Consider the following 57,671-nt stretch of genomic DNA (forward strand, 5'->3'; position numbering starts at 1 on the left):
ACTTTTAGCGAGTTTTATTTTGGCTTTTAAATCGCAGTGGGTAAAAGACAATAGAATGAACACAGTTAGACCTGAATGTGTGATAGCCAGAACCTATACAGCTCATGGATTTTGCTAATCTTGCATCCCAGTTGAATGCTGGAACGATTGTGCCTGAGGGGATTGTGATTGTCACCCTCTTGGGGGTTTTAATTGTTGATTTGATTTTAGGGCGGACATCCTCGCGCTGGATTGGATATCTAGCAATTGCAGGTTTATTCGCTTCTATCGTCGCCCTGTACTTTGAATGGGAGAATACAAACCCCATCTCCTTTGGCGGTGCCTTTAATGGTGATGACCTGAGTATCGTCTTTCGCGGTATTGTTGCCTTATCTGCCATTGTCACCATTTTGATGTCGATTCGCTACGTCGAACAAAGTGGTACCGCTTTAGCGGAATTCATAGCAATTTTGCTAACTGCGACCCTGGGAGGAATGTTTCTATCAGGGGCTGGAGAGTTGGTGATGATTTTCATCTCTCTAGAAACCCTGAGTATCTCCTCTTATTTGCTCACAGGTTACACCAAGCGTGACCCCCGCTCTAACGAAGCGGCGCTGAAATACCTGTTGATTGGCGCTTCGAGTACAGCAGTGTTTTTGTATGGAGCTTCGCTGCTGTACGGTTTATCGGGTGGAGAGACTGAACTGAGTGCGATCGCCAATGGAATTGCCATATCTGGTTTTGGTCAATCTCTAGGTTTGGTCATTGCTCTGGTTTTTGTGGTTGCAGGTATTGGTTTCAAAATCTCCGCTGCACCATTCCACCAGTGGACACCAGACGTTTATGAAGGCGCACCCACTCCTGTGATTGCCTTTTTATCAGTCGGTTCCAAAGCAGCTGGATTTGCCTTAGCCATTCGCTTGCTGACAACAGCCTTCCCCTTGGTTGCTGACGAATGGAAGTTTGTCTTCACCGCCCTCGCTGTCCTAAGTATGGTGTTGGGTAACGTAGTCGCTCTTGCCCAAACCAGCATGAAACGGATGCTGGCTTATTCTTCCATCGGTCAAGCCGGGTTCGTGATGATTGGCTTAGTTGCTGGGACACAAGCAGGATATGCCAGCATGATCTTCTACCTGCTGGTCTACCTGTTCATGAACCTGTGCGGCTTTACCTGCGTGATTCTGTTCTCGCTGCGCACAGGAACTGACCAGATTGTGGAATACTCTGGTTTGTACCAGAAAGACCCGCTTCTGACACTGGGTTTAAGCATTTCCCTGCTGTCCTTAGGCGGTATTCCGCCACTTGCTGGATTTTTCGGTAAGATTTACTTGTTCTGGGCTGGTTGGCAGGCTGGAGAATATGGGTTAGTCTTGCTGGGGTTAGTAACCACGGTCGTCTCGATCTACTACTACATCCGTGTGGTTAGGATGATGGTGGTGAAAGAACCTCATGAAATGTCCGACGTGGTGAAGAATTATCCAGAAGTGAGTTGGAATTTGCCTGGGTATAGACCTTTGCAGGTGGGGTTGGTAGCGACATTAATCGCCACTTCCATCGCTGGGATTTTGTCAAATCCGTTATTTACACTGGCTAACAATTCCATCGCTCATACCGCAATTTTGCAACCGACAACGGTTGTGACCACTCAAGTGAGTGCAATGAACAACGAGTAAGTTAGTCATGTGTTGGTAGCTGCGCACAAGCGCAACTACCAGCCATCTGCATTGACCGAAAAAAGACCATAGATTAGGGACTCAGTAGTCAGAATAATAAAACGTGAGTTCGACAAACCTCACCCTCCCAACCTCCCTCTCCTAAAAGGAGAGGGACGAGCAACATTAGAATCAGGGTTTGAAGCCCCTCTCCTCCTAGGAGAGGGGTTTGGGGTGAGGTCTGCTTTGACTTCGTCGAACTCACGTTAATAAAAGGATGCAAGCCCCTCAAACAAGTTAAAAGTTTAAATTTAAAATTTAAAATAAATACTGAATTCTTCTTTTTTTTTACTTTTTACTTGGTTCTTTTTACTTGTTCTAGCGTCCTTATCAAATTCCCTGAATTTATTTATGGCGATACCCAACTGTGTTCTGCGTTCTGCGTTCTTCTTAAAGGAATTTTAATGAGAAATTCTGCGCCTTGTCCTGGAATGGAGTGACAGCTAAGCTCTCCCCCATGTTTTTCAACTACAATTTGATGACTTATTGATAGCCCTATTCCAGTGCCTTTACCCACAGGTTTGGTGGTAAAAAAGGGGTCAAATAATTTTGAGCATACTTCCCCATTTATTCCAGGACCATTATCAGCAATACTAATAATTACCCATTTGTCATTGAGTACTTGAGTGCGAATGTGAATTGTAGGGATTGCAAATTGGTTATTCTTATTCGCTATTCCTTCTTGCAGCGCATCAATGGCATTGGCAATGATATTCATAAATACTTGGTTAAGTTGACCAAAATAGCAATCAAGTAAAGGAAGTTGACCGTATTCTTTGATAACTTTGATTTTTGGATACTTGTCCGTTGCTTGCAATCGGTGTTCCAAAATCATTAAGGTACTGTCTATAGCTGTGTGAATATCAACCTTTTTTTCTACTGCATGCTCAACACGAGAGAAGGTTCGCAGTGACTGAACAATTTCCTTAATTCGCTCTGTTCCTATTGTCATAGAATTAAAGATTTTATTCAAGTCCTGGCTCAAAAAGTCGAGTTCAATTGAATCGATGACTTCTTGAATTTCTTGTGGAGGATTTGGATAATATTGTTGATAGAGTCGCACTAATTTCAGCAAATCTTGCGTATACCCTAACGCATGGTAGACATTGCCATGAATAAAGTTGATCGGGTTGTTAATTTCATGAGCAATACCAGCAACTAACTGTCCCAAACTGGACATTTTTTCAGTATGAATGAGTTGAATTTGAGTTTTTTGCAGCTTATCTAAAGTTTTCTGAAGATGGGTAATAGCTTTTTCAAGGCGGTCAGATTGAGTTTTTGTAGATTGCTCGGAAACATCCAACAATTGAGTTAATGTGGCAATTTGCGAGTTGAGACGTGCAATAGTTTCATCTTGAGGAGTTATCTTTGTGTTCTCATTCGCAACGTATTGGCTATCAGTGCTGAAAATCCTACCACTATCAAAGGGGAGGATTGCCATTTTAACGTTTAATGCAAGTGGACGCAATAAATCAACAGTTGTCCGAGAAATTGCAACCTTCAAAAACATGAGAACGGCAAACATATTCCCTGAAGGCAATAATCCCCCAAACCCTACCACAGACTTGACCTTAAACGGAATCACAAATGAGCTTTGTGAGGGAATGTAAGGACTACCCAAAGCATCAGGGACGTAAAAAACGTTATACATCCGCTGTTCTAAATCAGTGATTAAATTAGGATCTGGTTGCACCACAGTACCAGGATTTAACCCGAGTTGCTGGATGAGTTGGGAAATCATTGGGATGCGAGCGATCGCCTCTTCGCTCTTTAGGGGAATTGCCTTATGTTCTACAGATTTGTGCCGCGAGTTCCATTCTGCTACTTCCCCAGCACTTGCCAATAAAGTTAAGCATTTAAGACTATCAGGAACTGTGATATTACCTAATCTTAAACGAGCATCTTCTTGTAAATCAAGTGGTAGTTCTCCATAAGAATGAGTTTTAAAAAAACGGACAAGCACACAGGTTTTTTCACCATTTTTTATATCAATTATATCATTATATAAATACTCAATAATTATCCGACTTACATCTTCCATACTGTTAGCTTTATCGCTTAAGTGTCGAATAGCTAAACCGCATTCTGACATATCTCTCAAAGTCATTTTCTGTAAGTCAAACATTCTTTCAATCCAATTCCTTATTTATAAAGAATTTGTGATGAAACCAGATCATTTTAGTGTTTTTTATTCAAATGCATTAGAACAGCTAATAATTTGCTTTGTTAACCGAACAAAGTACTTACAACTCCTCAGCTAGTAACTTACAATTGAATAGCAAGATACTTGCACCATTATTTATTTATGACATATGAAAAAGATTTTTTTTCATCGAGTAGGCGCTTTGAAAAAGAGAGAAGTTGCAAGGAGGAGCACCTCGTGAGGGAGGGTTTCCTACGAGTGCAAACTGAGCGCAAAGCGTCCCGTGAGGGATACAGATCGTCCAATTCAATCCCCGCGCATTTATTTATGGGGATGCCCGGTTCTGTGTTCTTTGTTCTGATAACTGAGCTCTTCTTAAAGCATCAATAGTATTTGTCAGAACTAGCTGCTTCACCATTTATAGCAGTAGCAACTTCAAAGTTTGCCTCGGTCAATGACTTTAAGATTATTTCTAGATTAGCAGGAGTATTATTCCCTACTCAAATTATATTTTTCTATGAAAATCATTGTTTTTCATTTATGAGTTTACATTTTTGCTGATTCAATTATCAATTTTTATTTGCATAATAACTCGCTACACGAACCACAAAATTTCCTATAAGCGATTGAGGAACAAAAAAGGGCAAAACAGTTCGGTTTCGCTCTTTTTAATGGTCGTTTTCAAGTGAGAACAGAGTCGTTTACGGCTCTTTCAGGGAAAGCTTCAGTAAGCTGAGATTAATATTGGAAATTCATTTCATAAATTTTCTTCAATTGCTATATTTTATGAGTATTTTTTCCATACCTTCAAATTATGTTTATAGCGATGCCTAAATTGGCATCTGTCCTAAGTAGTAATTTTTTGATACAGGCAAGTCAGTATATTCTAAGCTTTTACTAAATTAAAAAATTTCTGATATCTAAATGAAGATACTTAAAATTACAGAGAGTTTCATGACTTAGATTTATTAGATATATGAGTTTTATTTGAGTTGTAAAATTTATCAACCGCTCCTGAGCCTTAGACGCACGGCGTGCCGTAGGCTAGAGCGCCAAGAAAAGAGGGAATTTTACGTAGCCTACGGCAGCCCGTAGGGCTTATGATTTGGGATTGCTATATACCACCTATGAAGATATACTCAAAATATAATATTAATATATATATTCTTATTCACTTACTTTCAGTGACTCTGTGCAGTCTCGAAACTAGAAACCTAGGTGATTACGGATATTTTTAAATAGAAAAATAAAAAAAGATTGCCAAAAAAAGTGTTGGATAAATAAAAATATCGTTAAACACGACGAACATTATCCCAATGCTTCATTATAACACTGTATGCAGGGTGTGATAGTAAATTTTGTCTAGCTTCTACTAAGTAGCCATCATGAACTGCGTACACCAGAACAGATGAAAATTTATTCTTTCTTCTGCATTCTGAGTTCTGAGTTCTGAGTTCTATTTTCAAGTCAGGTCCGATAAATAAAGTTAACTCGTCAAACTGTCATGATAGAGCCACAGCGCCTTTGGGGAGGCACTCCGTTGGGCGGGCAACGCCCGACTTGAAGGATGTGCCGTGGTTCCCCCCGAGTCCGGCAAGTAGCGTTCATTGGCAAGGGTTTGCGGCGTTTTTAGATTTCTTAATGTAGTTCTGTTTGTTTCTACTTATCTACTTATGTGATTTTCTGTTTAATAAAGGTGATGACCTGAGCTAACTGTTTCTTCAAACTATCTATTTCTGCCTGCATTTTAGCAACTTTCTGATTTAATACCTGAATCTCAGCAGCTGATGCTCCTTCAGCACCAGAGGTGGCTACTATTGCACTATTTGCAGCTGCTGCTAAGAGTTGAGTAGGTTCTTGGCGCGGCTGTTTAGCCTTTGTCATTGCTGACTTAATTGCGTCAATAAGTTGCTTTTGGTCAAAAGGCTTTGCGAGAAATTCAAAATATTCAAAGGGTTCTGGTATTTTCTCCGTCACCTCTTCTTTACGACCAGAGATAATAACTAGGGGGATTTTCCTGAGAGTTGGTTGGGATTGAATCTGCTGAAAAACTTCCCAACCACTCATTTTAGGTAGTAGGAAATCCAGCATGATCAGGCTAAATTTTTCCTGACGGATTAAATTCAATCCTTCTACACCATCTTTTGCTTCCAATACCTCGAAGTTGCCGGGTGGCAACATTTCTCGTACTTTTACCCTGACAACTGTAGTGTCATCGATAACTAAAATTTTGTGACTTGCCACGACTGTTTGCTCTAATAAAAACTTTAGGTTGACTTGGTAGTTTCGCCACGTAAGCTCAAGAATTCTCCCACTATACTCAATGTTTCTTTTAATTGGGGGAGAGTAATTGCCAGGAGAAATGACAGTATTTGATGTATTCTGTCCAACTTCAGCTGCTGAATTTATGTCATGGTGATATTTAAGGCAAGATTTGAAAGATAAATGACTTCTTCACAACAGGAACAACTTAAGTCTGAAATTACGGCAATGCCAAGGTGGTTGCGTCGCCCAATTGGCAAAGCCAGCGAACTTTCTACAGTACAACGTATTATCAAGCAGCGCCAAATTCATACAATTTGCGAAGAAGGACGTTGTCCCAACCGGGGGGAGTGCTACTCCCAAAAAACAGCAACTTTCTTACTCATGGGCGCTACTTGCACCAGGTCTTGCGCTTTTTGTCAAGTAGATAAAGGTCATGCGCCCATGCCTCTTGACGTTGAGGAACCGCAAAAGGTGGCACAAGCCGTGCAGCTTTTAGGATTACGTTATGTTGTGCTGACTTCTGTGGCACGAGATGACTTGCCAGATAAAGGTGCAGGTCATTTTGTCAAGACAATGGAAACAATCCGCCAGTTTAGCCCAGAAACTCAAATTGAGGTGTTGACACCAGATTTTTGGGGTGGTGCGGGTGCAGGAGAGCAAGGTCAACGCGAGCGTATACATGAGGTTGTGCAGGCGAAACCAGCTTGTTACAATCACAATATTGAGACAGTGCGGCGCTTACAAGGACCAGTGCGCCGGGGAGCGAAGTACGATCGCTCGCTCTTTGTCCTGCAAGTTGTCAAAGAAATCGATTCTTCCATTCCCACCAAGTCAGGTCTGATGCTGGGACATGGGGAAACAGTTGAGGAAGTCATTGAAACAATGGCGGATCTGCGCAAGGTGGAGTGCGATCGCATCACAATTGGTCAGTATATGCGTCCTTCCTTGGAACATTTGCCCGTCCAAAAATACTGGACACCAGAAGAATTCGATGAGTTAGGCACAATAGCACGGGAAATGGGATTTAGCCATGTCCGTTCTGGTCCTCTCGTTCGCAGTTCCTATCACGCAGGAGTTGAGGACTAAGGGGGTGTATGCCTTAGGGTGCAGGGGTAGGAATTCATCAGACCCTACACCCGCCTAAAAGCGGCTTGGTACTACATTTTGTTTATTTTTGCCCAGTTGCGTGCAAAATCCTCAAAAATATTCTTAAAGAATCTGGCTATATATGACGGCTCTTTGGTATTTGTTAATAAGTCTTTAAAATAGGAGAGAACAGAATGACTACTGAAGCCAAGTTCGCACCTGCTGACAAAAAAATTGGCACAGATGTTGCCAAAACCGGAGCTAAGCCTCCTTATACCTTTCGCACTGCAATTAGCCTTCTTCTACTAGCAGGCAACATCCTGGTGGCAGCGATTTACTTCCATTTGATTAATCCATAATTGCCATTTTGATGTCACACTTGGGGAGTGGGGACTGGTTAGTAGTTAGTTGTAAATTTGACTAACGACTAACAATTCCCAATCCCTGTGTTCTGGTGTTGCTCAAATTGTGCTTCTGAACAAACCTTTGGGACGAACAAGGAGCACCAAAATCATAAGTAACAGCGCTACACCTTGTTTGTACTGAGAACCCAGCAAAGGAGTGCTGGCTTCCTGGGCAATACCAATGATAAAAGCCGCTACGATCGCACCGTAGGGGTTGCCAATTCCTCCCAAAATGATTGAGGCAAATAAAGGTAAAATTAAGAACCAACCCATATTTGGTCGCACAGCTGTCAACAAGCCGTACATACTGCCACCTAAAGATGTCAAAGTACCGGCAATCACCCAAGTCCAAAGGACAACTCTGTCTACATTGATACCAGAAACCCTAGCTAAATCCAAATCATCAGCAACTGCTCGCATTGCCTTACCAATTTTGGTGTTTTGCAAAAGGTAGTGCAGTACCACAATTGCTAATACTGCTAGAAACAAAACCAACAACTGATTTTGCGGGACTTTCACGCCCAAAATATCCATAGCAGGGGTGACAGGTAAATTATAAGTTTTGTTACTACCGCCCCAGATGAGGATAATGCCATTGCGAAGGAATAAGGCAAGCCCGATAGAGATAATAATAAAAGTGGTGGAAGTCGCACGGATAGAGCGCATCCGCGACCAGAGTAACTTTTCAGACAACAGCATTGCTGCTACCGTTCCTATTGCAGCCACTACCATAGACAGCCAAATATTGACACCAAAGGTATTAACCAGCAGCGTTAGATAAGCCCCCAATGTCACAAAGTCACCGTGAGCAAAGTTAGATAACCGTAAAATTCCATTGATAAGCGTAAGTCCAACTGCTGCTAAAGCAATAATGCTCCCCACAGCAATACCGTTAACTATTAATTGAGCAAATTGTGCATTCATAAATCTTTACTTGGTTTTCAGTAATTATCTAATTCCTTGATTGCCCCTCTAAAATGGAATTCATGGGGTGCTATGCCGTTTCGGCAAGATTGGAAATGATGCTAACAGAAAAACTTGAGCAACTAAAAGCATTATTTGTAGAAATGGAGCAGGCAATGATCGCCTACTCTGGTGGAGTGGATAGTACTTTGGTCGCCAAGATAGCTTATGATATTCTGGGCGATCGCGCTTTGGCTGTGACAGCTGTTTCTCCCTCACTATTACCAGAAGAGTTGGAAGACGCCTCGCTTCAAGCAGCAACGATTGGGATTCCTCATCAAATCATTCAAACCCACGAAATGGAAAACCCCAATTATACCTCCAACCCTGTAAACCGCTGTTACTTTTGTAAAAGTGAACTGCACGACACTCTCAAACCCTTGGCTATCAAATTGGGTTATCCATACGTAGTGGATGGAGTGAATGCTGATGACTTACATGATTATCGCCCAGGAATTCAAGCGGCAAAAGAAAGAGGTGCGCGATCGCCTTTAGCAGAAGTTGGAATCACCAAAGCTGAAGTCCGCCAAATTTCTAAAGAACTTGGTTTACCTTGGTGGGATAAACCCGCACAACCTTGTCTGAGTTCACGCTTTCCCTACGGCGAAGAGATTACCGTAGCCAAGCTGCAACGAGTTGGTAGGGCAGAAATTTTCTTACGAAAGTTAGGTTATCAGAATTTGCGCGTGCGTTCCGAAGGAGAGACAGCACGAATTGAATTACCACCAGAACAAATCAAAGAGTTTGTGCTGAAGATTGATTTGCCATCTGTCGTTTCCGCTTTTCAAGAATTTGGTTTTCTCTACGTCACATTAGATTTAGAAGGTTATCGCAGCGGTAAGTTAAATCAAGTGTTGAGTCGAGAAACTTTGGCTGTTAAAGCATAAGATACTAGAGGCGATCAGGTCTACATGAACACTGTAATTACACCAGAAAGAATCGAGTTGCCTCCTGGCGCTGTCTTGAAACTCTTGGGAAACTGGCAAGACTACCAAAGGCTGCTCTTACAGTTGGGCGATCGCGCTGTACCTCGCATCAAATACCGACATAATGAGATTTTCTTGATGGCTCCTTTACCTGGGCATGGGAAAAAGGCAAGTTTAGTTGCATTGGTAGTGATAACTCTGCTTGACCACTTAAACCGAGTATGATAAAAATTTACTAAAAATCTAGTCTAATATAGCCTTATATTTACAAAAAAAATGCTACTCTAAACTAGAGCGTTCTAATTGAACTACCTCAAAAAAGATTAAGCCGACCTTAATCTAAAACTAAAAGTAATCCCAAATCAACTAACTAATTGTGGAGGGATAGGGGGTGTCTGGTAGTACATCCAAGGCAAATAACTCTGCTATTCAAGCGTGTAAATGCTAAAAGTGGAGTTGCTTAAACCCGTGTGTAGTAGTCTGCCTATATTTGACTATGTAAAACGGAACTATACGACTCATTTACACCCATTACTATGAGCTTGAGCGAAGTCAGCGGCATTGAACCTGACTATTGCTTTTACATTGAGAATTGGCAAAAAGTTCAAGGCAAGAATCGCATCGACTGGCAGAACGATCCTCCCCCTGATTTGGTTATTGAAATAGATGTCACTAGTTATACAGATATCAATGATTATTTACCCTATCAAGTGCCAGAGGTTTGGCTGCTAAAGAATAACCAGTTACTAGTTTATAGATTGCAGGGCGAGAGTTACGTACTTGCAGAAAGTAGCACATACCCTAATGTTTCAGAAATTGTGCAGCAATGTCTGCAAATTGCAAGTGAGCAGACGACAAGTGAGGCGATTAGGTGGTTAAGAAACTTTTTGCGTGGACAACAGTAGACATGGTTGGCGATCGCGCTAAACCTAGGTTTCAAAGTTCTCCATTAATCTTGCGTCGGAAAACCTCCTCCATTTGTCGCTGTCCTTCTTCGGTGTAGGGAAAGTTATACCAAGTTGCTTCGGAATCAGGACTACGGCGATTAAATAAAGCCTCAAGCGCATCCAAATCATCTCGATGTGCAAGCACATATGCTCTCAGTTCTGCCCAAGACATTTTTTCAAAATCAGGTTTCATTGACAAACCTCCAGTTTCCGTCGCGTGCTATTTGAATTTGAATGTTTTCAACAGCCAGAATGTATATCTCTCCTGTTCTGTCATTAAAACGGAATAGTTGGATGTCTCGATAGTAGTTCGACAACATCTGGCAGACTCTGATACAGGCAAAGCCTTGTTCAACAGTTGGTAAAATAGTTCTTCCTCAATTGTGACATAGCTATTTTGGCATTGCGATGGGCAAAGCCCCGCCAAGGGCGATCGCATTTCCTCAAAGCAGTATAAAGGCGATCGCCTTTCCCAAAAAGCAGTATTAGGGCGATCCCATTTCTCCATCATCCAACCATCCCATCACTCTGTATCTGACGCTAAGCCTAACTCTTTGCGAAAATCCTCATCGTATTGTGCGTACTGCCAATTCTTCGCAACTTTAATTTGCCTGGTAGTTAAATTTATCGCACCGTTGAAATCACAAGCCATGATATCAGCATCATTAAGTTCAGAAAACTGAAGATTTGCACCATTGAATTTGGCACCTATGAGTTTCGCTCCACTGAAGTTTGCAGTGCTGAGGTTAGAATCATCAAGATTTGCACCGCAAAGGTTAGAATCACTAAGATTAGCTCCACTTAAATTGACTTGGCTGAGGTTTGCTCCACTCAAATTAGCCTTGTTGAGATTAACTTTACTGAGATCACTACTACTGAGGTCGGTTCCAATCAAATTGATTTCACAAAGGTTTGCGTTTGAAAGATTAGCCTGAGTGAGGATGCTGCCACAAAGATGACATCCACTTAGATTTACATTCCTAAGGTCGCATCCACTTAAATTTACTTCACTATTCTGAAATGCCTGCTCGCCCTGCTCGATATACGCTCTGATTAATTTACTTCCGATTAGCGTTATCCCTGTTAAGTCAGATTTTTCGATATGAGTATTAATAAAATTAGTGTTGATAAAATTTACTCTTGTTAAGTCAACTTCATCAAAATAAGCACTATTAATATTAGTATTAGCAAATGTGACTCCAGTGAAACTTCCTGTGGAAAAGTGAAATGAGTTTATCTGAACTTCATTAAATATAGAATTGATTAAATCAGAATCCTGTATATGTATTTTCTGAATACTCGCTTTACTAGGATTAATCTCACTTTCAAAGAGGAATTCTTCCGCCAAACTTGACAGAGGAAAGCTATCAGCGTGTTTTTCTTGAAAATCCTTTGCTTCTGCCAAGCGTAATCCTGGAAAAAGGTAATCTTTTCTTTTCCCCTTATCTAGCCACTCTTGTGCTGCTACCTCTATTTTTCGCTTTTGTCTGAGGATCTCTCGATTTTCATCAAGCCATTCCCGTAATAACGACCAATGACGAATCAAAGCTTCATGGGCAACATCGACCACCGCAACTCGCTGAGTTTCTCCCCTCTTCGCGACCATCTCAGTGGTAACGATGAGCTTTTCATCTGCTAATCTCTGAACCACTTCATTAATTAGTTCCTCTGGATAGCGTGCATTTACTAAATCTTGTTTTAATATCCGCCTGCGCGTGTCTTCCGTTCCTTCTCCCAACTGCGTTAGAGACAGAAAAATATACCGGACTGTTGCCTGTTGCTGTTCAGGAAATGAATTATACACCTCTGTCGCACGTTTACGTAGCGTCCCCATCACGCCACCAAGTTGAGCGTAGATGTTGACGCGCAAACAATTATCGGTACGCTGCTTCCATAATTCCGTCAAGGTGTACTGCAACAGGGGCAAACTCCCCGGAGCATTTTCCACATCTGCCAACATTTGACTTACCAGTTGCGGTTCAATTTTCAGTTCTACTAGCTTTGCTGGTATCTCTATTGCCCGTTTTAACTCTTCTGAGTTCATAGGTGTAACTGTCACCAGGTTTTGCTGAATCTGCTGTGCCAGTCCGCTATACTCTTGCTCTGCACACTTGCCAAAAAAATCCGCCCGCATCGTTAGCACCAAACAGAGTTTATCGCCTGTCCTCTCCAAAGCACCCAACAGGCACTCAAAAAACTGCTGTCGTTCTGTGATGTCTTTGCACAGGGTAAAGGCTTCCTCAAATTGATCCGCCACCAGTACCACCCGCTTGGTGTTAGCAGCGTTAATCAGTTGCCCTAAACCAACCGCTCCCTTAGCAATCAATTCCTCAGCTTTTGCTAACTGGGATGCCCGCTCAATATCTGATAACCCCGAATCCAGAAAGGCAACTGTTAAAGTTTTGAGGGGATGGTCACCCGGTTGAAAAATCCTGATTCGCCAAGTATCACTGCCAGACAACCGCCGCCCCAGGGTAAGCTGATAAAGTAATCCTGCCCTAACGACGCTCGACTTGCCACTTCCTGATGCTCCTAGCACCGCTAGGAAATTCCCAGCTCGCACTTTTTCTAAGAGTTGGTCAGTGAGTGCTTCCCTTCCATAGAAATACTTAGCATCTTCCTCTTTCCAGTCGAAGTAAGCCAAACCTCGATAAGGGCAAATAGACGTTTCAATTGCATGGCTTTCCTCTACTGGAGGTGCTTGCCAAGTGCGTGTCAAGTTAATTGCACCACCGGAGTTAGCAAATAGGGGACGCTGAGGGAATGCTTGTAAACGTTGATTGAGAACATCAATTATAGTGTAATTTGTTACCCATATGCCGGAATTGCGTTTGGGGTCAAGTGCTTGCAACAAAGCGTCCGTCAGCACACTATGATTGCTACTAATCGTCTCATAAGCGACCTCAAACTCTCTTGAAGCAGCTATGAAGCACCTATCCCGTCCTTTCCCCCTATCGCCCGGATCTGCTTCGGCAAAATCCAGTAACTCACCACTGTAACAGCAATCCAACCAGATAATCTGCTGTCTGATTGGACTTTCTTGCATGAGTTCGCGCAGCCATTTTAAGCGAATCCCCCAGTTTCCCAAATCAGGGTTTACATCGCTGGTAGCCAGAAAGCCTTCCTGAATTCCTTTATTTTTACGCAGTCCATGACCGGAAAAATACAGAAGCGCAGTATCTGGAATATTTTTGCCTTCTGGCTTAAACAGTTGGACTATCGCCTCTTCTAGCTGAGTTAAGGAAACTTGGGTTTTTTGACCAACCCGAATTGTGTTATTCTGCTTATCCTTGACACCGGGTAGGCGCTTGACGTTAAATTCGCCGTAATCTTGTAAAAGAGTGGCGATCGCCTCTGCATCCTGTGCAGGTGCTGTCAAATTACTTAATCGCTCATAACTATAGGTATTAATCCCAACTACTAAAGCGTCCCGACTCATAAAAGACAGCTTTGCTCCAGGTTTACAGAGTTTTCACTGAACGGATACAACATCCCAAATAATATTTCCAAATATACATACTGAGTTATTGTTATAATCTCTAGATTGCTTTTAAATTAGCAATTCCTGCTATGACCAAACTCACACCCATCCAGCTAGATGACAACACAATTATCTACATTGAAGCTACGGACGACGTAAACGTTCCCTTAGTCATCACCGAAGAACCCGCAGACGAAGAGGAAGAAGCACTGACTTACAAGGGAATGAGTCCTGAGGCTGTGCGAAAGCAAATGGTGCAAAATTTTCAGATCATTCAAACCACAATTCGTGCTTACACTGTTTGTAGCTTGAATGCATTTAAACAACTTCCAATCCCTGGCGTAAACAAAGTTACTTTAGAATTCGGCATCGAACTGGGTGGAGAAGCAGGCATTCCCTATGTCACAAAAGGCACTGCTAAGAGTAACTTGAAGGTTACAGTAGAGTGTTCGTTTTCTAACCCAATAACATAGTCTATTCCTCAGTGGCACTAATCGGCAATGCACGAATGCGAATGCGACTTTGCTCTAGAATAACTACACTACCTGTTGTAACGCTTCTTGAACAGAAACCAGATTTGCCAATAAAATTGCTAGCTGTCTCTCGGGACGGCGTTCCCTACTGTGACGGAACAAAATCACCGATGGCTTGCTTTCCTTTCGCTGTGCTAACAAAGTGCCAAAATCCGTGTCGGCTGCGGCTGTTGCGAATACCTCTGTGTTTGACGCTGCTTGCATTCTGTAGTCACGGACATGGACTGCATCATAACCTGCCTGTCGAAGCCCTTGTGCAATTAGAGGCGATAAGGCATTGTCTACCAAAAATTTCATGGGTTAATTAACAATGGCAATTCACGTTCAGCAACGGCGGCTGCGGCGTAGTGTAAAGCCTCTCTAATATCTTCCAATTCCAAATCTGGGAAGGCTTGCAAAATTTCATCCTCTCGCATCCCCTCGGCAAACATTCCCACCACAGTAGCTACAGGAATCCGTAACCCTTTGATACAAGGAACACCAGCCATTTGATTTGGGTTAACAGTGATGCTTTGTGAATTTCATGAGTTTTGAGGATATTCAATAGTTCTAGATTCAAGATAAGCGATTGGGTGAATGCCATCGTATGTTTGTTTCTACAAATCTGTCTAGTTGTAAAAAGCCTACGTGAGGATAAATTGCGGGGCTATCTTAACCCATTTACCCCCTTTTTAGAGTGCCGCAGGCGGGGGGATCTTATCCGAACCGTATTAACTTTGTTGGCACAAGCCTCCGCAGGACTTACGGCACGGCTGCACCTGTACCGTGCGACCTCCAAAGGAGGCACGGGCACGCACTCGCGTTCGGGGAATTCAAAATTCGCATTCCGGAGAAATTCAAAATGGAAGGCCCCAAAGGATGAATCCGGGGGCTTGAATAATTAGCTTGTGCTTCTTTTCTTCTCCATGACCGCGCATTGGGGGCTTGTAACCTTGAATTACGAATTAATAATTATTCGGTCAATCAGTCATTGCGAGCGTGTTCAAACTCGTACACATAGAAAAGGCGACTGAATTTTTTCAGCAAATATCCGACTGTTGCAAATGCAATCGTACCTGCAAACGCCCACCAAAAGCCTACAGTCGGAAAATATGTGAAAAACGATGTGGTTGTTTGCTCGACAGTCGCAACCCCTGCCTTGATGGCTATAGCGTGCGAATCCACAAGAACGCCCAGACTAAAACATACAACAGCAGCTACATACGCCAGCACAGTCAGCCGATTAATATTTTTCAGCGCATCCTGACAGACTTTACAGTGTTGAGTGTGGGTTGTCCATACATCAAACAGCTTCTGCTTATCTCGCTCGGCAGGAGGGAGTTGAGTACTACATCCCGAAGCCCACGGAATGCCTTTAGAGGCTCGCGTTTCCCACCATTTACGAAAGACAATTACCATCTTATCTTGGGGATTGGGTGTATAAACAACTTCCTGCCATTTACCCGTTTTGCGTTGGGCTACAATTTTCTCCTGGTAATGTAGGAAAACCAAATCTTGATGCAGGAACTTGGAACTGAGCACATGACCCAACCAAACAGGTATCTTTAGCCCAAAGAATCCTAAACCCCCCGCAGTCTTACCCGCCTCATTTTTGATTAATACCTGGGATTGAATATGGCGACACCATCCAGGGCGGCTCGGAGTAATATATAAACCGACGATCAGTTTCGTGCCATCCTTGAAGGTTGAGGTAATTCTCAAGTGACAAGGTGGTTGAAAATCGTAAACCCATTGCTCAATATTCGGAGCAGTGGGCGTAACTTCAAAGGAGAATCCTTCCTCGGTAGACATATCACGAACGCGAATCATGTCGAAGTATTTGGCATCTTTATATCGGTTGCCAATAATACCGTGGTGTGCGACAGGCACATGAGCGGGGTCCATGACATTTTCCATGAAAATGTCCCATCCATAGGGAAGGTCGCGTACATTCTCAAACAACTGTACTTCCTTCTCTGAGTAATTCTCAAGTTCTGGAATGAGTCGCGGTGTCCGCAATTCACTCTCTAGCTGTGCATTGTCACCAGACTCTGCCCATACCCACAATAACCCCTGGCGTTCCTGCGTTGGATAGGCAATAGCACACGACTTGGGATTTGAGCAATGCTTTGCCTCTGTCTGCTCATCTTTCGACTGGGGAATGCTGACGCAGTTGCCATCTCCATTAAAGCGCCAAGCATGGTAAGAACATAAAAGCGTACCATCAGATTCCACGCGACCTTCAGAAAAAGGTGCTAATCGGTGGGGACAAGCATCTTCAAAGCAACGCCATTTGCCGGAACCATCACGCCACAGGACAATCTCCTTACCCAGTAACTGCATTGCATGGGGACGAGAAGAGTCTAGAAAGTCTACAACAGCTATAGGATACCACTGCTTTGTCCATTGGTATGTTCCTTCTTCCTCTTGAAATTGCTCAATAGCATCGCGTTTTTCTGTAACCATAGATACCTCCTGGCCCTTTCTGAGGGCTTTTTACTAATTCAACTTCAGATTGTTGTTTAAGAATTTACAAACAACGAACGTGGCTAAACACAGCCCTTATATAAGTACGCTATGTACTGACTACAAACTCTGCAGTACTCTCTGACAAATCTATATAGTGCCGAAAGTGACACCCTTCTTTTTGAACCACTTACGGAAAATAACGAAAAGCGATGTCTGACGACAAGCCGCTACGCGTCTACGCTCGGCAGATGATACTCCGCTTGTAAATCCAAAGGTAGACGTAGTGGTTTTTGGGATTCCACAGCTTCAATGTCTTGATCAATAATCGTATGTGTGAAATCTTTGACCTTTATGTGAATTTTCACAACTCAAATAGGACTCCCACACCACAGGTTTTTAAAGGTAACCTGCGGGTGTTTGAGTTTATGAAACACGACTCTCTAGTGTTCTGGACTTTATTGAGCTGAGTGTCTGCGATTTGGAAGATGACTGGGACGAATTCTCATGAAAAGCCCCTCTAACTCGGTCAATTAGCGCCTCTGAGTCAACAGGCAGAGTGTCACCTCTCCAAGCTACGTGTCCATCAGGTCGTACTAAGACATAAGCACGCTCATAAAGCTTGGCAATTTCAGGCTTATTGATGTGCTCAATCATCAAAGGCACTCCTTTTTCCTGACAAATCTTTGTTAATGTTTCCACTCCCTGCGTTGAGTGAAAGCACATTAGTACAAAAGAACGACCAAACAAATCCAAAGTAGATTTTCCAGGTTCCAACCAAGCATGGGGTGCCCGATTGCCAGGGTAACTATTTTGTTGCCACTCAAAGGGGTCATCGCTAGGAGGTGTACCGTCAGAGATGATGGCAGGGGACTCATAGCGGAACCCGAAGTGAACTCCAGGCGCGTCAAACTCGCGCTTGACATTACTACGCTCCATGCCAACAGCCATCTCTTTGCGGATTTGTTCGCCCTCTTTTGAGTCACTCATAATGACTGGAGGGATGGCGCGTTTCTGGGTGCGTTGCAAATTGGCGTTTGCCGCCTCAAGGTTTCGCACTGCAATCGGACGCCGTTCAATTTCATAAGTGTCTAGTAAGTTGCTCCCAGCCCAGCCTTTTATCGTGGCGGCTAGTTTCCAACCCAAATCAGGGACATCACCCATGCCAGTGTTCATTCCAAAACCGCCAGAGGGTGAAAGTGTATGAGCGCTGTCACCGACGAAGAAGATATTTCCCACTCGGTACCTCTCTGCTACTCGGTGGGTGAGACGCCATGGAACGTTGGAAACAATCTCAAAAGGGGTATCAATTGATATGGCGGCACGGATGGCAAGAGAGGCGTCACGCACACTCCCGTCTTCTCGTGGCTTCAAAATTAAGCGATACAGTGAGTCTCCGTCTACTGCTCGCAATGGTTCCTGAACAATTGGGTTGACCAAATAATAGACCATTGCATGGTTTTTTCCCATCACAGTTGCCAGTTCAGGTGCTTTGAACACAACACTCTGAAACGCCTGGGTAGGGTGGAAGGTAGGAGCATCAACACCACAAGCCTTACGTACCGTACTGCGAGCACCATCGCAAGCTACCATGTATCGGGCGTGGATGACTTCTGTGCTTTGTGTTTCTAGGTTTGTGACATGGGCGATGATGCCTGAATCTTTCTGCTCAAAACTATCTAAGCGAGACATCAGCCGAACTGCTCCGTGTGGATATACTCCCAAGAAATTTAGGAATACCGGAGCGAACCAGTTTTGGGGACATACCTGCTCTGGCTCTGGTGTGTACTCAGGTAGTACACCTTCGGCATACGAGGGAAAGTGGGCTCGGTATATTTCGTGTCCACCAACAGATGTTACCCAGGCAATATCTAGAGTATGGTCGCTAGGCCAACCAGCATTGCGTATTTGTTGAGCAATACCCCAACGGCGGCAAAACTCCATTGAGCGGGGTCCAACTGTACTGACTTTGGGATCACTAACTACCCCATCAGTCTGATCTATAAGAATGCAATCGATACCTTGGTAGCGTAGTTCCACCGCCATCGCTAAACCAACAGGTCCGCCACCAACTATTAGTACATCTGTTTGAATCTTGTTGTTGTTCATGGGATTTCTCATCCTTGAAAATTTGGTTGTTATTAGGAACAAAAGTTTTTGGACTTAGTGGTGTATGAACTCTCTCTACAAGATGCTACGCAAACTGCAAAAGCCGATGCTTAGACTTCTTGCTGAGTAAAAAGTAAAATTAGACCGACAAGGCATTAAATTCTTCTGTCCCTGAACGAGAACAAGTTTATCTTAGGCGTTTCCCCTTGCTGGAAGCGTCTGAAGAACGTCTCATTTTTTATCTCAACGAATTTAATAGCCAATCTACGACTTTCGTTGAGATGATTGCCAAATAGCGACGAAAGGGGCATAGCAGGAAGAAACTATTAACTAGTATTTTTGAAGAAAATCTTTGTGTGGCGTTGATTCTATGCTGTCTTCTCTCAAATTCCAGCGCAATCCATTTCAGTTTTTGATATATGCCGAGTGGGCCATGCTTGCCAGCTGTGGTTCCTTCGCCCTATTGGAAGCGACCGCTGGGCTGCGATCGCCCCTCGAGCACATTTCCATTTTGGTGTTGCTTTGCCTTATGGGGTGGGTGCTCCCAACGGGCAAATCGCCCGTCAAAATCCTCTACACATTTGGCGAAATTTGCTTAATTTTTTACGGAGTAACACAGGGATATCTCCACATTTTACCCACGCTCTACCTGATTGTGTTTATTCGCAGTTGCTTCTTATTTGGCACAATTGGTTGCTGGATAGTTGGCGGGCTGTCATTTATGCTGTTTTTTGTCCATCAGATCCGCTACGTGCTGAATATGACAGCACTTGTACCCCAGGTGAAAGAGGAGCTGTGGATGCATATGGTTACCGAAACGCTGATGTTTGGGTTAGCGCTGTTTCTGGTGTTCATGCTAGTCAATACACTGTTGTCTGAACGTCAGGCGCAGAAGGATCTGGCGATCGCGCATCAGCAGCTGAGGCAGTATGCTTTCCAGGCAGAAGAGTTGGCTGCCGTCCAGGAGCGCAATCGGATTGCCCGTGATATTCATGATTCTTTAGGGCATGCACTGACGGCGCTAAATGTGCAGCTGCAAACGGCAGTGATCCTCTGGCAGCAGGAGCCAGTTCGGGTTGAACCCTTTTTGCGGCAAGCTCAACAGCTGAGTGTGACCGCCATGCAAGAGGTGCGGAAATCGGTGAGGGCATTACGAGAAGATAATGCGCCAAAGCAGCCCCTTGTAGAGACGATCGCCTCTGTAGTCGATGATTTTCGGCAGGGAAGCGGCATTGAGACGCAAATGCAGATAATAGGGCACAAGGACGGTGTGCCTGTTTCGGCCGTGATCGTGAATGCACTATACCGAATTGTTCAGGAAGCGCTGACCAATATTTATAAGTATGCTCAGGCAACAGCGGTGACAGTAAAAATGGAGATAACGCCCGAAATCGTGCGGCTGAGTGTTGTAGATAATGGATGTGGGTTTGATCAGGGTAACTCCATTAGGACAGGATTTGGACTGCAAGGAATGCGGGAGCGAATTGCTGCACTGGGGGGCACGTTTTTCCTGGAGACAGAACCGGGAAAGGGGTGTCAAATTGGGGTGGAAGTACCTCTGACAACTACCGTATCAGAAGTGCCATCTAACTAGTCAATATTATGATTCGTGTGTTAATAGTGGATGATCAAAGCCTGATTTGCCAAGGACTGAAAACAATGCTGGAGTTACAGCCAGATTTGCAAGTAGTTGGCATTGCCAGCAATGGCGAGATGGCGATTGAGCAGGTCATAGCCCTTGAGCCTAATTTGGTGCTAATGGATCTGCGAATGCCGTTGATGGATGGGAGAGCCGCAACACGAACGATCTGCGAACGTTTTCCTAATGTGAAAGTGTTGGTACTCAGCACGTTTGACGATGACCAGTATATTGTCGAGTCGATCCGAGCAGGTGCTAAAGGCTATCTGCTCAAAGATATGCCCGTAGACGAGTTAGTGCAAGCAATTCGGCTAACGTGTCTGGGTTATGCTCAATTGGCTCCAGGGTTGTTGAACAAATTGATGAAAAATCCTTTGGGCATCACTAAACCCACTGCTTCGTCAGAATTAGAGAAGCTGACGCGGCGGGAGCAGGAGGTATTGCAGTTGATTGCTCAAGGAAGCACAAATCGAGAAATTGCTGTGCAGTTATTTATCACCGAAGGCACAGTAAAGACTCATGTGACGCATTTGCTCAGTCGGCTCGATTGCAAGAACCGCGCCCAGTTGGCGATCGTCGCCAATTCGATCTTTGGGACTCACGCTACTGAGCAGTCTGCTACTTAATCCTGATTACTGAATTAGTGATCTAGTGTTGCTGTTGCGAATACCTCTGTATCTGAGGCTGCTTGCATTCCGTAGTCACGGACATGGACTGCATCATAAGCTGCCTGTCGAAGCCCTTGTGCAAGTAGAGGCGATAAGGCGTTGTCTACCAAAAATTTTATGGATTAATTAACAACGGCAATTCACGTTCAGCAACGGCGGCGGCGGCGTAGTGTCAAACAGAAACCGCCAATGCTTAGCGTAACAGACATCTTGCACCATTCTCAATAACATAAGGGTGGGCACTGAACATAAACGACTTTCATCGTTTTCAAGCCTTGGAGTGCAGTGCCCACCCTACATCCTTCTTAGCGCCTTAGCGCCTTTGCGCGAAATTCTTCTTAAACTTCCTAGTTCCTTATTCCTTATCCGCCACTAAATTACTATTTTCTACGACAATTTCACCTTTTTTGTTAATCTTGACCTGATCGTTGGGAAAATCTTGACTAATTAAATAACGCAAGAGTCCCACTGTCCGGAAACGCTGATCAATGTGGGGAATTCCCTGACGATTCAGGTGAACGGGGATAATTTTACTCGACACCAAATCTCCGTTGGAGTTGAGTTTGGCTTCTAAAATCATTGAGTAGGCAGTTTGGGCGGTTGTGGATAAAGTTCGGTATCCGAGAAAGTTTCCTAAAGAATAAGCAATCAGTTTTCCATTATACATTTCAAGCGCTCTGGGAACATGAGGACCATGTCCGATGACTAAATCTGCGCCTGCATCAATCATGTTCCGCGCAAACTGGATAGAATTGCCTCGGTTTTCGCCATAGAAAAACTCAGTTTTATCTTGAACACGCAGTGCGCTTGTTCCCTCAGCTCCTGCATGCATCGATACAATCACAATACTTGCCTGTGTTTTGGCTTGTTGTACCAATGCTTTGGCTGTTTCTAAATCGTGAATAGAATTATAAAATTCGTAAGGGGCAAACCCAATCATCGCAACCGGAACATTATTCACTTGTAACAAGAGAATTTGATTTTTGTGACCTAATGTTTCGATGCCAACACCCTTGAGATTCTTTACTGTGTCTTGGAACCCTACCATACCAAAGTCCCGTGCATGGTTGTTCGCAATATTCATCACCTTAAACCCAACATCAGCAAAAAGCTGGGCGTAGCTTGGTGGGGAGCGAAACGCAAAAACTTGTCCTTGGCTGATATCTTTGGAGCTGTAGGGGTATTTTGTTAAGCTACTCTCAAAGTTACCAAATAAAAGATCGGCTCTTTGCAGATATGCTCTCACCGAATTTGGTATAAGCTGATTGCGATCGCTTGGAAGTCTGTAGTTAGGGTAATTTGTCCCAGGAATAACATCTCCAACGGCTTGAACAGTGATGGTGTCTGGAGACGCGTTCTCTGGTATGGAGAACTGAACTGGTACTGTATCTGTATCTGCGTTGAGATCTGTAGATGTCGTAGCAGCATTTGTTCGTTGCAATTGCCCAAAGCGGAGGAATAATCCTATACCAATGCCTAGGCAAAAACAGAAACTGATAAAACCGAGTGGTAGTAATCTCCCAAGCTTTTGATTTGTCATAGTTGCACTCCTCACAATATGGCGCAAGTATATCCTAGAAGTGTTAAATGTCAATGTATACTGGGAGTTATTTGCAACATAATTTTTGAGGAATTGCGTTTGACAGCAAACCTATACTTTGTTACAAGGGATGGGCAACTCGAAAGGTTAAGGTTGGGCAACTGCGATGATGAAATAGATATCTATATGCTTAGAGAGCAGCTCGAGGACATTGAAATTAAATTGCTATTAGAAGGAATATATCGTTACTACGGGTTTGATTTTAGAAATTATGCCTTAGCTTCACTCAAACGGCGAATTTGGAACGTCATTCAAACCGAAGGTTTAACCAGTATTTCTGGACTGCAAGAAAAAGTTCTCCATCACCCTGAATATATGGAGAGATTTTTGTACGCTCTTTCGGTTAACGTCACTACCATGTTTCGTGATCCCAGCTTTTTTCTAACATTTAGAAAAAAAGTGGTGCCCTTCTTACGAACTTATCCTTTTATTCGCATTTGGCACGCTGGATGTTCCACGGGTGAGGAAGTTTATTCTATGGCAATTTTACTACACGAAGAGGGGCTTTACCACCGTTGCCGATTGTATGCGACTGATATCAATGACATGGTATTACGAAAAGCAAAAACTGGAATTTATCCACTAAATTTGATGCAAGGTTATACTCAAAATTATTTACAAGCAGGTGGCAAAAAATCTTTTTCTGAGTATTACACAGCAGCATATAATAATGCGATATTTTCTTCATATCTTAAAGAAAATATGATTTTCTCACAACATAATTTAGCGACAGATAATTCTTTTAATGAATTTCATATTATTTTGTGTCGCAATGTCTTAATTTACTTTAATCAATCTTTACAACACAGAGTTCATAATCTTTTTTATGAAAGCCATGTGAAGTTTGGAATATTAGGTTTGGGACGCCAAGAAACCCTTAAGTTCACCCCGCATGAGCAAGACTATGAGGAGTTAGAAGGTGGAGAAAAGCTTTACCGCCGGATTCGGTAAAATGATGAATGCTCAAGAAATTATGATAAAATCTCATCATTTATAATTGATTCTAATTTCTCATTCCTAATGGCATTTCAACTGGTTGTTGTCGGTGCATCCTTAGGAGGGTTACAAGCCCTTGAAGTCTTACTCGCCGGATTGCCCAAAAACTTCCCAGTACCTGTGGCAATTGTCCAACACCGTCACAAATCTTCTGATGATAAATTGAGAATGATGTTGCAGGAGTATAGTCCTTTGGTTGTCATAGAGCCACAAGATAAAGAAGAAATTGTGCCTGGTTGCATATATTTAGCTCCAGCAGATTATCATTTGATGATAGAAGCGGGAAGTGACTTGCTTCCTTATCCTAGCTTTTCTTTATCTACTGATGCTCCTGTGACTTATGCGCGACCATCAATAGATGTGCTATTTGAAACCGCTGCAGATACTTATGCCGAAAAATTGATTGGAGTACTCTTGACAGGAGCCAACCATGATGGTAGTGGAGGAATGGCAAAAATCAGGGCACGCGGCGGCAGAACTGTGGTAGAGGAACCTTCAACAGCAGCTTGTCCGACAATGCCAAAAGCGGCGATCGCCCGTGGTGTGGCTGAAAAAATTCTACCTTTAGCAGAGATCGCCCCGTTTTTAGTGAAAATTTGTAATTTTTGATAAAGTTCTTTGTGAATTCTTCATACAAGAAAGCTTTGAACTCTAACCATCAATAGTAGACAAATTTATGACTTAAGATAGTGGGAATAGAATAAGCGCAAGCGTCACAGTCAATAGGAAGACGTGAAAACGCCTTAATATATTTCCTAAAGCATACAGATAAAAATGTCATTTGAACCGAAAGTTAACGTTCTGCTGGTAGATGACCATCCAGAAAATTTGTTAGCCCTGGAGGCAATTTTAGAGAGCCTGGGTCAAAATTTGGTCAGAGCGACATCAGGTGCAGAAGCACTGCGATGTTTGCTCAATCAGGATTTTGCTGTGATTCTGCTCGATGTGCAGATGCCAGATATGGACGGGTTCGAGACAGCAACCCTGATTCGACAACGAGAGCGATCGCGCCATACGCCAATTATTTTTCTCACAGCATTTAGCACCAGCGACAATATGGTGTTCAAAGGTTATTCCATTGGTGCTGTAGACTACCTCTTCAAACCCATTAATCCAGAAATTTTGAAATCCAAGGTAGCGGCATTTGTTGATCTGTTCCAGAAAACCGTCGAGGTGAAGCGACAAGCGACACAACTGGCAGCAATGAATAAGGAACTCAGGAAGCGTGAAGAGATGTTTCGCTCTTTAAGTGCTTGCTCGCCAGTAGGCATTTTTCTCACAGATACATTAGGCAAATGCACGTATATTAACCCTCGCTATCAAGCAATCTATGAAATGACGCTTGAGGAGAGTTTAGGCGACGGGTGGACGCAAGGAATTCATCCAGAAGACAGAGGACGAGTTATCGCCGATTGGTATGCTGTATCCGCTGAAGGTCAGGAATACACAGGAGAGTTTCGCATACTCACGCCTACAGGCATTGAGCGTTGGGTTCATATGTCTTCGTCTCCGATGCTTTCAGATAAAGGCGAAGTCATTGGTTATGTAGGCACAATAGAAGATATCACAGAGCGCAAACAAGCACAAGAAGAACACATCAACTTCATCCGCGAACAAACAGCACGACAAGAAGCTGAAACAGCAAACCGCCTCAAGGATGAATTTTTAGCAACCCTTTCCCACGAACTTCGCACACCCTTAACTTCAATACTGGGTTGGGCGAGACTGCTGCGCCAGCGAAAATTGGATGAAAAAGCCGTTGAACGCGCCTTGGAAACAATGGAACGCAACGCTAATTTGCAGGCACAACTCATTGACGATATTTTAGATGTCTCGCGGATTATACGTGGCAAGCTGCATTTGAATCTAAGTCCCGTTAACTTAACATCTCTGGTTCCAACAGTTTTAGATAGCGTGCGCTTAGAAGCCCAGACAAAAAATATTGAACTTGAGTTTCTCATTGAATCCAGCAATACAGGGGATAACCAGACAACAGCACACACACAACAGGACACGCTTAACTCTGGCTTTGTCGTTTTTGCCGATCCAAACCGTTTGCAGCAAATTCTTTGGAATTTATTGAATAATGCGCTCAAGTTCACACCTCAAGGCGGAAAGGTAGAGGTGCGATTGTCTGTCAGTAGTCCTGAGTCTAGCTTTGAACAACTTAGCACTCAGCAACGTCAATTGTCTGAACGGCAACCTTCCCAGGGGAAAAATTCCTCAGTACTGCTTCAGGTGAGCGATACAGGGAGTGGCATCAGCCCAGATTTTCTTCCTCATGTTTTTGACCGCTTTCGTCAAGCTGATGGCAGCATCACCAGAAACCAAGGTGGGCTGGGACTAGGACTAGCAATTGTACGTTATCTAGTGGAAATGCATGGCGGAAGCGTTTATGCTCAAAGCCCCGGAGTAGGACAGGGAGCAACTTTTACCGTGAGGCTGCCGCTTGTAGATACAGAGAACCCAGAAGAGGAGGGGGAGAGGGGGGGCAAGGAATTAGGGGAAGTCAGTAGAGATAGGGACGTGGGAAGATGGGATTGGAAGACTCACGCACAAGGTATCACCCCATCCCCCTCATCCCCCTCATCCTCCTCATCCTCCTCATCCCCCTCATCCCCCTCATCCCCCTCATCCCCCTCATCCCCCTCATCCCCCTCATCCTACCTCCTCAGGGGTTTGCAAGTCCTGCTCGTTGATGACGATACCGATACACGAAATTTCGTTACCACTGTGCTGCAACAATTTGGGGCGACAGTGACAGCTGTCGCATCAGTACGAAAAGCACTTCGCGCTATCGAAAAATCGCTGCCTGATGTCCTGGTGAGTGATATTGGAATGCCAGAGGAGGACGGCTACACCTTAATTCGTGAAGTGAGAAACCTGGAACCCGAAATAGGAGGGCAGATACCAGCGATCGCCTTGAGTGCGTATGTCAGAGAACAAGATTGTACGCGAGCATTGGAGTCAGGCTTTGAGATGTACGTCACCAAGCCAGTAGAACCAGCTAAGTTGATTGATGCGATCGCAAAACTCGCACAACGCAACTGTACAGTTTAACAGTGAACAGTACCAGCCGCAGTGAATAACTGATAACTGATAACTGATAACTGATAACTGATAACTGGTAACTGATAACTGATAACTGGTAACTGATAACTAACTACGCCACCAAGTCAGGAAAAACCTCCTGAACTGCAGGATGAACTAAGCGATGATTTTGCACGTTCACACCTTTGGCTAATGCTTGGTTACTCGCCAGTGCCTTTATCCCCAAATTCGCTAGCTGCAATACATAGGGTAGAGTGCTGTTGTTTAGTGCCTGAGTAGAAGTCCAAGGAACTGCCCCTGGCATATTAGGAACCCCATAATGTACCACACCCTCTTCAATGTATACTGGGTTCGTGTGGGATGTGGCGTGTAAAGTTTCCACACAACCGCCTTGGTCAACCGCGACATCGACAATCACAGAACCAGGACGCATTTGTTTGACCAAATTGCGTGACACCAAGATGGGTGCTCTGCGTCCCGGTACTAAAACAGCACCGATAAGCAAGTCAGCATCTTTGACTGCGGCTTCAATATGGGCTGAGTTGCTGTAAAGCAGTTCAACTCTAGAACCAAATAAGGTTTCCAGATAATCTAAACGCTCGACGTTCACGTCTAGAATCTGGACAGCAGCGCCCATGCCCACAGCAATTTTAGCGGCTTCTGTACCCACGACACCGCCACCTAAAATCACGACTTTGCCTGGTTTCACTCCGGGAACACCGCCCAACAAAACCCCTCTACCACCTTGCTGGCGCTCTAGGAATCTTGCCCCAAATTGTACCGATAAGCGACCAGCAATAATGCTCATGGGAGTAAGCAGAGGTAATTTGTTGCTACCTGGTTGTTCTACAGTTTCGTAGGCGATCGCCGTCACACCGCAATCAATCAGATGTTCGGTCAACTTTCTATCTGCGGCTAGATGCAGATAGGTAAACAAAATTTGCTCTTTCTGCAAAAACTGATATTCAAGAGCGAGTGGTTCTTTGACTTTGACAACGAGTTCGCGGTTCCAAGCTGCATCTGGTGTGGTGACTATCTTAGCACCAGCGCTTGTGTAGTCATCATCTGTAAACCCAGCACCAAGACCTGCTTGAGTCTCTACGAAAACCGTATGACCATTTTCTTGTAAGACTCGTACACTAGAAGGACTTAACCCAACCCGAAACTCCTGATCCTTAGTTTCTTTGGGAATACCAATTTCCATTTACTGCCTCTTATGAATTTTTGTGTAGCTTATAGTTTGTCAGTCTCATCCCTAGTCTTTTGAATCAGAGACTACGAATTTAACAAGTCGTTATAAGCGGAAAATCCTGAGTGCAAAGACAATACCGAGCGCTCTCGTGCTCAATGATGAGTCAATTTTGGGTAAGTAAGAAAAATTACTCACAATTGGGCGCTCAGAACTCAGAGCTTTCTTTCCGACTCAGCATTCAGCACTCGAAACTCAGGACTACTGAACTTCCTCTTATACCAACTAATGTACTTCAAACTTTTGTTCTTGACGATTGCCAAACTACTTCTACAATGAATTAAGAATCGTAAACAATTGTAAAGAGTGGCAACCCTGCTTGATAGCTTAAGCTGTGTTGTCACTTAGATATTGAGTTATAAAGTTCGCCAAAAAGAGGTTTTCAATGATGACACAGACACAGACACAACCACAGCCAAGTGTTACTCCCAAGCTGGAGGAACCAAAGTTCGGTTTTAATGAGTATGCTGAGCGTTTGAATGGTCGAGCTGCAATGATTGGCTTCGTAATCATGGTGGTGATTGAATACGTCACCAACCAAGGTGTTTTATCATGGCTCGGTTTGAGGTAGGATTTCCACAAAGCTAAGACACTGCTGGTTGTACGCGATAAATGACAAAAAGCAAAGAACCAGCTGGAACATACAGCTGGTTTTGATTTCATCAAGCCTTTATAGCCTTTATAGGGAGTAAAAATGTCAAAAAACAAAGCCAAAACAATCTACAATGCGTGAATTTTGAATGAGCGAATTTTGAATTGTCGTACCCCCTACACCGTCCTTTACTTAAGAAAAGTATAATAATATTGAGGCTCTCATCAAAAGCGTCAATTGCTGGTGAGTTTTTCTCAGTCAATTTACATAAAAGGTGAACAGGAACCAACGAAGCTGTGATGAATGCTGTATTTCCTCGTTTTTTAAAGTTAGCCTACCGTAAAGAACCACTCATTAGTGTATTGATTACGATGGGAGTGGTAGATGCATTAATTGGTGGATTTGACGATAGCTGGTCATTGTTCGCTTTTGGCGTGGGAACAGTAGGGATAACGCTAGCTTATAAGTGGTGGCGTATCCAGCAGCACCAACCCTTGCCTGAGGAGCCTGTGGTGCAACATTACCTACCTTCCCGCTCGTCGTCAAGTTCTCCTTTACCCATGCTGAGTGTTTCTAAGAAAAAGCCCCCATATTAGTAGATTTGGTCTGTTGAGATTTGAGATTAGGCGATTACATGGTTGCTGTTGAAAACCATTTCAACTACGGTATGCTTTGCAACTGTAAGCTTCGGTATCATGATTTGCGGGCGGAGTTCTTCTGCCCGAAAATTTGGTAGACGATAGCTTAAGATATTTGAAATATATGTATATAAATAATTACAATAAATTCCTCTCCTAAATCCAAAACGCGTCCCTTGCGCATGCCCCAATGGCTCAGCATCCACACCGTAGACAAGGATCTAAATCTCAAATGACCAGTGCCAAAAATATTCTAATGCTCATGAGCGTAGCAGGTGCTGTTGCCATCGCTCCCCTAATCCCGATACTATCTGCCATCCCTGCTGAGGTTGAATTTACACCAGCCGCCCAACCTACTACGAGCTTAGCTAATCCACAACTAATTTACACCTTTGTAGAGCATTTGGGAACGATTAAATCCCTTGCCTTCACTCCAGATAGCCAAACTCTCATCAGCGGCGGTTCTGATAATGATGGCATCATTCGCTTATGGAATACAACAACTGGCAAAAGACGTGGGATTATCAACAGAGCGCATCAAACAGCGATAGAATCTGTGGTCATTTCGCCAGATGGTCAAACTCTTGTTAGTGGCGGTGATGATAACACGATTAACCTTTGGAACCTGAAAAACAATAAATTTACTCGCTCCTTTGTCGGGCATACGAGCAATGTGCTGTCCTTAGCAGTCACTCCAAATGGTAAAGTTTTGGTCAGCGGTGCATTGGACGGTATTCGGATGTGGGATTTGCTACAGCAGCGCCCACTTGCTACTTTGACACGCTTTGATAACCTCATTTATACCCTGGCAATTAGTCCTGATGGTCAAACGCTGGCAAGTGGTGACAATATTGGTGTTGTTAAGCTGTGGGATTTGAGTACTGGAAAATTAATCCGTACAGTTCCAGGGGCGCATGCGAATACAGTCACCAAACTGGTGTTTACCCCAGATGGAAATACCTTGATCAGTGCAAGCCGCGATCGCACAATTAAACTTTGGAATGTCACCACTGGAGGCTTAGTTCGCACGTTGACAGGACACAACAACTGGGTGAATACAATAGCTATTAACCCCAACGGACAAACCCTTGCTAGTGGTGGTAGAGATGGAATTAAGCTGTGGAATTTAACAACAGGCGAGTTATTAAATACATTTTATGGACATTCCGACTGGGTAAGCGCCATAACCTTTAGTCCGGATGGGACAAAGCTTGCTACTGGGGGATTTGATAGAAGAGTCAATCTTTGGCTACTTCAATAGTTTTTTCCAATTGTGACGCAACAGCAGGCATTGGCAGCACTGAAAGCGGCTAAGCTGAATCCAATGGCCCATTGATGTTTAACTGAGAGTTTTGTTCATGCTGAGTGCAAGCGCTTCAGCACTACGCGAGCAACATGGAAAGACGCGGATATTCTCATGCGGTGATCATAATTGCTAATTCGTAGCTTCTAGGAAACTTCCTGTTGCAATCGACGGAGTTTGGAAGACAAATAGGTTTTAATGTTCTCCAAGTTACGCATCTTTTCAGAAATCTCTTGCAGTTTGCGTTCAATAATTTGAACTTGCTCCTGTTTTGGGATGGTTTTTTCTCCCCATTCATCCAGCAGATGCTTCATCTCACCGAGAGTGAAGCCTAATCCTTTACCCTGGTGAATCATCAAAAGACGCTCAACCATTTCTGCACTGAACTCTTTGTAGGCTCTTGTTCCTGCTTGGCGTTCACTGGCAGTAATGAGTCCAATTTTTTCGTAAAAGCGGATTGTGTCTTTCGACAATCCTGTTTTTTTAGATAGTTCACCAATCAGCATTGCATCAATCCATCTCTTGAAGAAACCACTTGACTGTGGAGTATACTCCACAGTTTACGCTTTTGCGTAGCAGTATTTGGATTTCACAGAAGTCAACGATGAGTAAGACCGTTCTGATTACAGGTGCTTCAAGTGGCATTGGTGAAGCGACCGCGAAATACTTCCTTCAAAAAAGTTGGAATGTTGCAGCAACCATGCGATCGCCAAATAAAGCAGGAGATTGGGCTAAAGCAAAAGGAGTTATCTGTCCACATCTTGATGTTACCGACCCTGAGACAATCACATCTGCGCTCCACAAAACATTAGAGCATTTTGGGCGCATTGACGTGCTAGTTAACAATGCTGGATACGCGCTTATGGGTCCGCTTGAAGGTGTTACACCTGAGCAGTTAGAGCATCAGTTTCAAACGAATGTTTTCGGGCTGGTGACCACTATCCAATCTATCCTTCCTGTTTTGCGCCGACAGGGAGGAGGCACAATCATTAATGTTACTTCAATAGGGGGTCGTCTTGCGTTCCCGCTTACGTCCTCTTATCATGCAACAAAATGGGCTGTAGAGGGACTCTCTGAAGCTCTACGCTATGAACTACGCCGCTTTGGTATTCGCGTAAAAATTATTGAACCCGGTGGCATCAGGACGAATTTCATTAATCACGGTATAGCTTGGGCGACTCATGCTGAATATACACAGATGAGCAACCAAGTCAAGGGCTTCATGGAAAAAATCAATGATTCGCTGCCAGGACCCGAAGGTGTTGCCAAAACAATTTATCGAGCAGCAAATGATTACTCTGGGAGACTGCGTTATTCCCCTCATGGCGAGTTGTTTTTCCTTATGCATGCCATTCTTCCCGATAGATTATGGCGGTCTTTAGTGGAAAAGATGATGCTTGGGAAAAGCAAATAAAAATACTAAAAACCCCCATTTGGGGGTTTTTATCAGTCCTGAGGTGGAGTAAAAACCACTACTTAAAGCAGATACAGCAAGCCGAAGAGGATGATCCAAATCACATCAACGAAGTGCCAATAAATTTCGGCTGCTTCTATACCAAAGTGATGTTCGTTGCTGTAATGACCTTTGGTGCGCGATCGCCACAACACGGCAAGAATTGCCAAAACTCCGATAGTCACGTGCAAACCGTGGAAGCCAGTCAAGACATAAAATGCACTGGCAAACAAGTTGGTAGTCAAGCCGAATTCCAGATGGGTGTATTCATATACCTGCCCCACCAAGAAAATAATACCCATTGCCGCAGTTATCGCGAACCACAATTGCATTCCCCGCACATCGTTCTTTTTGATAGCGGTGTCAGCATTATGGATAACAAAACTACTAGCAATCAGATTAATAGTGTTGACTCCGGGTAGCAACAGTTCTAACTCTGGCGTACCTTCTGGGGGCCAAGCAGGTAGTGTAGAACGGAAAGCTATATAAGCCCCAAACAACCCTAGAAAAATCATCCCTTCAGCGACTAGGAACATAATCAGCCCGAAGATGCGATGATCTGGATGTTCTTCGTGATGAGCTTCTGCTGTAGCAGCGTGATGATGATTAAGGGCTGTCTTTGCTGGGTCAATAGTTTGACTTTGCATGAATCTTCCGTTTAATGATGAATTATGGCTGATGAATTATGAATGAAGACTTTTAGCATTCATCATTCATAATTCATTATTAATTAGCGTTCTTCTTTCTCGGCAGTGATAGCGGGATATGGTTCGTCCGGTTCCGCGCGTAACACCGAGTTAGGACCAGCTGACAAGGTTGGATCGGGGTCAGATAAGGGTACACCATATCTGGTATTTTCCAAGCCATAGTCGTAGGGACCAGTCGCGAGTACTGGTAGTTTATCAAAATTCTCTATCGCTGGCGGTGAGGTCGTCATCCACTCTAGGGTCAATGCCTGCCAGGGATTATTACCTGCTTTGGCTCCGTACATCCAACTCCAAATCGCATTGAAGATGAAGGGGAATGTGGAAACCGCGAGTATATAAGCACCATAGGTGCAAATTTCGTTGAGAAATGTGAATTTGGGGTCATACTGAGCAATGCGGCGGTTCATCCCCATCATCCCCAGTTTGTGCATGGGTAAGAAGGTCATGTTTAGACCGACGATCGTCAGGGCAAAGTGAACCTTACCCCAAAATTCGTTCAGCATCCGCCCGGTCATTTTGGGGAACCAGTGGTAAATTGCCGCATAAATACCGAGAACACTACCACCAAATAACACATAGTGCAGGTGCGCCACCACAAAATAGGTGTCGTGAACGTGAATATCAAATGGCACTGCTGCCAACATCACGCCACTGATCCCGCCAATCACAAAAGTTCCTACAAAGCCCATCGCGAACAGCATGGCACTGTTGAGGCGCAGCTTGCCACCCCACATAGTTGCCAACCAGCTGAAAATTTTGATCCCCGTAGGTACGGCGATGATCATCGTCGTGATCATGAAGAACATCCGCAACCAACCGGGGATACCGCTGGTGAACATATGGTGCGCCCAGACGATTAGCCCTAAAAAGCTGATGGCAAGACTAGAGTAGGCGATCGCCTTATATCCAAAAATCGGCTTACGAGAATGAACCGGGATCACCTCAGAAATCGCCCCAAAGAAGGGCAAAATCATGATGTAAACCGCTGGGTGGGAGTAAAACCAGAACATATGCTGGTAGACAATTGGATCACCACCGCCACTTGGGTTAAAAAATGTCGTTCCTGCAAGTAAGTCAAAAGCAAGCAGAATCAGACCCGCTGCTAGCACTGGTGTTGACACCAGAGTCAGCGCCGAGGTAGCAAACATTGCCCAGCAGAACAAAGGCAATTGATGGAATCCCATGCCTGGGGTACGCATTTTGATCATGGTGACAAGGAAATTAATTGCCCCCAGAATCGAAGACGTACCCAGCAACAGAACGCTCAAAATCCAGATTCCCTCACCCACTTGACCTGTTACCAAACTCAGGGGAGGGTAAGAAGTCCAACCTGCATCCGGTGCATCGCCGACCACCAAACTAGCAATCAGCAACAACCCAGCAGGAGGAATCATCCAAAAGGCAACAGCATTCAGGCGTGGAAATGCCATATCCTTTGCCCCAATCATTAGGGGAATCAAGAAGTTAGCAAATCCCGCACCTGCTGGCACGATCCACAAGAAAATCATGATTGTGGCGTGCAGCGTAAACAAACTGTTGTACAGTTCAGGGCTGACAAAATCTGATTCTGGAGTTCGCAGTTCCGTGCGAACCAAGTCAGCCAAAACGCCACCAATACAGTAAAAAATGAACGTAGTGACCAGGTATTGAATCGCAATGACCTTATGGTCGGTGTTAAAGGTAAAGTAGTCTCGCCAATGTCTTACCCCTGGTTCCTCAATCCGAGCAGGGATATTGGCTGTTTCTTGTACCTGTGCTTGTGTCATAGAAATTTCAGTTGTCAGGAGTCAGGAGGAGGCAGTGCGTTTGATCGCCAGACTTGAAGCAACTGCCGTTCAGGAGTCAGGAGTCAGTTGCTAATGACTGATGACTGATGATGAATAAACTACTTGTGCAGTTGATGTAGCATTTCTGAATGAATTCCCATCTGGCTTGTGTAAGGAGTAAGAAATTCATTTGGGGATAAATCTGTAGGATTCATAGCAACTGCTTGCTTGAGCTCTTCTGTGCTGGCGACTAGCTGTTCTTGAATCCACTGTTCCAACTCTTGCGGCTTTTGAACAACAACTTGTGTTCTCATCGCCCCGTGGTAGGGACCGCACAATTCAGCACAGATCAGCGCATAATCGCCTTCTTTGCTGGGCGTAAAGCGAATCTCGCTTTGCCGACCGGGGATCACATCCTGCTTCAGGCGAAACTCTGGCACCCAAAAAGCGTGGATAACATCGTTCGCTGTCATATTGAGTTGTACCTCACGCCCAATAGGAACATGTAGTTCACCAGAAGTGACACCAGTTTCAGGGTAAGTGAAAATCCAGGCATACTGCAAACCTGTGACGTTCACCACAAATGCGGGTGGTTTGCCTTCTTTATCGGGAGTAGGACCAATGGTGGGAGAAACTAACCCAGTACCAGGGGCTTCCCGCAGTTGGGGAATTTGGTCAGCATTGCGGACTGCTGCTGTGGCTGGGTCTTGCATTGCCTCATCAGCTCTTTCCTGATTTCGGTCGGAACCTGTGCTGGGAGGTGTATCGCTTAAAGTTGCTGCTATAGCTGCCCCAGGCATTCTCATTGCTTGTGGCGTCATCGGGGCTTCATGGACGGCATGAGGATTGAAGCCGCCCATTTCGTTGTAAACGTCGAAACTGTAAACAGAAATACCGATAACAATAACAGCTGGGATCGCTGTCCAGAGGATTTCTAGGGGTACGTTGCCATGAACTGGCGGACCATCTGCATTGTCACCTGCACGCCGACGGTATCTGATGGCAGAGTAAATTAAAATACCTTCTACAAGCAGAAATATACCTGTGGAGACGATCATCATCGTGTTGAACAAACCGTCCACTAAGGAAGCTTCATCAGAGGCTGCTGTTGGTAGTAGACCATGATTTTGACCGTACCAAAGGCTGACTAGGGTCAGCAGGATGCCAATGAGTAATGTCCAGATAGAACTTGGAATTTTCACGGGTTTATTGAGTTAATGACTTTACTACGTTGGACAGAGCTGCTCACTTACTACAGTAGTGCAGCTTAAAAGACTTAGTGGGGCAAGGTATGAAATTTTTATTAATTTTTATGCTAAATTTCTCACTTTTGAACACAAGTAGTTTATGAGATGTGCCGCAGGGTGGATGTGGTAGGGGAGAAAAATTTAAAGGATTTAGAGTAATTACCATCAATCAATGCCTTACCAGAAAAGAAGGGGAGCAGGCGCACAGTAGAAACCCTTTTGGGTTTCTTGCAACTGGGTGTCGAGTTACGGTGCGAGCCTCTGTATTTATTATTCATGCAGGCTTGTTGAATTGTGCGAATTGATTCGTAGGAACATTCACCAATTCTAAATTTTGTGTTCTAAGTTCTTCTGGTTGCCTGACAACTTAAAAATCCCTAAAGCTTCAGGCAAAAAGTGGTTAGGGTGATTCACAGTATAGTGAGAGCCAGTCTCGAACCCTATTTGTACGCTAGGGTGGGAGATGAGGAGGACACTTGCTTGGGAGAGAAGTTGAAGCGGTCCTGTGCCGCCACTCCAAACTTCCTTTGGGTTCCCCAGCCCTTGCAAGATGTCCGTTTGGTACTGACACATTTAGAACGTAGATAGCTCTCAAAGAGCGACAGAAGGTATCCTTCATGAGCGAATTTGTCCTAGAACAACAAAACATAACGACTGCGCCGCAGCAGGTGCCACAGGAACGAATTCGTCGCTTGGTGTGGAGAATGTGTGTAGCCACCTTGATTTTGATGGCAATAGGCAGTGCCACCCGTGTGATGAATGCTGGACTTGCTTGCCCTGATTGGCCTTTGTGCTATGGAGAACTTGTGCCAACCAAGCAAATGAATTTCCAGGTTTTCTTGGAGTGGTTTCACAGGTTGGATGCGGCATTGATTGGTGTCAGCGCGATCGCACTCGTTGGAATGTCTTGGTGGCATCGTCGCTCTTTACCTAGATGGCTTCCTTGGGCATCCACATTTGCCTTATTTTTAATCGTTTTTCAGGGTGTTTTGGGCGGACTGACTGTCACTGAACTTTTGCGGTTTGATATTGTCACCGCCCACTTAGGAACAGCGCTGTTATTTTTTACTACCCTATTGGTCATCGGCACCGCGCTCATCCCCTACCAGGGAACCGGAACCGTTGGGAACTTGCCGTATGTTGGTTTAACAGCAGCTATTTTGGTTTATTTGCAAAGTCTACTAGGTGCCTTGGTAGGCTCTCGCTGGGCGCTCCATCAATGCTTTGGCGCATCTCAACTTTGTGCCGTGATGTATAGCCACATTGCCGGCGTCCTGCCCCCAACACTAGCAACATTGGCAGTGGTATTTCTTTCTTGGCGTACACCAGCACTGCATCCAGCTTTACGACGACTGGCAAATCTCGCTGGTGGATTATTGATTATACAACTTCTGTTGGGAGTTGCCACTTTTCGGTTGCATCTTCAAGTCGAACCACTCACCGTCTCTCACCAAGCTATAGGGGCAGCTTTGCTGGGTACTTTGGTGGCTTTTACAGTTCTCGCATTGCGAGATTGGGTGAGTAGCCGTGGGATCAACGCTAGCAGCAACAAGGAAGAAGCAGGCGCTATAAGCGAACAAGCAACCGGTGGATTGAATCCATGACAATCGACTTGGTAATTGCTCATTTTTGGTTGCTGTTATCTCTTAGCAGTTAGGCATTAGTGCTTATAAGTTTTGAAAAAAAGGAAATAGTGCCAAAATGATTGAGACTAATGTCTCTCGCCACCATCAAACGTTTCTACAAGTTATTCAAAGCTACTACCAGCTCACAAAGCCCAGAATCATCCCTTTGCTACTCATTACCACTGCTGGAAGTATGTGGATTGCAGCAAAGGGAGAGGTAGATCCATTGTTATTGCTCGTCACACTTACTGGTGGCACTTTGGCAGCTGCAAGCGCCCAAGCAATCAATTGTGTCTACGACCGGGATATTGATTATGACATGGAGCGCACGCGTCATCGTCCACTGCCTTCAGGGAGAATACAGCCGCGTGATGCTCTGATTTTTGCCACTGTTTTGGCTGTCATTTCCTTTACCTTGCTTTCAGTATTTGCCAACCTACTAGCCGCTGTGCTAGCAATGTCTGGTCTGGTATTTTATGTGCTAATTTATACGCATTTTTTGAAACGTCATAGCACTCAAAATATCGTTATTGGTGGGGCAGCAGGGGCAATTCCAGCTTTGGTAGGTTGGGCTGCTGTCACAGGTACGTTAAGCTGGGCAGGATGGTTAATCTTTGCGATCGTCTTTTTGTGGACACCCCCTCATTTTTGGTCACTCGCTTTGATGATTCGGGATGATTACGCAAAGGTGGGCGTACCAATGCTACCAGTAGTTGCGGGAACTACGGCTACAGTGCGGCAGATTTGGTACTATACCATAATTACCGTAGCAGCAACTTTCTTGTTAGTTTATCCTTTGCAAGTGAGTGGAATCCTCTACGGAGTCATTGCTGTGGGCTTAGGGATAGTATTTATTTACAAAGCTTGGCAATTGTTGCAAAACCCAGAAGACCGCAGCTTAGCTAAAGGTTTGTTTCTCTATTCCATCTCCTACATGATGCTGTTATGCCTTGGCATGGTGATTGATAGCCTTCCTATCACTCATCATGTTATTAACGTTGTAGTAGATAAAGTGCATCTACTAATAGGCTGAAACTTGCTTGGAAATTTTTGCGATGCTCCCAAAGGGAGCCGCCTTTTGGGAGCATCGCACCTCGTGAAAAGATAGATGGGGCGATTGCGCGGAGCGCAGTGGGCTAAAGCCCAATCGCGATTCGGGGCAGTGGCAAAGCCAATCGCAATTCCATCAACAAAACGTGTAATAGCTTAAAGCGCTAATTTCACTGATTATCCAAATAGAAGCTCTAGTAATTCTTCACGGATCAAACCAGCATGGTCAGCAACATCTCTTAATATCGCGTTAAGTGTACCTATCTTGATAGGGTCATGGGCTGGTACTGTGACGTGATGTTCACCATTGCGTAGGGTAGTTAGCCGAATATGGCTACCTGTCTGATGACTCACCTCGTATCCAAGACGAGCAAGAGCTTTAACTAATTCTCTACCAGATAAGTCTCGTGGGAGCTTCAAGAAGCAATAACCTCATCACGGACTATGTGCAAACGAATGACCTTAGGACGGTTTTGTGCATCAGGAAAATGGCAATGAACCGCATCACGCACCATTTCTCTTAGGGTTTCGATGTCATCAGCTTGAGTGAAAATCGATTCCCCTAATGCCCTAGCTGTATAGCCACCGTCTGGATCTTCTTCAACTAGAAATACAATTTCAGTCATAGCTATTTTTTGTAACTACTAGATTTTACATTCCACAAGCCTTAATGCGAGAGAAGAGAAAATATGTCCAAGGCATACCAACAATCGTAGTCATTTCAACACATGGAAGGTGACCAGTTGGAGCATTAATAGAGAAGGTAAGGTCATTAAACCAAATATGCTTCAACATCTTGTTACGCATCCATCCCACCTGATATCCAAAGCGACACCAAATTCTATAATCTGCATTTTTGCTTCCCCCAACGCTTTGCCAAATTTGCTGCTGTACACTAAAGCCAAAGCGCCGATTGCTATATCTAACCCAGAGCTGGTCAATAGTGTAAAGGTCTTGACAAGAAAATTTTTCGATATCTTCTAGGTACAGCGAACCTTGTTTTTCTCGACCAGATACTTTAAGCATGACATTTAAAGTTTCTTCATTCGCGTTTCGCCATCTTCCAGCCGCCAGTAAATACTCCAGCTGACTGTAATCTACTGTTACTGTAGTCAGATTATGAAGTGGGGAACTAGTTACTGTAAGAGGTAGCTGTGAAGAACCCTGTTTATTATGCTGATCTGGTATTTGTGGTGATTTGGGATTTGCTAGAGTTTGCTGACTATTTAGAACTGCTAGCACCTCATCAGCAGATTGATAACGTTCTTTTACATAATCCTGAATCAACTTATCTAAAACTTGCCCGAGCTGATAGCTGACTGTGCCTTTTTGCAAGTGTTCGCGCCATACCCAGCGACTATTCAGTGCATCATACAGCTCATCAGAACCATCTTCTTTTGGCAAACACTGCGTTATGAGTCGAATACAGGTCACACCCAAACTGTAAAGGTCGCTAGCTGGGTACGCTTGACCGCGCATTTGTTCGAGTGGTACATATCCAGGCGTTCCCACCATAGTACCAGCTTTACCTAAAACCGTTCCCGTTGCTTGTTTAGAAACACCAAAATCAATTAGTATCAGATCCCTTCTTAGCAAGGGGGGTTGGGGGGATCTACGGCGCATAATATTTTCTGGCTTGATATCGCGGTGAATTACGCCACGTTCATGGATAAATTTCAAGACTGGTAATAAATCAGCCAAAAGCTGATGAATCTTTTCTTCGCTAAAGGCTTCCTGCTGCTGCAATTCTTCTAGTAAAGTCTGTCCCTCGATAAACTCTTGTACAAGATATAAGCGCTTATCCTGTTCAAAATAAGCAACCAATCTAGGAATTTGCGGATGTTCTCCCAATTCATACAGTCGCTTCGCCTCTTGCTTAAATAGTTCGGTTGCTTTCTCAACTGCTGCTGTTCCTTGAACCTGGGGAACAAATTGTTTAATCACACAGGGTTCATCCATCCTATCTGCATCTCTGGCTTCATAAGTCTTACTAAATCCACCCTCACCCAACAGTCGAATCACCCGGAAGCGGTTGCGAAATAGAGGTGTAAGTGTTTGCAAGCCGCAGTTGGTGCAAAAATTATTACCATCTGGATTAAAGGAATTTGAGCAGCTAGGATTAGAGCAATAAAGCATATTTAGTGAAGATCGTATTAGCAGACTGTATCTGTGTTAAGTTTTCCCATATATCTGTATTGCTTATCATCTCTACTGAAGGCTCGCTACAACTAGGAATTAAAAGCATAAAAAGTAAAATCGCCTCCAAGTGCATAAGTCGATTTCGCTTGCACCTATTAATCATTAGACTGCTGATTGCCGCAATCCAAACGACCTCCTCGCCTTCTCGCCCCCTTAACATGAAGCCAAGGGGATTTTTATTTTTACCCTCTTCCATAATTGGTACAAACTAAACTAAACTGTTTAGTTTAGGCATTAAAACACCTGCTCGCCAATTCACAGTAGTTCCAAGAACAAGAGGTGCTTCCAATATATGGCACTCAACTTATAAAAAAATAAATAGTTTATTTCTGGAAACGCAAGCAGACACGTTGAGGATATATATAGAACACCAATTACAAAATCGAGGAGTAGACAATGAAAAAAGTTTTAAATTTGATTTATCGCTTAATTGGTCTGGAAACTGAAGATTCACGGCTGACCGATTCGTATAAGTAGTATTAGACAAGCAAGCGCCTCAATAACCTCAATTATGGGAATTATGCGAACTGGAACAGCAGGGTAAGCGCCATTGTGTCAATGATTGCTTTTTCTGACCTTTTCATTTAAAAACTTCAAACTTTTTCTGACCTTTTAAACCTATGTAAGTTTTACGAATGCTTTAAATTTAATTTAGGCGATCGCTAGTCTTGATCTCAAAATATACCATTAGCACTCAGAGAATCTCTGAGTGCTTTTAATTGAAACTTATTTAGAAAACTATAAGCAAACTCTGTTTGTGTGAAGTTATCCCATTTCCTTCTATCAAATATCACTCCCCCAACAGTCCATCAGCGCTTTTGCTAAGGTGGGGATACAGGGTTCGTCGCCCTTAAGTGCAAGTGCTTGGGCGAAAGAGGTTTCATATGGCTCATTTAAATCTGCGTCGCCCCGAAAATGTCAGTGGCGATTTTTATGTCGATACTTCCTGCATTGATTGTGATACTTGTCGGTGGATGGCTCCAGAAGTGTTTATTGAAGCTGGTGAACAGTCGGTGGTGCATCACCAACCAGCTAACGAGGCCCAAAGATTAGCAGCGCTTCAAGCTCTTTTAGCTTGTCCTACTAGTTCGATTGGTACAGTTGAAAAGCCCCAAGATGTCAAAGCCGCTCAACTGAGTTTTCCTATTCCTGTAGAGGATAATGTTTACCATTGCGGTTATCACTCGGAAAATTCCTACGGCGCTGCGAGCTACTTTATTGAGCTACCTGAAGGTAATATTTTGGTAGATTCTCCCCGGTTTACCCCTCCCTTAATCAAGCGTTTGGAAAAGATGGGGGGAATTCGCTATATGTACTTGACTCACAGGGACGATGTGGCGGATCATCAAAAGTTCGCGGAGCATTTTCAGTGTCAGCGCATCCTCCATAAAGATGACATCACTGCTGATACTCGCAATGTGGAAATTCAGCCTACAGGGACAGAACCAATTGAGTTGGCTCCCGACATCTTGATTATCCCGGTTCCTGGACACAGCAAAGGACACACTGTTCTGCTATACAAAAACAAGTTTCTGTTCACTGGCGACCATCTGGCTTGGTCTAATGAACTCCACCAGCTCTATGCTTTCCCCGATTACAGCTGGTACTCTTGGTCAGAACAGATTAAATCAATGCGTGAGCTAGCTAATTACACCTTTGAGTGGGTTCTACCAGGTCATGGGCGCAGGTATCATACTGATACTGAGACTATGAGAGACCAGATGCACAAGTGTGTTGCATGGATGGAAGGAGTTTAATATTGGGTGTAGCTAAGGATGAAGAATGATATGCAAATCATAAATCTATACTTCATTCTTCATCCTTTAAAACTTTTTAGAAAGAGGCGCGAAAGTTGAGCAGATTTTGTCATACAATTTAGACAAAAGTTTTTTCCTTGTATTTTGATTTGTGTTTCTGTTTTCCTAAGCATACAGAACTCACACAACCTATACCCAGAGCCAAAAGTCCTATGGTTAAGGAGGGTTCAGGGATAGAGTTAATTCGGCGATACTCGATTGGGGTGTTGACAATCAAATTACCTCTGACATCGTAGATCTGGTCTAACGCGTCAATGCCGCTACCCCAGACAGTTACGTTGGAAACCACCTTGCCACCAGAACTCGTCGGGCAGCCATTTGGAGCGTTATTCGCTTTGTAGCGACTGGGTTCCCACATAAGTTGGAGATCTTCGATTTCAAAAGTTTGTGGTTGATTGACTTTTTTGGTTGATTACTTTGTCCTGGTGTCACATACCAGGGTTGCGAGATTGATGGTATTTTATTTTTGCACAAACTCCTTTATCCCAATCGCGATACAAGCTATGACACTCAATTTATATTTACTGCGACATGGAGAAACTACTTTTAGTCAAAGTGGTAATTTCTGCGGTGAAACTGATGCGGAGTTGACTTCTGAAGGGATGCAGATGGCATCCGGTTTTGCCGATGTTTATCAAAAATTGAAGTGGGAAGCGGTTTATGTTAGCCCGATGAAGCGCACAATTGCAACTGCCAAGCCGTTTTGTGATGCTATCGGTATGGATATGCAGTTGCGTGACGGGCTTAGAGAAGGTAGTTACGGCGAATGGGAAACGTATAGTAAATCGTTTGCCCAAAAGAATTACGCAGAAAACTATGTAAAATGGTTGACAGAACCCGCTTGGAATGCACCACTAGGTGGAGAAACTGCGGTAGATATTGCTAACCGTTCTATGCCTGTAATTGCTGAAATTCAAGAAAAACATCCCCAAGGTAATGTTTTAGTAGTTTCCCATAAAGCCACGATTCGGATTATGCTTTGCAGTTTACTGGGAATTGATTTGGGACGCTATCGCTATCGGGTGAATATTTTGGTCGCGTCGGTAAGTATGGTTAAATTTGACGTTAATGGTCCTTTGCTAGAAATATTAGGCGATCGCCATCATATACCCGATCGTATTCGCTCTCGTCCGGGAACATAATAGTCCCTTAAACAAAAACCGAAGACCAACACAAAAGGATTTGATTCACCGGACTTAGGCAAGAAATCTAACTGTACGTTCGCTCCTAATTGAAGGATGAGAAGAATTAATGCCTTACTGTCCAAGGAAAAAACCATTATCTGGATCTGTGCTGTGTTGATTCCATGTAATACTTGGAGAAAGCTTTGAAGTTATATCAATTCCGGTAGCATCTGAATAATTAAAAAACCGCAGAGACGCTGAGAACGCACGCCTAGAGCAAGGAGGAATAATTCCGATACAAACGGATTTGATATTAACGGTGTATTGCATGTCCAAGGGCGTTTTTCCATGTAATACATGGAAAAACATCAGAAACATGAGCTGAGTGTAATATTGTTCAATTCTACCACTGTGGCTAAAGCCATACAATCGTTTTACGGGACTTAAAAGTCGCCTCCGACTTATCCCCACGTCTGAAGCCGGGGGCTTGCGTCTCGTTTTTTGGTCAGAGGTTGTTAAGTTCAAGACTACATATTCCTACTAACTCGCCATCAGCTGCGGCGGCGCACTACGCCACAACTGATATAACCGTGTTGCAGGCATAGTCAAATACAACACATCTCCAGCACTCAGGCTTGTTTCGAGTAAATCCCAGCCGTGGATGGTTTGGCTGTTGGTTTCTAAGTACAAAGGCACAAAGTCAGCGGACATGGCAACATCTTTCACTGGCTGACCGCAAAAGGGATGTGAGGCTGTAATCAAAGTTGCAAAAGCTACCCAAAGACTATCTGCTGTGATGCCGTTACCGAGTATTTCTCCACCCAGTGCAGCAGCGGCAAAAGCTGGGGCTGCGAGTTCGGCAGGACTCAGAACCGCCTCGAAGTCAAACACCTGTTGCGCCATACGAGCAAAATCCGGTTCTGCGTAATGGACTATCACCGGCACTTTGGGTGTCATGCATTTTGCCTTGAGGGCAATCTCTAAGTTAGTCGCGTCGTTCCCTGTGACCGCAAGCACTGCTGCGGCAGATTCTAAATTGGCTACTTTAAGTGTTGCTGAGAAGCTGGCATCAGCATAAACGACGGGAATACCGACTCCACGGGCTGTGTTGACATATTTGTTATTGGAGTCACGCTCAATCACTACCACTTCATGCCCGCTAGCATACAGCTGTTGGACAATTTTTATACCAATGCCGCTCAAGCCACAAACGATGTAGTGATGGCGGTGGGGAACTCGTGCTGCATCCCAAAATTGCTTGAAGCGACTGCCCAAAACAAAATCATTGAGCAATGCGTACAATAGACCAATCACCGCAGCCCCAACTAGCATCATGAGAACGGTAAATAATTTAATGCTGGCAGGAGCGTTTTCTACGACTTTATCATTACCACCTGCTCCCGTAATCATGCCTACTGCAAAATATAAGGCATCAACAATAGAAATATTCGTATTGGTGGAACTGTAGGTGAGTGTGGCAATCACAACAATGACAAACAGCACAATAGACATTGCCACCACTGATTCCGCGTGTTTCTTAAACTGCCGCAAATTAGTCAGGACTTTCAACAGTTTTGCAATTAGGGATTTGCGGATGGAACGGACACGGGGTTGAGTACCAACGATGAGGCGATCGCCCACTTTGAGTTCTTGTCCAGACAACACCGCAGCTACCAAATCGATCTCACCCTTGAATGGCATATAGTAAATGAGCATCCGCGAACGGTCATTCCACAAATCAACCAGCTTGCGACCTAGCCACGGATGATTTTCATCTATATATTCTTCGTGGATCGGCCAAGTTTGTTTGAAAAGCTTGATTTGTCCAATTGCTTGGTTTCCTAAAGCCGCAAACGTGAAGACAGGTGCTGCCAAACCGGCAACACTCATACTCAAGTGGTTGGGCACAGTTTGATCGAGGCGATCGCCCAAATTTGTATTAAAAAAGCGGTTGATAATCCGAATTCGCGGATTCAACACCCGCGCTTGCATCATGATTGACAAATTCAGTTCATCGTCAGGTCCAGCAATCACCAAAGTTTGCGCCTGCTGAATTCCTGCTGCTGTTAGGGTACTAGCTGCGTGCAGTACGCCGACAATCACATCTCCTGCTGATTCGCCTGGGATGGGTTTATGATGAATGCCGACGACTAACGCCCCCTGTTGTCGCAACAAACGAAAGATTTTATATCCGGTGCGACTTAAGCCACAGACAATGATTCGAGGTTTCATGTAATCGCAGCATGACTTACAAAGGAAAAGCTGCATTATTAGACATTTCCTCCTATTCTTGCCCATTTATTTGTGGCAAAACTGTAGCTGACAACACGATAATTTGAAGAAGAACAAGAGAACGCAGAACTCAGAATACAGAATGTAATTAGTGGGGGCGAGGGTACTACACGCCGAAAATAGTCCAGCCTTCTAAGCTACTCCTAGCACTCGGTATCAGAGGAACGAAATTTTATAGGTTGGCTTTCGCTTGTACTCCATCTGTTAATCTTTTGACCATTTGTGCATAAAGCAAAACTTGTTTTGGAGACCAAAAAAGCAATCTACCTAAATTTAATGCTGCCGTGGTGAAGCTTAATGCTTCAAAATCCTTCTCATATTCTGCAACGGTTTCAAAATCTCTCAAAAAATTATTTACTGTTTTGTTTGCTGTGGAAACATAAGTTTTCCAACCTTCATTTATAGCTTCTGCAACCACTGAAGAGCAGTTCCTTTTTATCAAATGGTAGGAAAGTTGCTGAGTTTGAAATTCTCTCCAAAATCTTTTGATAGGCTCTTGAGGAAGGTTGAATAACTCAACTATACAGTCTGCCTCTCTTTTAGAGCCATTTTTACCTAAAACCAAACAATCTTGTTCGTAACTATCACTTTTTATCTGATTTAAGTGCTGAAATAACAAGTAATTAATGTTATGATTTTTATAATTAATTACATTTTTACGAATATCACTTGATGAGCGATTTAAAACTTCTTTGTTAGGCCAAAAGCTTATATAAGTATCTTCGCCTACTTGCATTGAAGCGTGTCCTAAAAACTCCTTAGGAAGCCAAATGTAGACAGTGATCATATCTCTCATGGAGTCACTCATACTTAATTGCTATTCCAACGCCGCTCATCATTGGGTATTACTACCCATTTTAAGCAAAAAAGTCGCAGCCATGCCGAAATCGGGGGTTGGTGCAGCGACTCATTTTCATCAAATACTTGAAACTAAATTTCTGGGTTAACTAAGCGGGTTGTAGGACGGCTTTGAGACAAATCTTGTACAACTTGTACAGCTGAGACTACGGCGACAAGCCCAATGACCGCAACAGGTAATAAACCTTTACCAAAAATGGCGATCGCCAGGATAATAGGCGCAGCCCCAATGCGAAACTTGGCACGGATTTTACAGTAGCGGATCACCCCAATCCGGTGGAGAATACCTAAAGTTAGGTAGCAGAGCGCTACAGAGCCACAGAGCAGCCATCGCACTCCATCGGGTAATGCGATCGCAGGCTCGCTCAACAATACGAGTTCCACAGCGACTCCGGTAGCAGCAATGCTAATCACCAGCGGTAGATGGGTGTAGAGCCAGAAATTGAAAATGGCAATTCGTCCTTCTGTCTGCGCCCTCTGAATCGGTGTGCCACCCAGGTTGTCAAAATAGACCCACCACAAGCTAAAAGCGATACATAAACCGAAAACTGCGCCGATTACCGTTAAAACATCCCATGTTTGCTCTGAGACACCATCGACCACCGCGACAATCGCTTCACCCAAGACAATAATGGTAAATAACCCAAAACGCTCGGGCAAGTGGGAAGAGTGGGGAGGTAGTTCTAGCATCAACTTGCGTGCCGAAAGGGGTGTGGCGAAGTCAATAATCAGTCCCAATGCCCAGAATACAAACCGCCAAGGACTCGGTACAAATGCTGATATAGTCCAAAGGATAGCAGCAATTGCAAAACCTGTGGCGAAACGATTTGTTAGGGGGCGTGCTTTGGGGATGTGCTGTCCAGCACGGATGTATTCAACGACAAGCACAGCGCGACCGAGAGCATAGGAAAGGGCAAAGCCAGTGCAAGTTTCGCCCAAGCCGTGATGGACGTTGACAGCTAGTGCAGCGATCGCAAGCATCTGCAAAGCAGTCAGCAGCCGATGTGTCACGTCGTCGCTATCAAATCGGTTGGCGTAGAATGTGGTGCCAATCCAAGACCACCAAACGGGTATAAAAAGAGCGACAAAGCCCAACACTCCTGATAGGGAAACATGATCGTGAAGATAATGGGCGAGTTGAGAGACTGCAACGACAAACACCAAATCATAAAACAGTTCTAGCCAAGTGGCGCGTCGTTCTTCTTCGCTGTCTTCACCGATGCGTAATCGTGGTGGTTCTAAAAAACTTGCCATAAAATAATTCAAAATGGTGTAAACAATAGCGCTGAAGCGCTTACTACGAACAAATTAGCTAGATACAATAATTGCCCATAGACTAGCTGCTAGCCCTATAGTTGCCAAGTGTTGCCAAAAAAGCGATCGCATAGGCTGACGAGCAATTTTTTGTGTTAATACTACCGTCAACAGCACTGAAAAAATCAGGGTGACTCCTTGCAAAAAGGCAATCACCGCTGGATGAGCGAGCAATATAGGTAATTGTTCACCATTGAAACCGAAGGTTGCAAAAGTTACCGGGAGAATACGCCCTCCTTCCCCCAAACCCAAACGCAAATAATGAGCTAAGTTTCCTCCTAGTACAAGTGGTAAGTAGCCATAGGCAAGCTCTACAAATCGTCGTGGCTTAGGATTTTGTTGAGTAGATTTTAAACCTTTGTTACTTAGATATAATACTTGCATCACGCCATATGCCAAAAAAGGAATAGCGACTGGGATAATCAGAGCCAGTAAAGATAATCCTAAGTGAGGTAAAAACTGGGTTAAATCCAGATGTAGCCCTACCAAAGATTGCAACTCTGGTAAGCGATGGAGAAATACTCCCCCCAACAGTAAAAACAACAGTGCGACTTCGTAGGTATGGGGAACATGAGTTGTCCACAGTTCAACCCCAGGCGGACGTAAATTGAACTCAACAGAACGATGGGGACAAGCTTTGAGACAAGTCATGCACAGCACACAGTCTCGATTATCTTCCAACTGTGCTGGGTGAGAGTACAACGGACACCCATTAGTTTCCATCCCCTCGCCCTTTTGCGGTCCACCTTTGTAGCATTGATACGTGGTACAAGTGGCAGAACAAATACCTTGTTGCGCCCGGAGTTCGGTCATGGAGAGTTTGGCAAATAACCCATTCATTCCACCAATGGGACAGAGATAACGGCACCAAAACCGCCGCTCAAAAATGGCAGAAAATATCATCGCCCCAGCAGTAATTAAAAGCAGCAAACAACCAGAAAGGTAGGCGGTATTTTCTAAATTCCAAAGTTCTTCCCATAAGAAAATGAGGGTAAACAGCCCAAAGAGAAACCATCCGCCCCATTTTTCAGCTTCATGTCTGGGCCAGCGTTTCAGCTGTCGAGGAAAGAACTTTTGAGATAGCTTTTGCGTGACTTCCCCATAAATCATGAAAGGACATATAGAACACCAAACCCGACCTAAAAAGGGAAATGCCAGCAGGGAGAAAGGCCACCACCAAGCCCAAAATAGATTTAAAGCGAAATTGCGATCGCGCGTTTGTGGACCAACAAATAGCACTCCGACAATGAAGGCAAACGCTGCTAAAGTAAAACCGTAGTTGATGCGATCAGGCCACCAAGGACTACGTAAAAACTTCCGCAAACCAGGATAAGCATTCAACAGATTCACCCGAAATTGCTTTTTCTTAGTATCAGCTGACCAGAAAATTTCTTCTGTGAGTTCTTTTGCCTCCCCTGCTTGGACTATCGCCCGTTCCACTAGATTTTGCAACTCTTTTAAGTTGCCGGGGAAATCGTAGGACTGCAAGCGGCGCAATGCTTCTGGGCTGACTTTCGGTCGGGCAATACCTCTGGAGCGTGTGTAAAGACTGATGTAATATTCAACCTGTGCGTTGATATCAGCTTTTCGCACTCGCAGTGGTGGCACTTTGATAACACGACCAACACAGCGTTCAATTGTGGGTTGTGTTTTTTCTGCAACTATCAAAATGCGAGCATTGCTGACGCGGGGTTCGGGGGTTGGTTCTCCCGAACGGCTAACGGGAGTATATTTGCCCGTTTTGAACAAGGTTGCTAACGCCGGCAATAACTCCGGGGGTGTTTCTTGGATGTTGTTCAGAACTAAACTACCTTCCCCAAGCCATTCCAGCAGTCCTGGTTTGCCTCCAGCACGTCCAAACAAATCAGCACCACTTGTTTGGAGAATACCACAGTTAATTTTTATAATCGGTTCTCGCCGCTGTTTGGAACCAAAGTGGATTAAGGCTGCTATGATGTCTTTTCCTAAACCTGGTTCGCCGAAAATCAACACTGACTTACGGTCATCTGCTGCTTCTCGAATTTCTTGTCTCAAACGCACAGCATAGCGACTTGTCCCCACAATTCCACGTTGCGCCTTGGTTACTAAATAAGGTCGCAACGCTGTGGAACGTTCCTGTTCGTAGGTGAGAGCAGATGTGAGTTGAGCTAATTCTTGCGCCATCTGGCGGGAAAAAGCCTGAGCAATTTCAGGATACTGGCTGACGAGTTCCCGAAATTTAGCGGCAGGCACAACCCACAAGTGGCATTCTGTGACTGTTGTAATTGTACGCTGAGCCAATTCATCTAAAAGAAGTTCTTGCAGGTGAATAACTGCTCCGGGAAGCAACCCAACAGCTAAGGCTGGGTTGGTTTGATTGCTGCTATCGCTTTCCAACTGACCTTGTTGGAGAATATACAACGCTTCTGGAGGAGTCCCTTCAGTAGCTAGAGCTTGGTTGGCACTCAAAACCTGTTCTTCAATAACTTGAGCTACCGCGTTCAAGGGTTCAGGTGAGAGAATTCCTAAAGCCGTGCGTTCTTGTAGCCAGATCACTATTTCTTGTGGTGTCATGCTAGGTTCTCCCTCTCAGCACTGCTTTATAAAAGGAATTATCCCCGAAAGTAAAATTAAAATACCTGCGCTCAGCTTTAGTGTATTAATTTGTAGAGAGCCAGTCAGGATACTTGCCGAAACTGTGTAACAAGTTTTAACACCTGATTGATTATTATCGGGGATCGTTAATTTTAAAATTAGTATATGACTATAAAACAGTATACCCAACAACAAATTGAATCATTCGCCCAAGCAGTACTAAACGATGGTTACTGCGTGTTGCCCAATCACTTCTCCCCGGCAATACTCGAAGCTTGGCGCGAAGCTTTCGCACCGTTACTTAAGGAGCACATTGAGCGCGAAGGCAAGCTTCAGAATCGAGGTTCAGCCCGCTATTATGTCACGCTTCCGTTTACAACTCCCTTTGCCGATGCAAATATTTACGAAGATGAGGATATTTTGGCAATTGTTGAGCTACTGGTAGGCAAAGACATGGTGATGTGCCAGTTGGCAACTGATACGCCATTGCTTGGTTCTGATTATCAAGACGTGCATCGAGATACTTTGCCACTGTTCCCCGAAACTGGTCAGGAAACGCCACCATATCAACTAGCAGTCAACTTTCCGCTTGTCGATATCACGCTAGAAAACGGTCCAATGGATATTACACGCGGTACACACATGATGTCCAAGGAGGAAGGACTGCGCCGCATGGAGTCGGGTGAGATCAAGTTAGAACCAGTGACAATGCAACTCGGTGACGTGATGATCCGCGATGTGCGGGGTTTGCATCGGGGTACGCCTAACCACACATCAACACCACGTCCGATGGTGGTGATTGGCTATAGTCGCCGCTGGCTGTATCGTCCTGAAGTGTCTATTAATATACCAAGGCAAGCCTTGGATACACTTTCCCCTCGCGCTCGTCACTTGTTGCGTTTTAATCCAATTGTCGATTCAGTTGAGGAGAAACCAGAAGTAGAAGTTTATCAGTCCTTCGCTTATTAAAACTGATATACAGAACCGTTCTTCTCTCTTCGTTGCGATACACAAAGGAACCTCACCCCCCAACCCCCTCTCCGCAAGCAGAGAGGGGGAGATGTTTTCCCCTCCTCGCTTGCGGAGAGCAGCGCCGTGCGGGGGTTCCCGCCGTTGAGGCGACTGCGGAGGAGGGGTAAGGGGTGGGGTACTCTTAATTATGGGCAATTAGTGGTATGTCTTGCCCACTCTACAACTGAGTCACGAAACTTATAAATTAATCTGGGGACTGGTTGACAAATGAAGCTTGCCCTGATCAGTTGGAAGGAGTGCGATCGCCATTGCATCTTGTAACTTTGCACTCACCTCGACACATTCCAAGTTCTGAGGGTGAAGTTCCGAGTTCTGAGGTCGAAGTTCCGAGTTCTGAGGTCGAAGTTCCGAGTTCTGAGGTCGAAGTTTCGAGTTCTGAGGGTGAAGTTCCGAGTTCTGAGGGTGAAGTTCCGAGTTCTGAGGGTGAAGTTCCGAGTTCTGAGGGTGAAGTTCCGAGTTCCGGGGGTGAAGTTCCGAGTTTTCAGTTTAAATATTGAAGTGTCGAGAACACCACAAGGTAGGGGCACAGCATGCTGTGCCCCTACAAACGATCTGTATTGCTGAAGGCGGGCGAGAATGCTCATTCAGAATGGTGCAACATCTCACTTTGATGGAATTTCTACAAAATCGGGAATATCCTACAGTAAACTTGTATAAAATCTTTGTAAAAACCTCTTTCTGACCCCAGTTATGCCGCCAGACTACTCCGGTCAAAATCTCCGAGGTCGCTCTTTTAAAGCTCAAAACCTGACTGGGGCAAACTTTAGCAAGGCAGACATTAGAGGGGCAGATTTTACCAACGCTATCCTCAAAGATGCTGACTTTAGAGATGCTAAGGCTGGATTACAGAAGTCTTGGGTAATTAAGTTGCTTATAGTCTCGTGGCTATTGACGATAATATCAGGGTTTTTGTCAATCTTCATTGGTGCATTAGTATCATATCTTTTTCACAGCAAGAACCTCGATAACTTCATCATTGCCATAGTCTGCCTAGTTGCAGTGACAGTCTTTTTTATTGTCATTATTTGCAAACGTATAACACCAGGTTTAGGAGTCGTTGCCTCCGTCGTCTTCGCCGCCGCGATTGTCGCCGTCGCCTTCGCCGGAGGCTTCAGCTTTGCCTCCGTCGTCGCCATTATCTCCGTCGGAGCCGCCTTACTTATCTTTGCCTTCGTCGGACCTTTCGCCGGAGTCGTCGCCTTCGCCTTCGCCGTTGCCGTCAACGTCGCCATTATCTCCGCCTTCGAGGGAGCTTTCGCCGGAGTCGTCGCCTTCGCGGTCGCCATCGCCATCGTACTACTTAGTGATTATATATCTCGGTGCAGTTTGACAGGAGAGCAAAAATACGCCTTGGATCGCTCATTTGCTTTTGCCTTTGCTGCTACAGGTGGAACCAGCTTTCGCACTGCCGATTTAACCGATGCTGATTTTACTGGCGCAACCTTGAAAAACACAGATTTCACAAAGGCAAACCTGACACGCACGCGCTTTTATGAAGCAAAAAAACTTGACTTTGCTAGAGTAGACGACTCGATATTAACTAAATTAGCTGTTCTAAAATTACTCGTCACTGGCAATGGTAGAGGAAAATCTTATGCTGGTGCAAACCTTAAAGGCGCTAACCTTAAAGGCGCAGACCTGAAAGAAGCTAATCTCAAAGACGCTGATATTAGTGAAGCCACCTTCCAAGGAGCTTGTTTAGAGTGGGCAAACCTAACTCTCACTCAAGCAGTTGGCACTAATTTTACCAGCGCCCACATGACTGGTGCTTGTGTGGAAGCGTGGAATATTGAAAGTACAACTCTGTTAGATAATGTCGATTGTCGCTTTATCTATCTTCTGGAAAACCCCAAGCCAGGAACCGATGACAGAGAACGCCGTCCCAGCAGTGGCGAATTTCAACCAGGAGAATTTACCAAGCTGTTTGAAGAGGTTTTAAATACTGTTGATTTAATTTTCCGCAATGGCATTGACTGGAAAGCTTTTGTTGCCGCTTTCCAAACAGTACAAAACCAAAATGAAGATACAGAATTAGCTCTACAAAGTATTGAAAACAAAGGCGATGGGGTTGTCGTCGTTAAAGTTGGTGTGTCTGATGGTGCTGATAAAGAAAAGATTCACAGTGACTTTACACAACACTATCAACTCGCACTGCAAGCCGTAGAAGAAAAATATAAAGCACAATTACAAGCTAAAGATGAGCAGATAGTCATCTATCGCCAACAAAGCGGAGAGATGAAAGAGATTATTAGCTTATTAGCAAATAAACCTATAAATGTTCAAGTTGACAATAAATTAGAGAATAAAAATATGACTAACAGCAATGATTCCAGCCGCAAAATCGAAATTGGCAGTGTCGGCGGAGATTTTAATGCCAGCGGACAAGCTTTGAATTTAGGTGAAATTAGCGGTACGGTGACAAATACTATTAACGAGTTACCCAAATCTTCCGAACCAGAAAAACCGGGAATTAAGGAATTATTGACGCAATTGCAAGAGGCAATTGAGGCTGAGAAGGATTTACCCGAAGAAGATAAAGCTGAGGCTTTAGAACAAGTAAAAACCTTAGCAGAAGCCGGGAAAAATCCCCAAGAAGAGGCGAAGCAAAAAGAAGCTAAAACGGCTATGAAGATTTTAAAAGGGACAATAGCTGGCTTACCCACTGCGGCAACATTGGTTGAGGCGTGTAGTAAACTGTTGCCGCTGATTTCAAAGTTTCTGGGTTTAGGCTAAGTATAGGACGAGATGGTTTAGAAGTCGTTTATAAAGTAAATATCAAGTAGGATGTGTTACGGCTATGTCAGAATTTGAAAGTTTGAGAGAGTCAGAACTTGCCGTAACGCATCGGATTTCTTGGTGCCGTACTCTGGCTTTAACGCACCCTACAATTCTACAAACTTAGTAAGGTTATTTAATCGGACATAATATAAGAGGTGAGATTTGATGAATAAGACGAAAAAAGTTGAAATAAAATGTCAAAAAACACCTTAAATACCGCCGGGACGTATAAAATCTCGGCGGCGTTGTATATCCTGATTTCTCCTTTGGAATTCAACTAAGTATGGTGTGCTAAACTGCTTGATCTCTTGTGTTTCTCTAAGCGCCTGCTCAACCTTTGTATTAAATTTCTGAATTTGCTGGTTAAGACGTATCCGTAATAATTTCTCAGAATCTAGTTTTTGCCCGCTTGTTACTGTTAAATCATAAGTTGGTTGCTTTTCTTGCTGTGCCAAAACAGTAGCAGGTGTAAGGGCTAAAACTGTTACTAATAATACTGTGGCTCTCATCATATTTGCCACCTCTGAAGCGATCGCTTTCGCTAATTCTTCTTTGCAAAGCAAAGCTTATTTTCCTTTTACACTTTCATTATAGAAAAAAATTATAGAAAAAAAGTTGAGGAATTTGTGAGGAAGAAAGCAATAAGCCGAGCGTAACGCAATTCATCCTTACTGTTGCTGTATCTGCCTTTTACTTCTCCCAATCATTACAAAGGCAACAACTGCACTCGCTAAAGCCAACCCAACAGCAATAAACATCACCAAGCGAAAGCTATCTACAAATGCAAGAGCGATCGCCTGCTTTAACTTTTCACTCACTTCGCCACTCACACCAGCAGGAACTTCAGCACCCGCCAGCTTAATACGTTGGTTATCCAGTAGTTTTTGAACTTCAAGCGGTATATTTAACGCTGCTAAACGTCCATTAAGGCTGCGATTGAATGTATTGAAAACAAAGATATTGAAAATGGCGATCGCCAGTAATCCAGCAGTGCGAGCAACAGCATTGTTAATTCCGGAAGCAATACCAGCTTGGCGCTGCTTAACAGCACCCATCACCGTTGTTGTCAAGGGGGCAACGCTAATTGCCATACCCAAACCTAAAACGACTATGGCAGGGAAAAATGTTGTCCAATAACTACCGCCAATTCCTGGGACAGCAAACAAAGCAAATCCAAGAGCAGCAATTATCGGACCAATTGTCAAGGGGAGTTTTGCGCCGTAGCGACTCACCAATCCCCCAGACCAACGTGAAAGGAAGAACATGATTACAATAAACGGCAAGAAGACTGCACCAGCCGCTGTAGCCGAGTAGCGTTGCACTTGAATGAGATTGAACGGAAGAAAGTAAAAGACCCCGCCCAAGGCTGAATAAAGCAGCAGTGTGAGCAAATTTGCACCGCTGAACGTGCGCGATTGAAATAAAGATAATGGCATCATCGGGGCGCGGTTGTTCGCCTCAACAAAAATAAACGCACTCAAGATAAGTGCGCCAACTGCCAAGCAACCGAGAACCAGCGGATGAAATAATCCCAGGTGAGACGATTCGATGAGTCCGTAGACAATCACCCCTAAGCCGATAGTTACTAAAGCTGCGCCCCACCAATCAAGTCTTGCAGACTCTTGATCACGGCTTTCTGGTACGCGCCAAAACAAAATACCCAGTACAATGCCAGCTAGCGGAACATTAAGAAAAAATATCCAGCGCCAAGAAACATTTTCAACTAACCAACCGCCAAGAACGGGACCAAGTGCTGAGGTGATGGCTGTGAAACCTGACCAAGTTCCAATCGCTTGTCCGCGCTGTTGTTCGCTAAATGAGGCGCTGATAATAGCTAAACTTCCGGGAACTAATAACGCACCACCAATTCCTTGTACTGCCCTAGCAATAATGAGCTGGTTCACATTTGGCGACAAACCGCACCACACTGAAGCTAAGGCGAAAAGGGCAACACCGCAAGCGAAGATGAGCCGCCGTCCGAAGCGATCGCCTAATGATCCACCAACCAAAATTAAAGCAGCAAGAAACAGTGCATAAGACTCAACAATCCACTGCACGTCGGTAGTGGTTGCATTTAGCTCTGATTGCAAGACTGGAAGTGCGACATTGACAACAGTCCCATCAATCATCGCCATGCTCGAACCGAGGATTGTTGCTGCTAGCACCCACCGTCCGACATTTCTAGAACAAGGGTCAGTGCATGGTGCCGAGCGAATCACTCCCTCATCACACGGCTGTTTGACGATGTTAGGCATCTAAAGGTGGGAAAAACGTTGTCACCGAGAATGCAAATAGGATTTTGCACTTAGGACAACCCTACCACACATGAATGTTCTTGGAATTTATTGGAATTTATCTGTTACGAATTAGCGTCCTACTACGACTGATTATATGAAGCGTGTAAAAGACGCATCTACATGATTCTGTAGGACATCCTGGATGAATAATCCTCAATCTTCTATCCCCAGGCAACGTTTCCATCGCCCGCAGTATGCAATAAGCTCTTTTTGAGGTTTTGTGATTTTTTACAGTTTTGACTGCTGGCTTTCATTAAAATAACTAACACCAGGGGCAATATGCCTAAAAATAGGTAATCTCAAACTTTTGAGCTACATATTTGCCCCTGGTTATGACACCCACGTGATTTTCTATCACTCCTGTTTTAGGAAAGTTTCCGAACAAGCTGTTAGAAGAAATGATTTTTGGTGTCAGCACTCTGGAGTTAGTCAGTTTAGATGTTTCGTTGTAGTATTTTGTAGGTGCTTACAGAATATACATAAAAGAATTTTTAATTTTTATTTTAAATTTTATGAATTTGTCAGATATCCCTAACCTATGGGTACCTTTCGCGCTTTTAGGGTTAATTATCATTGCTGCCATCTTTTTCAGTCGTAGCAGCTAGTAAAAGGCACATAAGGAAGCAACATCCGACAGCATCTCCCTCATCCCTCCCTCATCTCCCTCATCCCCCTCCGGAACCCTCCTTCCCTCCCTCACTCCCTCCCTCATCTCCCTCATCCCCCTCATCCCCTTTATGAGTACTAATAACTAATAAGCCATGAGTAATGACTAATTACTGCTATTGGGGGTTAAAATAAATCCCGAT

At 44.2% G+C, this 57,671-nt stretch carries 52 protein-coding genes and 1 pseudogene; 24 read left to right on the plus strand and 29 right to left on the minus strand.

Translation table 11 applies throughout. The features are described 5' to 3' along the window. Positions 1–104 precede the first annotated feature (104 nt). On the plus strand, positions 105–1,652 hold the full coding sequence (locus ACM0OZ_RS02845) for an NAD(P)H-quinone oxidoreductase subunit N (protein WP_414581320.1): 1,548 nt from the start codon (positions 105–107) through the stop codon (positions 1,650–1,652). Positions 1,653–2,040: 388 nt separating this feature from the next. Here the strand turns inward: ACM0OZ_RS02845 and ACM0OZ_RS02850 are convergent, their stop codons facing one another. Together ACM0OZ_RS02850 and ACM0OZ_RS02855 are read right to left on the minus strand one after the other, a co-directional pair. After that, on the minus strand, positions 2,041–3,816 hold the full coding sequence (locus tag ACM0OZ_RS02850; protein ID WP_414581321.1) for a sensor histidine kinase: 1,776 nt from the start codon (positions 3,814–3,816) through the stop codon (positions 2,041–2,043). Between the two features lie 1,689 nt (positions 3,817–5,505). Next, the gene (locus ACM0OZ_RS02855) at positions 5,506–6,078 is read right to left on the minus strand and encodes a response regulator (RefSeq protein ID WP_414581322.1); all 573 of its coding nucleotides are present in this window, start codon (positions 6,076–6,078) and stop codon (positions 5,506–5,508) included. Positions 6,079–6,279: 201 nt separating this feature from the next. On the opposite strand from ACM0OZ_RS02855, the gene lipA reads away from it, so the two are divergent. Both lipA and ACM0OZ_RS02865 read left to right on the plus strand, forming a co-directional pair. Next, on the plus strand, positions 6,280–7,185 hold the full coding sequence (gene lipA / locus ACM0OZ_RS02860; RefSeq protein ID WP_414581323.1) for a lipoyl synthase: 906 nt from the start codon (positions 6,280–6,282) through the stop codon (positions 7,183–7,185). A gap of 194 nt (positions 7,186–7,379) precedes the next feature. Beyond that, positions 7,380–7,544, plus strand: a complete 165-nt coding sequence (locus ACM0OZ_RS02865; RefSeq protein ID WP_332995331.1) for a photosystem I protein PsaX — start codon at positions 7,380–7,382, stop codon at positions 7,542–7,544. Between the two features lie 102 nt (positions 7,545–7,646). On the opposite strand, the gene ACM0OZ_RS02870 is transcribed toward ACM0OZ_RS02865, so the two are convergent. Further along, positions 7,647–8,513, minus strand: coding sequence for a branched-chain amino acid ABC transporter permease (locus tag ACM0OZ_RS02870; RefSeq protein ID WP_414581324.1), 867 nt, complete (start codon positions 8,511–8,513; stop codon positions 7,647–7,649). A gap of 95 nt (positions 8,514–8,608) precedes the next feature. Between ACM0OZ_RS02870 and larE the strand changes: the two genes are divergently transcribed. The 3 genes and pseudogenes from larE to ACM0OZ_RS02885 form a co-directional block, all read left to right on the plus strand. Next, positions 8,609–9,439, plus strand: coding sequence for an ATP-dependent sacrificial sulfur transferase LarE (gene larE, locus ACM0OZ_RS02875; RefSeq protein ID WP_414581325.1), 831 nt, complete (start codon positions 8,609–8,611; stop codon positions 9,437–9,439). 24 nt (positions 9,440–9,463) lie between these two features. After that, entirely contained in the window at positions 9,464–9,703 is a 240-nt protein-coding gene (locus ACM0OZ_RS02880; RefSeq protein ID WP_414581326.1) for a hypothetical protein, read from the plus strand. Between the two features lie 287 nt (positions 9,704–9,990). Further along, a pseudogene (locus tag ACM0OZ_RS02885) lies at positions 9,991–10,383 on the plus strand (Uma2 family endonuclease); the annotation flags it as partial. A gap of 31 nt (positions 10,384–10,414) precedes the next feature. Here ACM0OZ_RS02885 and ACM0OZ_RS02890 read toward each other — a convergent pair. From ACM0OZ_RS02890 to ACM0OZ_RS02900, 3 genes are all read right to left on the minus strand, one after another. Then, the gene (locus ACM0OZ_RS02890; RefSeq protein WP_069349347.1) at positions 10,415–10,618 is read right to left on the minus strand and encodes a DUF6887 family protein; all 204 of its coding nucleotides are present in this window, start codon (positions 10,616–10,618) and stop codon (positions 10,415–10,417) included. Further along, positions 10,608–10,745 (minus strand): DUF6888 family protein, encoded by a 138-nt coding sequence (locus ACM0OZ_RS02895; protein ID WP_414581327.1) that lies wholly within the window; start codon positions 10,743–10,745, stop codon positions 10,608–10,610. Before ACM0OZ_RS02895 ends, ACM0OZ_RS02890 begins: the two co-directional genes overlap by 11 nt. Before the next feature lie 203 nt (positions 10,746–10,948). Continuing rightward, positions 10,949–13,864, minus strand: a complete 2,916-nt coding sequence (locus ACM0OZ_RS02900; protein ID WP_414581328.1) for a pentapeptide repeat-containing protein — start codon at positions 13,862–13,864, stop codon at positions 10,949–10,951. 131 nt (positions 13,865–13,995) lie between these two features. Here ACM0OZ_RS02900 and ACM0OZ_RS02905 point away from each other — a divergent pair, with 131 nt between their 5' ends. Continuing rightward, complete coding sequence (locus ACM0OZ_RS02905; RefSeq protein WP_096561414.1) at positions 13,996–14,379, plus strand: CU044_2847 family protein; 384 nt, start codon at positions 13,996–13,998, stop codon at positions 14,377–14,379. A 63-nt stretch (positions 14,380–14,442) separates the two neighbouring features. Here the strand turns inward: ACM0OZ_RS02905 and ACM0OZ_RS02910 are convergent, their stop codons facing one another. The 5 genes from ACM0OZ_RS02910 to ACM0OZ_RS02930 all read right to left on the minus strand — a co-directional run bounded on the left by ACM0OZ_RS02910 (position 14,443) and on the right by ACM0OZ_RS02930 (position 18,993). Continuing rightward, positions 14,443–14,736 carry a DUF5615 family PIN-like protein gene (locus ACM0OZ_RS02910; RefSeq protein ID WP_414581329.1) on the minus strand — a complete coding sequence of 98 codons (294 nt, stop codon included), beginning with the start codon at positions 14,734–14,736 and terminating at the stop codon, positions 14,443–14,445. Next, positions 14,733–14,927: a DUF433 domain-containing protein gene (locus ACM0OZ_RS02915; RefSeq protein ID WP_414581330.1), complete on the minus strand. Its 195-nt coding sequence runs from the start codon at positions 14,925–14,927 to the stop codon at positions 14,733–14,735. Before ACM0OZ_RS02915 ends, ACM0OZ_RS02910 begins: the two co-directional genes overlap by 4 nt. Before the next feature lie 475 nt (positions 14,928–15,402). Then, entirely contained in the window at positions 15,403–16,884 is a 1,482-nt protein-coding gene (locus ACM0OZ_RS02920) for a Rieske 2Fe-2S domain-containing protein (RefSeq protein WP_414581331.1), read from the minus strand. A gap of 230 nt (positions 16,885–17,114) precedes the next feature. Then, on the minus strand, positions 17,115–17,252 hold the full coding sequence (locus ACM0OZ_RS02925; protein ID WP_414581332.1) for a hypothetical protein: 138 nt from the start codon (positions 17,250–17,252) through the stop codon (positions 17,115–17,117). Between the two features lie 58 nt (positions 17,253–17,310). Beyond that, complete coding sequence (locus ACM0OZ_RS02930; protein ID WP_414581333.1) at positions 17,311–18,993, minus strand: FAD-dependent monooxygenase; 1,683 nt, start codon at positions 18,991–18,993, stop codon at positions 17,311–17,313. A 433-nt stretch (positions 18,994–19,426) separates the two neighbouring features. Here ACM0OZ_RS02930 and ACM0OZ_RS02935 point away from each other — a divergent pair, with 433 nt between their 5' ends. Both ACM0OZ_RS02935 and ACM0OZ_RS02940 read left to right on the plus strand, forming a co-directional pair. Then, a complete protein-coding gene (locus ACM0OZ_RS02935) occupies positions 19,427–20,587 on the plus strand; it encodes a sensor histidine kinase (RefSeq protein ID WP_414581334.1) in 1,161 nt (386 codons plus the stop codon). A gap of 8 nt (positions 20,588–20,595) precedes the next feature. Then, a complete protein-coding gene (locus tag ACM0OZ_RS02940; RefSeq protein ID WP_414581335.1) occupies positions 20,596–21,258 on the plus strand; it encodes a response regulator in 663 nt (220 codons plus the stop codon). 14 nt (positions 21,259–21,272) lie between these two features. Here the strand turns inward: ACM0OZ_RS02940 and ACM0OZ_RS02945 are convergent, their stop codons facing one another. Together ACM0OZ_RS02945 and ACM0OZ_RS02950 are read right to left on the minus strand one after the other, a co-directional pair. Next, positions 21,273–21,410 carry a DUF5615 family PIN-like protein gene (locus ACM0OZ_RS02945; protein ID WP_414581336.1) on the minus strand — a complete coding sequence of 46 codons (138 nt, stop codon included), beginning with the start codon at positions 21,408–21,410 and terminating at the stop codon, positions 21,273–21,275. A 245-nt stretch (positions 21,411–21,655) separates the two neighbouring features. Then, positions 21,656–22,840, minus strand: a complete 1,185-nt coding sequence (locus tag ACM0OZ_RS02950) for a CapA family protein (RefSeq protein WP_414581337.1) — start codon at positions 22,838–22,840, stop codon at positions 21,656–21,658. A gap of 186 nt (positions 22,841–23,026) precedes the next feature. Between ACM0OZ_RS02950 and ACM0OZ_RS02955 the strand changes: the two genes are divergently transcribed. From ACM0OZ_RS02955 to ACM0OZ_RS02965, 3 genes are all read left to right on the plus strand, one after another. After that, entirely contained in the window at positions 23,027–23,851 is an 825-nt protein-coding gene (locus ACM0OZ_RS02955) for a CheR family methyltransferase (protein WP_414581456.1), read from the plus strand. 69 nt (positions 23,852–23,920) lie between these two features. Next, on the plus strand, positions 23,921–24,505 hold the full coding sequence (locus tag ACM0OZ_RS02960; protein ID WP_414581338.1) for a chemotaxis protein CheB: 585 nt from the start codon (positions 23,921–23,923) through the stop codon (positions 24,503–24,505). A 165-nt stretch (positions 24,506–24,670) separates the two neighbouring features. Next, a complete protein-coding gene (locus ACM0OZ_RS02965; RefSeq protein WP_414581339.1) occupies positions 24,671–26,956 on the plus strand; it encodes a response regulator in 2,286 nt (761 codons plus the stop codon). A gap of 103 nt (positions 26,957–27,059) precedes the next feature. Here the strand turns inward: ACM0OZ_RS02965 and ald are convergent, their stop codons facing one another. Further along, positions 27,060–28,151: an alanine dehydrogenase gene (gene ald, locus ACM0OZ_RS02970; protein WP_414581340.1), complete on the minus strand. Its 1,092-nt coding sequence runs from the start codon at positions 28,149–28,151 to the stop codon at positions 27,060–27,062. A 433-nt stretch (positions 28,152–28,584) separates the two neighbouring features. Here ald and ACM0OZ_RS02975 point away from each other — a divergent pair, with 433 nt between their 5' ends. The 3 genes from ACM0OZ_RS02975 to ACM0OZ_RS02985 all read left to right on the plus strand — a co-directional run bounded on the left by ACM0OZ_RS02975 (position 28,585) and on the right by ACM0OZ_RS02985 (position 30,687). Then, complete coding sequence (locus ACM0OZ_RS02975; protein WP_096570434.1) at positions 28,585–28,767, plus strand: chlorophyll a/b-binding protein; 183 nt, start codon at positions 28,585–28,587, stop codon at positions 28,765–28,767. A gap of 320 nt (positions 28,768–29,087) precedes the next feature. Continuing rightward, complete coding sequence (locus ACM0OZ_RS02980; protein WP_414581457.1) at positions 29,088–29,384, plus strand: hypothetical protein; 297 nt, start codon at positions 29,088–29,090, stop codon at positions 29,382–29,384. Positions 29,385–29,688: 304 nt separating this feature from the next. After that, positions 29,689–30,687: a WD40 repeat domain-containing protein gene (locus ACM0OZ_RS02985; protein WP_414581458.1), complete on the plus strand. Its 999-nt coding sequence runs from the start codon at positions 29,689–29,691 to the stop codon at positions 30,685–30,687. A 188-nt stretch (positions 30,688–30,875) separates the two neighbouring features. Here the strand turns inward: ACM0OZ_RS02985 and ACM0OZ_RS02990 are convergent, their stop codons facing one another. Further along, on the minus strand, positions 30,876–31,286 hold the full coding sequence (locus tag ACM0OZ_RS02990) for a MerR family transcriptional regulator (RefSeq protein WP_414581341.1): 411 nt from the start codon (positions 31,284–31,286) through the stop codon (positions 30,876–30,878). Between the two features lie 47 nt (positions 31,287–31,333). On the opposite strand from ACM0OZ_RS02990, the gene ACM0OZ_RS02995 reads away from it, so the two are divergent. Beyond that, a complete protein-coding gene (locus ACM0OZ_RS02995) occupies positions 31,334–32,143 on the plus strand; it encodes an SDR family oxidoreductase (RefSeq protein WP_414581342.1) in 810 nt (269 codons plus the stop codon). A gap of 62 nt (positions 32,144–32,205) precedes the next feature. Here the strand turns inward: ACM0OZ_RS02995 and ACM0OZ_RS03000 are convergent, their stop codons facing one another. The 4 genes from ACM0OZ_RS03000 to ACM0OZ_RS03015 form a co-directional block, all read right to left on the minus strand. After that, on the minus strand, positions 32,206–32,829 hold the full coding sequence (locus tag ACM0OZ_RS03000; protein ID WP_414581343.1) for a cytochrome c oxidase subunit 3: 624 nt from the start codon (positions 32,827–32,829) through the stop codon (positions 32,206–32,208). A gap of 83 nt (positions 32,830–32,912) precedes the next feature. Continuing rightward, positions 32,913–34,655 (minus strand): cytochrome c oxidase subunit I, encoded by a 1,743-nt coding sequence (ctaD, locus tag ACM0OZ_RS03005; protein ID WP_414581344.1) that lies wholly within the window; start codon positions 34,653–34,655, stop codon positions 32,913–32,915. A 119-nt stretch (positions 34,656–34,774) separates the two neighbouring features. Continuing rightward, the gene (locus tag ACM0OZ_RS03010) at positions 34,775–35,857 is read right to left on the minus strand and encodes a cytochrome c oxidase subunit II (RefSeq protein WP_414581345.1); all 1,083 of its coding nucleotides are present in this window, start codon (positions 35,855–35,857) and stop codon (positions 34,775–34,777) included. Between the two features lie 372 nt (positions 35,858–36,229). Then, on the minus strand, positions 36,230–36,475 hold the full coding sequence (locus tag ACM0OZ_RS03015; protein ID WP_414581346.1) for a hypothetical protein: 246 nt from the start codon (positions 36,473–36,475) through the stop codon (positions 36,230–36,232). A 44-nt stretch (positions 36,476–36,519) separates the two neighbouring features. On the opposite strand from ACM0OZ_RS03015, the gene ACM0OZ_RS03020 reads away from it, so the two are divergent. Then, entirely contained in the window at positions 36,520–37,506 is a 987-nt protein-coding gene (locus tag ACM0OZ_RS03020) for a COX15/CtaA family protein (RefSeq protein ID WP_414581347.1), read from the plus strand. Between the two features lie 97 nt (positions 37,507–37,603). Then, positions 37,604–38,560 (plus strand): heme o synthase, encoded by a 957-nt coding sequence (locus tag ACM0OZ_RS03025; RefSeq protein WP_414581348.1) that lies wholly within the window; start codon positions 37,604–37,606, stop codon positions 38,558–38,560. A gap of 194 nt (positions 38,561–38,754) precedes the next feature. Here ACM0OZ_RS03025 and ACM0OZ_RS03030 read toward each other — a convergent pair whose 3' ends face one another. The 3 genes from ACM0OZ_RS03030 to ACM0OZ_RS03040 are packed head-to-tail and all read right to left on the minus strand — an operon-like array spanning position 38,755 to position 40,713. Then, entirely contained in the window at positions 38,755–38,997 is a 243-nt protein-coding gene (locus ACM0OZ_RS03030) for a type II toxin-antitoxin system HicA family toxin (RefSeq protein WP_414581349.1), read from the minus strand. Next, positions 38,994–39,203: a hypothetical protein gene (locus ACM0OZ_RS03035; protein ID WP_041035455.1), complete on the minus strand. Its 210-nt coding sequence runs from the start codon at positions 39,201–39,203 to the stop codon at positions 38,994–38,996. The genes ACM0OZ_RS03030 and ACM0OZ_RS03035 overlap by 4 nt, the downstream gene beginning before the upstream one ends. Before the next feature lie 25 nt (positions 39,204–39,228). Then, positions 39,229–40,713, minus strand: a complete 1,485-nt coding sequence (locus ACM0OZ_RS03040; protein WP_414581350.1) for a GUN4 domain-containing protein — start codon at positions 40,711–40,713, stop codon at positions 39,229–39,231. 947 nt (positions 40,714–41,660) lie between these two features. Between ACM0OZ_RS03040 and ACM0OZ_RS03045 the strand changes: the two genes are divergently transcribed. Next, positions 41,661–42,533: an MBL fold metallo-hydrolase gene (locus ACM0OZ_RS03045; protein WP_414581351.1), complete on the plus strand. Its 873-nt coding sequence runs from the start codon at positions 41,661–41,663 to the stop codon at positions 42,531–42,533. A 118-nt stretch (positions 42,534–42,651) separates the two neighbouring features. Here the strand turns inward: ACM0OZ_RS03045 and ACM0OZ_RS03050 are convergent, their stop codons facing one another. Further along, positions 42,652–42,951 carry a hypothetical protein gene (locus ACM0OZ_RS03050; RefSeq protein ID WP_414581352.1) on the minus strand — a complete coding sequence of 100 codons (300 nt, stop codon included), beginning with the start codon at positions 42,949–42,951 and terminating at the stop codon, positions 42,652–42,654. A 145-nt stretch (positions 42,952–43,096) separates the two neighbouring features. Here ACM0OZ_RS03050 and ACM0OZ_RS03055 point away from each other — a divergent pair, with 145 nt between their 5' ends. Further along, complete coding sequence (locus tag ACM0OZ_RS03055; protein WP_414581353.1) at positions 43,097–43,735, plus strand: histidine phosphatase family protein; 639 nt, start codon at positions 43,097–43,099, stop codon at positions 43,733–43,735. Positions 43,736–44,257: 522 nt separating this feature from the next. On the opposite strand, the gene ACM0OZ_RS03060 is transcribed toward ACM0OZ_RS03055, so the two are convergent. The 4 genes from ACM0OZ_RS03060 to ACM0OZ_RS03075 form a co-directional block, all read right to left on the minus strand. Next, positions 44,258–45,949 carry an NAD-binding protein gene (locus ACM0OZ_RS03060; RefSeq protein ID WP_414581354.1) on the minus strand — a complete coding sequence of 564 codons (1,692 nt, stop codon included), beginning with the start codon at positions 45,947–45,949 and terminating at the stop codon, positions 44,258–44,260. Between the two features lie 232 nt (positions 45,950–46,181). Then, positions 46,182–46,745: a hypothetical protein gene (locus ACM0OZ_RS03065; RefSeq protein ID WP_414581355.1), complete on the minus strand. Its 564-nt coding sequence runs from the start codon at positions 46,743–46,745 to the stop codon at positions 46,182–46,184. A 194-nt stretch (positions 46,746–46,939) separates the two neighbouring features. Further along, positions 46,940–48,121: a low temperature requirement protein A gene (locus ACM0OZ_RS03070; protein ID WP_414581356.1), complete on the minus strand. Its 1,182-nt coding sequence runs from the start codon at positions 48,119–48,121 to the stop codon at positions 46,940–46,942. A 54-nt stretch (positions 48,122–48,175) separates the two neighbouring features. Further along, positions 48,176–50,734, minus strand: coding sequence for a sigma 54-interacting transcriptional regulator (locus ACM0OZ_RS03075; RefSeq protein WP_414581357.1), 2,559 nt, complete (start codon positions 50,732–50,734; stop codon positions 48,176–48,178). A gap of 186 nt (positions 50,735–50,920) precedes the next feature. Here ACM0OZ_RS03075 and ACM0OZ_RS03080 point away from each other — a divergent pair, with 186 nt between their 5' ends. The 3 genes from ACM0OZ_RS03080 to ACM0OZ_RS03090 all read left to right on the plus strand — a co-directional run bounded on the left by ACM0OZ_RS03080 (position 50,921) and on the right by ACM0OZ_RS03090 (position 54,520). Continuing rightward, the gene (locus ACM0OZ_RS03080) at positions 50,921–51,724 is read left to right on the plus strand and encodes a phytanoyl-CoA dioxygenase family protein (RefSeq protein WP_414581358.1); all 804 of its coding nucleotides are present in this window, start codon (positions 50,921–50,923) and stop codon (positions 51,722–51,724) included. Positions 51,725–51,987: 263 nt separating this feature from the next. Then, complete coding sequence (locus ACM0OZ_RS03085) at positions 51,988–52,284, plus strand: hypothetical protein (RefSeq protein WP_414581359.1); 297 nt, start codon at positions 51,988–51,990, stop codon at positions 52,282–52,284. Positions 52,285–52,477: 193 nt separating this feature from the next. Next, a complete protein-coding gene (locus tag ACM0OZ_RS03090) occupies positions 52,478–54,520 on the plus strand; it encodes a pentapeptide repeat-containing protein (RefSeq protein WP_414581360.1) in 2,043 nt (680 codons plus the stop codon). Positions 54,521–54,774: 254 nt separating this feature from the next. On the opposite strand, the gene ACM0OZ_RS03095 is transcribed toward ACM0OZ_RS03090, so the two are convergent. Further along, the gene (locus tag ACM0OZ_RS03095; RefSeq protein ID WP_414581361.1) at positions 54,775–55,128 is read right to left on the minus strand and encodes a hypothetical protein; all 354 of its coding nucleotides are present in this window, start codon (positions 55,126–55,128) and stop codon (positions 54,775–54,777) included. 105 nt (positions 55,129–55,233) lie between these two features. Next, positions 55,234–56,820, minus strand: a complete 1,587-nt coding sequence (locus tag ACM0OZ_RS03100) for an MFS transporter (RefSeq protein ID WP_414581362.1) — start codon at positions 56,818–56,820, stop codon at positions 55,234–55,236. A 615-nt stretch (positions 56,821–57,435) separates the two neighbouring features. Between ACM0OZ_RS03100 and ACM0OZ_RS03105 the strand changes: the two genes are divergently transcribed. Further along, complete coding sequence (locus tag ACM0OZ_RS03105) at positions 57,436–57,603, plus strand: hypothetical protein (RefSeq protein ID WP_414581363.1); 168 nt, start codon at positions 57,436–57,438, stop codon at positions 57,601–57,603. Positions 57,604–57,671 lie beyond the last annotated feature (68 nt).

Origin of the sequence: Scytonema sp. PCC 10023 (genome assembly GCF_963920835.1) — a bacterium.
GTDB lineage: Bacteria > Cyanobacteriota > Cyanobacteriia > Cyanobacteriales > Nostocaceae > Kalymmatonema.

What these genes read in the sequence shown, in the direction of transcription:
- ACM0OZ_RS03015 (WP_414581346.1), bottom strand. Translation starts at nt 36,475, where the DNA reads ATGTGTCAGTACCAAACGGACATCTTGCAAGGGCTGGGGAACCCAAAG.
- ACM0OZ_RS02995 (WP_414581342.1), top strand. Translation starts at nt 31,334, where the DNA reads ATGAGTAAGACCGTTCTGATTACAGGTGCTTCAAGTGGCATTGGTGAA.
- ACM0OZ_RS02955 (WP_414581456.1), top strand. Translation starts at nt 23,027, where the DNA reads ATGCTTAGAGAGCAGCTCGAGGACATTGAAATTAAATTGCTATTAGAA.
- ACM0OZ_RS02880 (WP_414581326.1), top strand. Translation starts at nt 9,464, where the DNA reads ATGAACACTGTAATTACACCAGAAAGAATCGAGTTGCCTCCTGGCGCT.
- lipA (WP_414581323.1), top strand. Translation starts at nt 6,280, where the DNA reads ATGACTTCTTCACAACAGGAACAACTTAAGTCTGAAATTACGGCAATG.
- ACM0OZ_RS03075 (WP_414581357.1), bottom strand. Translation starts at nt 50,734, where the DNA reads ATGACACCACAAGAAATAGTGATCTGGCTACAAGAACGCACGGCTTTA.
- ACM0OZ_RS02890 (WP_069349347.1), bottom strand. Translation starts at nt 10,618, where the DNA reads ATGAAACCTGATTTTGAAAAAATGTCTTGGGCAGAACTGAGAGCATAT.
- ald (WP_414581340.1), bottom strand. Translation starts at nt 28,151, where the DNA reads ATGGAAATTGGTATTCCCAAAGAAACTAAGGATCAGGAGTTTCGGGTT.
- ACM0OZ_RS02985 (WP_414581458.1), top strand. Translation starts at nt 29,689, where the DNA reads ATGAGCGTAGCAGGTGCTGTTGCCATCGCTCCCCTAATCCCGATACTA.
- ACM0OZ_RS03090 (WP_414581360.1), top strand. Translation starts at nt 52,478, where the DNA reads ATGCCGCCAGACTACTCCGGTCAAAATCTCCGAGGTCGCTCTTTTAAA.
- ACM0OZ_RS02930 (WP_414581333.1), bottom strand. Translation starts at nt 18,993, where the DNA reads ATGAACAACAACAAGATTCAAACAGATGTACTAATAGTTGGTGGCGGA.
- ACM0OZ_RS03055 (WP_414581353.1), top strand. Translation starts at nt 43,097, where the DNA reads ATGACACTCAATTTATATTTACTGCGACATGGAGAAACTACTTTTAGT.
- ACM0OZ_RS02935 (WP_414581334.1), top strand. Translation starts at nt 19,427, where the DNA reads ATGCTTGCCAGCTGTGGTTCCTTCGCCCTATTGGAAGCGACCGCTGGG.
- ACM0OZ_RS03100 (WP_414581362.1), bottom strand. Translation starts at nt 56,820, where the DNA reads ATGCCTAACATCGTCAAACAGCCGTGTGATGAGGGAGTGATTCGCTCG.
- ACM0OZ_RS03060 (WP_414581354.1), bottom strand. Translation starts at nt 45,949, where the DNA reads ATGAAACCTCGAATCATTGTCTGTGGCTTAAGTCGCACCGGATATAAA.
- larE (WP_414581325.1), top strand. Translation starts at nt 8,609, where the DNA reads ATGATGCTAACAGAAAAACTTGAGCAACTAAAAGCATTATTTGTAGAA.
- ACM0OZ_RS02980 (WP_414581457.1), top strand. Translation starts at nt 29,088, where the DNA reads ATGAATGCTGTATTTCCTCGTTTTTTAAAGTTAGCCTACCGTAAAGAA.
- ACM0OZ_RS03050 (WP_414581352.1), bottom strand. Translation starts at nt 42,951, where the DNA reads ATGTGGGAACCCAGTCGCTACAAAGCGAATAACGCTCCAAATGGCTGC.
- ACM0OZ_RS02865 (WP_332995331.1), top strand. Translation starts at nt 7,380, where the DNA reads ATGACTACTGAAGCCAAGTTCGCACCTGCTGACAAAAAAATTGGCACA.
- ACM0OZ_RS02905 (WP_096561414.1), top strand. Translation starts at nt 13,996, where the DNA reads ATGACCAAACTCACACCCATCCAGCTAGATGACAACACAATTATCTAC.
- ACM0OZ_RS03025 (WP_414581348.1), top strand. Translation starts at nt 37,604, where the DNA reads ATGATTGAGACTAATGTCTCTCGCCACCATCAAACGTTTCTACAAGTT.
- ACM0OZ_RS03035 (WP_041035455.1), bottom strand. Translation starts at nt 39,203, where the DNA reads ATGACTGAAATTGTATTTCTAGTTGAAGAAGATCCAGACGGTGGCTAT.
- ACM0OZ_RS02975 (WP_096570434.1), top strand. Translation starts at nt 28,585, where the DNA reads ATGACACAGACACAGACACAACCACAGCCAAGTGTTACTCCCAAGCTG.
- ACM0OZ_RS03000 (WP_414581343.1), bottom strand. Translation starts at nt 32,829, where the DNA reads ATGCAAAGTCAAACTATTGACCCAGCAAAGACAGCCCTTAATCATCAT.
- ACM0OZ_RS02845 (WP_414581320.1), top strand. Translation starts at nt 105, where the DNA reads ATGGATTTTGCTAATCTTGCATCCCAGTTGAATGCTGGAACGATTGTG.
- ctaD (WP_414581344.1), bottom strand. Translation starts at nt 34,655, where the DNA reads ATGACACAAGCACAGGTACAAGAAACAGCCAATATCCCTGCTCGGATT.
- ACM0OZ_RS03045 (WP_414581351.1), top strand. Translation starts at nt 41,661, where the DNA reads ATGGCTCATTTAAATCTGCGTCGCCCCGAAAATGTCAGTGGCGATTTT.
- ACM0OZ_RS02895 (WP_414581327.1), bottom strand. Translation starts at nt 10,745, where the DNA reads ATGTTGTCGAACTACTATCGAGACATCCAACTATTCCGTTTTAATGAC.
- ACM0OZ_RS02960 (WP_414581338.1), top strand. Translation starts at nt 23,921, where the DNA reads ATGGCATTTCAACTGGTTGTTGTCGGTGCATCCTTAGGAGGGTTACAA.
- ACM0OZ_RS02965 (WP_414581339.1), top strand. Translation starts at nt 24,671, where the DNA reads ATGTCATTTGAACCGAAAGTTAACGTTCTGCTGGTAGATGACCATCCA.
- ACM0OZ_RS03020 (WP_414581347.1), top strand. Translation starts at nt 36,520, where the DNA reads ATGAGCGAATTTGTCCTAGAACAACAAAACATAACGACTGCGCCGCAG.
- ACM0OZ_RS02850 (WP_414581321.1), bottom strand. Translation starts at nt 3,816, where the DNA reads ATGTTTGACTTACAGAAAATGACTTTGAGAGATATGTCAGAATGCGGT.
- ACM0OZ_RS03070 (WP_414581356.1), bottom strand. Translation starts at nt 48,121, where the DNA reads ATGGCAAGTTTTTTAGAACCACCACGATTACGCATCGGTGAAGACAGC.
- ACM0OZ_RS02920 (WP_414581331.1), bottom strand. Translation starts at nt 16,884, where the DNA reads ATGGTTACAGAAAAACGCGATGCTATTGAGCAATTTCAAGAGGAAGAA.
- ACM0OZ_RS03080 (WP_414581358.1), top strand. Translation starts at nt 50,921, where the DNA reads ATGACTATAAAACAGTATACCCAACAACAAATTGAATCATTCGCCCAA.
- ACM0OZ_RS02910 (WP_414581329.1), bottom strand. Translation starts at nt 14,736, where the DNA reads ATGAAATTTTTGGTAGACAATGCCTTATCGCCTCTAATTGCACAAGGG.
- ACM0OZ_RS02870 (WP_414581324.1), bottom strand. Translation starts at nt 8,513, where the DNA reads ATGAATGCACAATTTGCTCAATTAATAGTTAACGGTATTGCTGTGGGG.
- ACM0OZ_RS02900 (WP_414581328.1), bottom strand. Translation starts at nt 13,864, where the DNA reads ATGAGTCGGGACGCTTTAGTAGTTGGGATTAATACCTATAGTTATGAG.
- ACM0OZ_RS02940 (WP_414581335.1), top strand. Translation starts at nt 20,596, where the DNA reads ATGATTCGTGTGTTAATAGTGGATGATCAAAGCCTGATTTGCCAAGGA.
- ACM0OZ_RS03040 (WP_414581350.1), bottom strand. Translation starts at nt 40,713, where the DNA reads ATGCTTTATTGCTCTAATCCTAGCTGCTCAAATTCCTTTAATCCAGAT.
- ACM0OZ_RS02950 (WP_414581337.1), bottom strand. Translation starts at nt 22,840, where the DNA reads ATGACAAATCAAAAGCTTGGGAGATTACTACCACTCGGTTTTATCAGT.
- ACM0OZ_RS02915 (WP_414581330.1), bottom strand. Translation starts at nt 14,927, where the DNA reads ATGGCTGGTGTTCCTTGTATCAAAGGGTTACGGATTCCTGTAGCTACT.
- ACM0OZ_RS03065 (WP_414581355.1), bottom strand. Translation starts at nt 46,745, where the DNA reads ATGCAAGTAGGCGAAGATACTTATATAAGCTTTTGGCCTAACAAAGAA.